45 protein-coding genes and 1 tRNA gene (1 of these 46 running past the window's edge) are annotated in these 57671 nt (G+C 53.5%); 13 read left to right on the plus strand and 33 right to left on the minus strand.

All coding sequences use genetic code 11. The features are described 5' to 3' along the window. Positions 1 to 779: 779 nt before the first annotated feature. From MKJ04_RS10425 to MKJ04_RS10440, 4 genes are read right to left on the minus strand one after another with little or no spacing between them, the layout of a single operon-like run. Positions 780 to 2063 (minus strand): adenylosuccinate synthase, encoded by a 1284-nt coding sequence (locus MKJ04_RS10425; protein WP_241641579.1) that lies wholly within the window; start codon positions 2061 to 2063, stop codon positions 780 to 782. Between the two features lie 8 nt (positions 2064 to 2071). Continuing rightward, complete coding sequence (locus MKJ04_RS10430; RefSeq protein WP_241641580.1) at positions 2072 to 2422, minus strand: STAS domain-containing protein; 351 nt, start codon at positions 2420 to 2422, stop codon at positions 2072 to 2074. After that, positions 2394 to 2894, minus strand: coding sequence for a Fur family transcriptional regulator (locus MKJ04_RS10435; protein WP_241641581.1), 501 nt, complete (start codon positions 2892 to 2894; stop codon positions 2394 to 2396). Before MKJ04_RS10435 ends, MKJ04_RS10430 begins: the two co-directional genes overlap by 29 nt. A 24-nt stretch (positions 2895 to 2918) precedes the next feature. Further along, positions 2919 to 5114 (minus strand): RelA/SpoT family protein, encoded by a 2196-nt coding sequence (locus tag MKJ04_RS10440; RefSeq protein WP_241641582.1) that lies wholly within the window; start codon positions 5112 to 5114, stop codon positions 2919 to 2921. Between the two features lie 264 nt (positions 5115 to 5378). Here MKJ04_RS10440 and MKJ04_RS10445 point away from each other — a divergent pair. The 4 genes from MKJ04_RS10445 (at position 5379) to clpX (ending at position 9222) form a co-directional block, all read left to right on the plus strand. Then, positions 5379 to 5460, plus strand: a tRNA-Leu gene (locus MKJ04_RS10445). A gap of 73 nt (positions 5461 to 5533) precedes the next feature. Further along, on the plus strand, positions 5534 to 6859 hold the full coding sequence (tig, locus tag MKJ04_RS10450; protein WP_241641583.1) for a trigger factor: 1326 nt from the start codon (positions 5534 to 5536) through the stop codon (positions 6857 to 6859). Between the two features lie 89 nt (positions 6860 to 6948). Continuing rightward, positions 6949 to 7647: a ClpP family protease gene (locus MKJ04_RS10455; RefSeq protein ID WP_262918075.1), complete on the plus strand. Its 699-nt coding sequence runs from the start codon at positions 6949 to 6951 to the stop codon at positions 7645 to 7647. A gap of 351 nt (positions 7648 to 7998) precedes the next feature. Then, a complete protein-coding gene (gene clpX / locus MKJ04_RS10460; protein WP_241641584.1) occupies positions 7999 to 9222 on the plus strand; it encodes an ATP-dependent Clp protease ATP-binding subunit ClpX in 1224 nt (407 codons plus the stop codon). Between the two features lie 137 nt (positions 9223 to 9359). Here the strand turns inward: clpX and lpxB are convergent, their stop codons facing one another. The 4 genes from lpxB to MKJ04_RS10480 form a co-directional block, all read right to left on the minus strand. Next, positions 9360 to 10487, minus strand: a complete 1128-nt coding sequence (gene lpxB, locus MKJ04_RS10465) for a lipid-A-disaccharide synthase (protein WP_241641585.1) — start codon at positions 10485 to 10487, stop codon at positions 9360 to 9362. Positions 10488 to 10565: 78 nt separating this feature from the next. Then, positions 10566 to 10988, minus strand: a complete 423-nt coding sequence (locus MKJ04_RS10470; protein ID WP_241641586.1) for a 6-pyruvoyl trahydropterin synthase family protein — start codon at positions 10986 to 10988, stop codon at positions 10566 to 10568. Then, positions 10989 to 11996, minus strand: coding sequence for a FecCD family ABC transporter permease (locus MKJ04_RS10475; protein WP_241641587.1), 1008 nt, complete (start codon positions 11994 to 11996; stop codon positions 10989 to 10991). After that, entirely contained in the window at positions 11993 to 12886 is an 894-nt protein-coding gene (locus MKJ04_RS10480) for an ABC transporter substrate-binding protein (RefSeq protein WP_241641588.1), read from the minus strand. Before MKJ04_RS10480 ends, MKJ04_RS10475 begins: the two co-directional genes overlap by 4 nt. 96 nt (positions 12887 to 12982) lie before the next feature. On the opposite strand from MKJ04_RS10480, the gene rfaD reads away from it, so the two are divergent. Next, positions 12983 to 13948 (plus strand): ADP-glyceromanno-heptose 6-epimerase, encoded by a 966-nt coding sequence (gene rfaD, locus MKJ04_RS10485; protein ID WP_241641589.1) that lies wholly within the window; start codon positions 12983 to 12985, stop codon positions 13946 to 13948. Positions 13949 to 14061: 113 nt separating this feature from the next. Here rfaD and MKJ04_RS10490 read toward each other — a convergent pair whose 3' ends face one another. The 20 genes from MKJ04_RS10490 to MKJ04_RS10585 form a co-directional block, all read right to left on the minus strand. Further along, positions 14062 to 15147, minus strand: a complete 1086-nt coding sequence (locus tag MKJ04_RS10490; protein WP_241641590.1) for a hypothetical protein — start codon at positions 15145 to 15147, stop codon at positions 14062 to 14064. A gap of 105 nt (positions 15148 to 15252) precedes the next feature. Then, positions 15253 to 18720, minus strand: a complete 3468-nt coding sequence (locus tag MKJ04_RS10495) for a hypothetical protein (RefSeq protein WP_241641591.1) — start codon at positions 18718 to 18720, stop codon at positions 15253 to 15255. A 22-nt stretch (positions 18721 to 18742) separates the two neighbouring features. Next, a complete protein-coding gene (locus MKJ04_RS10500; protein WP_241641592.1) occupies positions 18743 to 22444 on the minus strand; it encodes a sensor histidine kinase in 3702 nt (1233 codons plus the stop codon). 66 nt (positions 22445 to 22510) lie between these two features. After that, positions 22511 to 22897 (minus strand): DUF983 domain-containing protein, encoded by a 387-nt coding sequence (locus MKJ04_RS10505; protein ID WP_241641593.1) that lies wholly within the window; start codon positions 22895 to 22897, stop codon positions 22511 to 22513. After that, complete coding sequence (locus MKJ04_RS10510) at positions 22894 to 23160, minus strand: hypothetical protein (RefSeq protein WP_317246715.1); 267 nt, start codon at positions 23158 to 23160, stop codon at positions 22894 to 22896. The genes MKJ04_RS10505 and MKJ04_RS10510 overlap by 4 nt, the downstream gene beginning before the upstream one ends. A 31-nt stretch (positions 23161 to 23191) precedes the next feature. After that, complete coding sequence (locus MKJ04_RS10515) at positions 23192 to 23752, minus strand: DUF420 domain-containing protein (protein ID WP_241641594.1); 561 nt, start codon at positions 23750 to 23752, stop codon at positions 23192 to 23194. Beyond that, complete coding sequence (locus MKJ04_RS10520; RefSeq protein WP_241641595.1) at positions 23730 to 24341, minus strand: SCO family protein; 612 nt, start codon at positions 24339 to 24341, stop codon at positions 23730 to 23732. The genes MKJ04_RS10515 and MKJ04_RS10520 overlap by 23 nt, the downstream gene beginning before the upstream one ends. A gap of 52 nt (positions 24342 to 24393) precedes the next feature. Beyond that, a complete protein-coding gene (locus tag MKJ04_RS10525; protein WP_241641596.1) occupies positions 24394 to 24738 on the minus strand; it encodes a cytochrome C oxidase subunit IV family protein in 345 nt (114 codons plus the stop codon). An 81-nt stretch (positions 24739 to 24819) separates the two neighbouring features. Then, positions 24820 to 25566 (minus strand): cytochrome c oxidase subunit 3, encoded by a 747-nt coding sequence (locus MKJ04_RS10530; protein ID WP_241641597.1) that lies wholly within the window; start codon positions 25564 to 25566, stop codon positions 24820 to 24822. A gap of 23 nt (positions 25567 to 25589) precedes the next feature. Next, entirely contained in the window at positions 25590 to 26171 is a 582-nt protein-coding gene (locus MKJ04_RS10535) for a heme-copper oxidase subunit III (protein WP_241641598.1), read from the minus strand. 9 nt (positions 26172 to 26180) lie between these two features. Further along, complete coding sequence (cyoE, locus tag MKJ04_RS10540; RefSeq protein WP_241641599.1) at positions 26181 to 27035, minus strand: heme o synthase; 855 nt, start codon at positions 27033 to 27035, stop codon at positions 26181 to 26183. Positions 27036 to 27085: 50 nt separating this feature from the next. After that, on the minus strand, positions 27086 to 28156 hold the full coding sequence (locus MKJ04_RS10545; RefSeq protein WP_241641600.1) for a COX15/CtaA family protein: 1071 nt from the start codon (positions 28154 to 28156) through the stop codon (positions 27086 to 27088). 8 nt (positions 28157 to 28164) lie between these two features. Further along, positions 28165 to 29991 carry a cbb3-type cytochrome c oxidase subunit I gene (locus MKJ04_RS10550; RefSeq protein WP_241641601.1) on the minus strand — a complete coding sequence of 609 codons (1827 nt, stop codon included), beginning with the start codon at positions 29989 to 29991 and terminating at the stop codon, positions 28165 to 28167. Between the two features lie 19 nt (positions 29992 to 30010). Then, complete coding sequence (locus MKJ04_RS10555) at positions 30011 to 31081, minus strand: cytochrome c oxidase subunit II (protein ID WP_241641602.1); 1071 nt, start codon at positions 31079 to 31081, stop codon at positions 30011 to 30013. Between the two features lie 24 nt (positions 31082 to 31105). Continuing rightward, entirely contained in the window at positions 31106 to 32374 is a 1269-nt protein-coding gene (locus tag MKJ04_RS10560) for a quinol:cytochrome C oxidoreductase (protein WP_245402642.1), read from the minus strand. A 25-nt stretch (positions 32375 to 32399) separates the two neighbouring features. Then, positions 32400 to 33080, minus strand: a complete 681-nt coding sequence (locus MKJ04_RS10565; RefSeq protein WP_241641604.1) for a c-type cytochrome — start codon at positions 33078 to 33080, stop codon at positions 32400 to 32402. Next, positions 33080 to 33604: a DUF3341 domain-containing protein gene (locus MKJ04_RS10570; RefSeq protein ID WP_241641605.1), complete on the minus strand. Its 525-nt coding sequence runs from the start codon at positions 33602 to 33604 to the stop codon at positions 33080 to 33082. The genes MKJ04_RS10565 and MKJ04_RS10570 overlap by 1 nt, the downstream gene beginning before the upstream one ends. Further along, positions 33597 to 35030, minus strand: a complete 1434-nt coding sequence (gene nrfD, locus MKJ04_RS10575; RefSeq protein ID WP_241641606.1) for an NrfD/PsrC family molybdoenzyme membrane anchor subunit — start codon at positions 35028 to 35030, stop codon at positions 33597 to 33599. The genes MKJ04_RS10570 and nrfD overlap by 8 nt, the downstream gene beginning before the upstream one ends. A gap of 20 nt (positions 35031 to 35050) precedes the next feature. Beyond that, a complete protein-coding gene (locus MKJ04_RS10580; protein WP_241641607.1) occupies positions 35051 to 38047 on the minus strand; it encodes a TAT-variant-translocated molybdopterin oxidoreductase in 2997 nt (998 codons plus the stop codon). Positions 38048 to 38090: 43 nt separating this feature from the next. Next, positions 38091 to 39428 carry a c-type cytochrome gene (locus MKJ04_RS10585; RefSeq protein ID WP_241641608.1) on the minus strand — a complete coding sequence of 446 codons (1338 nt, stop codon included), beginning with the start codon at positions 39426 to 39428 and terminating at the stop codon, positions 38091 to 38093. Between the two features lie 534 nt (positions 39429 to 39962). Here MKJ04_RS10585 and rpsF point away from each other — a divergent pair. From rpsF to MKJ04_RS10620, 7 genes are all read left to right on the plus strand, one after another. Continuing rightward, positions 39963 to 40331: a 30S ribosomal protein S6 gene (rpsF, locus tag MKJ04_RS10590; protein WP_241641609.1), complete on the plus strand. Its 369-nt coding sequence runs from the start codon at positions 39963 to 39965 to the stop codon at positions 40329 to 40331. Further along, positions 40331 to 40582, plus strand: coding sequence for a 30S ribosomal protein S18 (gene rpsR, locus MKJ04_RS10595; protein WP_161889224.1), 252 nt, complete (start codon positions 40331 to 40333; stop codon positions 40580 to 40582). The genes rpsF and rpsR overlap by 1 nt, the downstream gene beginning before the upstream one ends. 7 nt (positions 40583 to 40589) lie before the next feature. Further along, positions 40590 to 41033: a 50S ribosomal protein L9 gene (gene rplI / locus MKJ04_RS10600; protein WP_241641610.1), complete on the plus strand. Its 444-nt coding sequence runs from the start codon at positions 40590 to 40592 to the stop codon at positions 41031 to 41033. 144 nt (positions 41034 to 41177) lie between these two features. Beyond that, positions 41178 to 42155 (plus strand): GSCFA domain-containing protein, encoded by a 978-nt coding sequence (locus MKJ04_RS10605; RefSeq protein ID WP_241641611.1) that lies wholly within the window; start codon positions 41178 to 41180, stop codon positions 42153 to 42155. Positions 42156 to 42240: 85 nt separating this feature from the next. Next, positions 42241 to 42606, plus strand: coding sequence for a hypothetical protein (locus tag MKJ04_RS10610; RefSeq protein ID WP_241641612.1), 366 nt, complete (start codon positions 42241 to 42243; stop codon positions 42604 to 42606). An 82-nt stretch (positions 42607 to 42688) separates the two neighbouring features. Next, positions 42689 to 44752 (plus strand): thioredoxin domain-containing protein, encoded by a 2064-nt coding sequence (locus MKJ04_RS10615; protein ID WP_241641613.1) that lies wholly within the window; start codon positions 42689 to 42691, stop codon positions 44750 to 44752. 197 nt (positions 44753 to 44949) lie between these two features. Beyond that, positions 44950 to 48258 (plus strand): amidohydrolase family protein, encoded by a 3309-nt coding sequence (locus MKJ04_RS10620; RefSeq protein ID WP_241641614.1) that lies wholly within the window; start codon positions 44950 to 44952, stop codon positions 48256 to 48258. A 270-nt stretch (positions 48259 to 48528) separates the two neighbouring features. On the opposite strand, the gene MKJ04_RS10625 is transcribed toward MKJ04_RS10620, so the two are convergent. The 3 genes from MKJ04_RS10625 to MKJ04_RS10635 form a co-directional block, all read right to left on the minus strand. Further along, complete coding sequence (locus MKJ04_RS10625) at positions 48529 to 49689, minus strand: MFS transporter (protein WP_241641615.1); 1161 nt, start codon at positions 49687 to 49689, stop codon at positions 48529 to 48531. Positions 49690 to 49740: 51 nt separating this feature from the next. Further along, positions 49741 to 50292, minus strand: a complete 552-nt coding sequence (locus tag MKJ04_RS10630; protein WP_241641616.1) for a hypothetical protein — start codon at positions 50290 to 50292, stop codon at positions 49741 to 49743. Between the two features lie 355 nt (positions 50293 to 50647). Continuing rightward, positions 50648 to 51832, minus strand: a complete 1185-nt coding sequence (locus MKJ04_RS10635; protein ID WP_241641617.1) for a serine hydrolase domain-containing protein — start codon at positions 51830 to 51832, stop codon at positions 50648 to 50650. 235 nt (positions 51833 to 52067) lie between these two features. On the opposite strand from MKJ04_RS10635, the gene MKJ04_RS10640 reads away from it, so the two are divergent. Continuing rightward, positions 52068 to 52664: a DsbA family protein gene (locus tag MKJ04_RS10640; protein ID WP_241641618.1), complete on the plus strand. Its 597-nt coding sequence runs from the start codon at positions 52068 to 52070 to the stop codon at positions 52662 to 52664. 35 nt (positions 52665 to 52699) lie between these two features. Here the strand turns inward: MKJ04_RS10640 and MKJ04_RS10645 are convergent, their stop codons facing one another. Continuing rightward, a complete protein-coding gene (locus MKJ04_RS10645; protein ID WP_241641619.1) occupies positions 52700 to 53473 on the minus strand; it encodes a TerB family tellurite resistance protein in 774 nt (257 codons plus the stop codon). 335 nt (positions 53474 to 53808) lie between these two features. Beyond that, positions 53809 to 57671 carry the 3' portion of a T9SS type A sorting domain-containing protein gene (locus MKJ04_RS10650; RefSeq protein ID WP_241641620.1) on the minus strand. The gene runs 931 nt beyond the window's last position, so the window shows 3863 of its 4794 coding nt (coding positions 932-4794); the start codon falls outside the window, past its right edge; it ends in the stop codon at positions 53809 to 53811.

A 57671-nucleotide genomic window follows, 5' to 3' on the forward strand; every position in this document is an offset into this window, starting at 1 on the left:
GATAGTCTCTCTTTCCCAAGCGGGATGCAAAGGTAACAACCTTTTCCCTTTCCGCAAGCAATAAAAGAAAGTTTTTTCTCGAGGCCTGACAAGGTATAAAGCCTGTGTTGCGAAGCGGGCTGCAAAGGTAAGATCCTTTTCTCCCCAAACAAGCTGCAGGCGATAAGTTATTTTTTAAAGCTTTCTGTCCCCTCTTCCCATCCTCAAACCCCGCCGTTCCTGCTGAACCGGGATGCAAAAGTAGGGAATTAATTTAGAGAGGCAAGCAGTGCAGTTGAAAAAAGTTGGGGAAAGGGGATTGCATAATGGGAAGTGGCTGATAATCTGCTTTCAAAGCCTAAAAAAAAATGAATGAACAAGACAAGCTACTGGCTTTCCGACTTTGCCATCAACCATACAAACATTCATATGCCGGTATAAATAGCTTACATTTTTGTAGCTATACCATCTTACTCCCTACCAAACGTGGTTTATACATCTACTTCTCTTATACTATACCTCCATATATAGCGAGAGCAGAAAGTCTACCTTCCTGCTCTTACTGTATATCCTGCTCTATATATGGTATGGTCTGATAGATGAAGCAGGGCTGACAAGGCTACAACTACTTTCATTCAGAAGACATTCTTCTTTTAGCAACCTCAATTAGCCATAACATTTATCATCCATCAAGTTATACCCCCACCATACCTAACTGTGTAATTGCCCTATACCTTATATCAACAGAAAAGCCCCAGCATCGCGGCCGGGGCTTTCCATTTATATATACAGTCTACTGCTTACGCAATGATTGCTTCTCTCTTTAAGGTACTCTTTCTGTCTGGGCCTACCGACACGATCGTGATCGGTACTTGCAGGTGCTGCTCCAGGAATGAGAGATAGGTTTTGAATGCCTCTGGCAGCTCCTCTATCGACTCTATCTTGTTCAGCTCAACTCGCCAGCCCGCCAGTTCTTCATACACCGGCTCCAGCTTCTCTACATCCATTGTGTGCGGCACCTGATCCGTAATTTCGCCTGAGGCCAGTTTGTAGTGCGTGCACACCTTTATGGTATCAAAGTCGGTCAGCACGTCGGCCTTCATCATGTTCAGCTGTGTTACGCCGTTCAGCATGATGGAGTATTTCAGGCTTGGCAGGTCTACCCAGCCGCAACGGCGCGGACGCCCTGTGGTGGAACCGAACTCGCGACCGGCCTGGCGTATGCTTTCGCCTACCTCATCCAATAGCTCAGTCGGGAATGGGCCGCTTCCTACCCGGGTACAGTATGCCTTGAAGATGCCGTATACCTCGCCGATGTGCCGTGGGGCCACGCCCAAACCTGTGCAGGCACCGGCCACCAGTGTCGTAGAAGAGGTAACAAACGGATAGGTTCCGAAGTCCACATCCAGCAACGCTCCTTGTGCGCCTTCCGCCAGGATGCGCTTGCTGTTCTGCATGGCGTTGTTGATCATATACTCGGTGTCTTCCAGTTGCAGGGTGCGGAGGTAATCCACTGCCTCGAAGAAGGCTTGCTCCTGGTCGCCAAGCTCCAGCTTCTGACCGTAGAACTCCACAATGCTGCGGTGGCGGTCTACGAGGCGGTCATAGCACGCTTTGAAATCATCCGCCAGGATATCGCCCACGCGCAAACCTACACGGCCGATCTTATCCTGATAGGTTGGTCCGATGCCCTTCAGGGTAGAGCCGATCTTGCTGCTGCCCAAGGCCTCTTCCGAAACACGGTCCAGCACTCTGTGCGAAGGCAGGATCAGGGATGCTTTCTTGGAGATGAAGAGGTTCTTCGCTGCATCCACGCCCCTGTCGCTCAGCTTCTGCATCTCGGTGCGGAACACGATCGGGTCCAACACCACGCCGTTGCCGATGATGTTCTGGATGTGCGGATGGAAAATACCGGAAGGAATCTGGTGGAGCACATGCTTGGTGCCTTCAAACTCCAACGTGTGCCCTGCGTTCGGGCCGCCCTGGAAACGGGCTACTATGTCATAGGTCGGGGCTAGTACATCTACTATTTTACCTTTTCCTTCGTCGCCCCACTGCAGACCTATTAATATATCAACTGCCATTTACGTATTTAATAAATTGATTCTTTTAAGAATTGCGCCGCAAAGTTATCATTTTCTGCGATAGTGAAAATCGCATTTAGCTTTGTGACGATTAAAAGCTTGCGGATATGGTCGGATGGCTTGATGAGCACCAGCTCGCCGCCGCGGTTCCGGAACCTAGTGAGCAAGGACACCAGCACGCCCATCCCGCCACTGTCCATGTAGCGCACATTGGAGAGGTCCACTGCGCAAAGCAGCGTTGCCGGGGGCTTCTGGCCGTCCATCTCATCCACCAGGCTTTGGGTGTCAGTGCCGGATATCAGGTCTCCCTCCAACCTGATAAATAGAATGTCATCTTTGAGCTCTGTCTGATACTTCATGTTGCTGCTCTTCTGTCGCTTTCTTGGCGCGGCAATCGCCGCAGATACCGTATAAGTTCAGGGAATGGTGCAAGATATGAAAATTTAGCAGGTCCCCCACCATGGTCTGTATATTATGAATCCGGGGGTCGCAGAACTCCACCACCTTGTGGCACTCCGTGCAAATCACGTGGTCGTGCTGTCGGTAGCCATACGATTTCTCGTACTGCGCCAGGTTGCGGCCGAACTGGTGCTTGCTCACCAGGTCGTTCTCCACCAGCAGGTCCAGGGTGTTATACACCGTGGCGCGGCTGACGCGGTAATTCTTGTTTTTCATACTTATATAGAGCGACTCCACATCAAAGTGCCCGTCGCGCGAGTAGATCTCCTCTAAAATAGCGTAGCGCTCCGGCGTTTTCCGCAGCCCCTTGCTCTCTAGGTATGCCGTGAAGATCTTCTTTACCTCTTCAAACTTTACTGTATTTAATGCCATAGCTGTTCTAATGATAGCCTTCCTTTATTCGAAGCGCTCTACCGTGAGCACCCCGGGTACCCTTCCCATACGCTGCATCAGCTTATCGAGATGGCCGGTGTCGTTTACGAAAACCATGATGTTCCCCTCAAAAATCCCGTCGTTGGAGTCGATAGTGATCGAGCGCATATTTACTTTCAAACTGGTGGAGATGACTTTGGTTAAGTCGTTTACCAAGCCCACGCGGTCAGTGCCCTTGATGCGGATACCGGCCAGAAAAGCGAGCTCCTTCTGATCGGTCCACTTCGCCTTGATGATCCTGTTGCCATAGTTCGACATCAGCTCGATGCCGCGCTTGCAGGTGGTCCGGTGTATCTCAATGCCCCCGTCCTCGGTCTGGAAGCCGAACACATCGTCGCCGGGTATGGGGTTGCAGCACTTGGCCACTTTGTAATCCTCCATGTTCAGGGTGTTCTCCCCGATCACGAGCATATCCGAGTTCACGCCCCTGATCTTCTGCACCTCCTTGTCAAAAGTCTTGAGCTCCAGCATCGACGTGGCCTTCTCGGCAGCAGCCGAAAAGATCACCTCCTTCACGCTCTTTATATCGATATAGCCTGTGGCGATGCGGTAGTATAAATCCTGCACCGAGGGCACGTTAAAGTAAGCCTGCAGCTTGTTAATGTTCGGCTGTGTGTCGGCCACCTCCAACTGGCCCATTCGGTTCACCAGCATCGCCTTGCCTTGCTCGGCCTTGTTTTTGCGCTCCTCGCGCAGGGCATCCTTTATGCGGGTGCGGGCCTTGGAGGTAACCGCGTACTGCAGCCACTCCTCGTTCGGCTTTTGTTTCTGCGAGGTCAGGATCTCCACCTGGTCGCCGTTCTTCAGCTTATAGCTCAGGGGCACCAGCTTCTGGTTCACCTTTGCCCCCAGGCATTGCAAGCCGATATGGGTATGGATCTCAAAGGCGAAATCGAGGGCGGTGGCTTTGTCGGGCAGGATGATGAGCTCGCCCTTGGGCGTAAACACGAACACCTCCTCCACAAAGAGGTTGTTGCGGAACTCATCCATAAACTCGAGCGCGTCGGAGTTGTTTGCCTCCAGCATGTCGCGCACCTTGTTTATCCACAGCTCCAGGCCCGACTCGCCGGAGCCCGTACCCTCGGTCTTATACTTCCAGTGGGCCGCATACCCCCGCTCCGCGATCTCGTCCATGCGCTTGGTCCGGATCTGCACCTCCACCCACTGGCCCGAACGGCTCATCACGGTGGTGTGCAACGACTCATACCCATTGGCCTTGGGCGTGTTCACCCAGTCGCGCAGGCGGTCGGGGCTTGGCTGGTAGAAGTCTGTTATTATAGAGTATACCTGCCAGCAGGCCGCCTTCTCGTTCTCCAGGGGCACGTCCAGTATAATCCGAATGGCGAAGAGGTCATAGATCTCATCGAAGGTGATATTCTGCTTCTTGATCTTCTTTAGGATGGAGTAGATGGACTTGGGCCGCCCTTTGATGGCGAACTTAAAGCCATACTTCCGAAGTTCCTCCTCTATCGGCGAGGTAAAGTCTTTGATAAACTTGTTCCGGGCGCTGCGCGTCTGGCGGATTTTGTTAGATATGTCTTTATACGTATCGGTGTCAGTATACTTGAGGTATAAATCCTCCAGCTCCGACTTAAAGGCATACAAACCGAGCCGGTGCGCCAGCGGGGCGTACAGGTACATAGTTTCGGAGGCGATCTTGAGCTGCTTGTGGCGCGGCATGCTGTCGAGGGTGCGCATGTTGTGCAGGCGGTCGGCCAGCTTGATCAGGATCACGCGCACATCGTCGCTGAGCGTGAGCAGCATCTTCCGGAAGTTCTCGGCCTGTTGCGAAGTGCCGTAGTCGAACACGCCCGAGATCTTGGTGAGTCCCTCGATGATCTTGGCCACGCTCGGCCCGAACTCGCGCTCCACGTCCGATATCTCCATCTCGGTGTCTTCCACCACGTCGTGCAGCAGGGCCGCCACGATGGAGGTGGTGCCCAGCCCGATCTCCTCCACCGCGATCTGGGCCACGGCCAGCGGGTGCAGGATGTAGGGTTCGCCTGACTTGCGCCGCATGTCCTTGTGCGCCTCCAGCGAGGTATTGAACGCTTTCTTGATGATCTTGGCGTCGTTGTCCTTCAGGAAAGGCTTGGCGTACCGGAGCAATCTTCTATAGTGTCGTAGGATCTCTTTGCGTTCTGCTTCTGGATCAATCATGATATACTATTGTGGGAGAACAGACACGCGTACACCCCCTTCCGGGTGCTTGCGTGCCGCTTGTATACTATATAAATAAGGCCGTTGCTTTATTCGTTCAAATATAAGGGAATATAAAATGCAACCAATAACCTGCCGGGGCAAAGGATTGGCGTTCCGGCAGACTCTGTAAGTTAAAAATATTTGAGAAAAATCAGGGCCTGGTATTGCATTTAAAAAAACGGCTTGTAACTTTGCACCACTATTACAAAAAAGCACACGAAAGCGGATGTGGCGAAATTGGTAGACGCACTAGACTTAGGATCTAGCGCTGCGAGGCATGGGGGTTCGAGTCCCTCCATCCGCACACTCACAAACCCTCAACAGCCATGTTGGGGGTTTGTTTTTAGCAAATATCTCAACATTAAATTTTATAAGCCTTGAATATTTCATTAAACCAAACCGACAGCACCAACGCGCAACTGAAGGTAGTACTGGAAGAGGCCGACTACGCCCCGAAAGTAGACCAGCAGGTAAAAGAATACAGCAAAAAAGCCCAGATCAAGGGCTTCAGACCTGGCAAAGTGCCGGCAGGGCTTGTAAAGAAGATGTACGGCAAGAGCATCCTGGTGGAGCAGATCAACAAGACGCTGCAGGAGGAGATCTCGAAGTATATCCGCGAGAACGATGTGAAGCTTCTGGGAGAGCCCCTTCCGGAGCCAAACCAGGACCAGATCGACTGGGACAACCAGAAGGAGTTTGAGTTTACCTATGCTGTAGGATTACTTCCAGACGTGAAGCTTCCGCTGGACAAGAGCGTGGAGGGCTTCGCCATTGAGGTAGACAAAAACACGATCGACGAGGCATACACCAACCTGAAGAACCAGTTCGGCAAAACCATCAACCCGGAGACGTCTGAGCAGGGCGACTTTATCTCTGGTGAGCTGAAGGCGGTGGAAGGCGAGTTCGCCTCCAAGACGCTGATCCCGACAAGCCGCGTGGTGGAAGGACAGGAGAAGTTTGTAGGCGTGAAGGCCGACGACGTGATCCGCTTCGACATCCGCAAGACGTTTGGCGACGACAACGCTGCCCTGGCACATGTAACGGGCCTGAGCAAAGACGACGCGGCAAACCTTAACGGCGAGTTTGAGTTCACGGTGGAGAAAATCAACCGCACAGAAGGCGCTGAGCTGAACCAGGAACTTTTTGACAAGCTTTTCGGTAAAGACGAAGTAACCACCGAGGAAGAGTTTGACGCCAAGCTTCGTGAGACCATCAAGGAGAACTACGAGCGCGAGGCCGACAACCTGCTCTACCGCAAGATCATCGACACCTTGGTAGACAACCTGGATGTTGAGTTGCCAACCGAGTTCTTCAAGCGCTGGCTGACGGTGACCAACGAGGGCAAACTGACCACAGAGCAGATCGAGGAGAACTTCGACAAGTATGTGCGTGAGCTGAAGTGGTCGATGATCAAGAACAAGGTTGTGGAAGACAACGACCTGAAAGTGAGCAACGAGGAAGTGGTAGAGGCGACAAAGGAGAAAATGCTTGCGCAGTTTAACATGCCGGAGATTCCGGAGGAGTTGCTGGAGAGCATGAACAATTACGCCAACCAGTACCTCAACCAGGACAACGGCCGTAACTACATGCAGGAATACGAGCAATTGCTGGCTGAGAAGGTGCTCGCTAAACTAAAAGAGCAGATGACTGTTGTAGAGAAGACAATCACAGCAGAGGACTTCAAAAACAATTCGTTTGAATAAGCAAACGAATACACTATATTAGCAAAAAGGTCCTTTTAACTAAGGACCTTTTTTTTATTTTTGAGTAAACCGTAAACCTAAACAATATGATGTTTAACAAAGACGAGTTCCGCAAATTTGCCGTTAAAGGCCAGGGCATGAGCGGCTTGGGCGTAGACCAATATATAAACCACGTGGAAGGCCGCGCCATGCACACCATCGAAAGCATGACACGCTCCGTAATTGAGGAACGCCCCACCAACTTCCGTGAGATTGACGTGTTCTCCCGTCTGATCATGGACCGTATCATTTTCCTGGGCACACAGGTGGATGATTTTATCGCCAACATCATCACGGCCCAACTGCTGTTCCTGGAGTCGGCGGATGCCAAGAAAGACATCCTGCTCTATATCAACAGCCCGGGTGGCTCTGTGTATGCCGGCTTGGGTATATATGACACCATGCAGTATGTGAACCCGGACGTGGCCACGATCTGCACAGGCCTTGCCGCCTCCATGGGTGCGGTGCTGCTGGCCGGTGGCGCCGCCAACAAGCGCTCTGCCCTGCCGCACGCCCGCATCATGATTCACCAGCCGATGGGCGGAGCCCAGGGCCAGGCGTCTGACATCGAGATCACCGCCCGCGAGATCCTGAAGCTGAAGAAAGAGCTGTATGAGATTCTGGCGGAGCACTCCGGCAAGTCATACCAGGAAGTGTACGACAACTCAGACCGCGACTATTGGATGAAAGCCGATGAGGCCAAAGAGTATGGCCTGATTGACGAGATCCTGACACGTAAGAAGGTGTAACTGTCTTCCAACCAAAATCATCAAAAAACCCGCTTCTGTGTAGGAGCGGGTTTTTTATTTAGTTGATTTATATGGTTTTAGAATGATTTTAAAGGCACTTTTCTTTTTATAGTCTCATAATCCCAAAATAGTTATCAACAGTTAAATGTGGAAACAATTATTGCGTAAACACCTCATAATAAACATTTTGTCCCTTTATATATAAATATAAATCTTAAAATTTACGACCTCGTTTTAACGCTATCGTAACATTTGCATCTAAAAAATTGTGCTCTTTTAACTTTTCAATTTTGTATCTTTGCTTTAGGCTCTAGTTCACAAAGCCTGATTTGTTTGGATCAATCTTTTCGTATGGCTGAAATTACTTGCTCATTTTGCGGCAAAAACAAGAAAGATGTATCGGTGATGATATCCGGTATCAACGCACACATTTGTGACCGTTGTATCGGGCAGGCACAGCAGATCCTGAACGAGGAGAACAAGATACGCGCTAATAGCCGCACTCCGAAGTTCAACCTGATGAAGCCGAAGGAGATGAAGACATACCTCGATCAGTTTGTTGTCGGCCAGGACGATGCGAAGAAGGTGATGTCGGTGGCGGTATATAACCACTACAAGCGCCTGATGCAACCGACCGAGAACGAGGAAGTGGTTATCGAGAAATCGAACATCATCATGGTGGGCGAGACGGGCACGGGCAAAACCTACCTGGCGCGTATGATGGCCGGTATCCTGCAGGTGCCTTTCTGCATTGCCGACGCGACTGTGCTGACAGAGGCCGGTTACGTGGGCGAGGACGTGGAAAGCATCCTGACACGCCTGCTGCAGGCCGCAGACTACAATGTGGAGTCGGCGGAGCGCGGCATTGTGTATATAGACGAGATTGACAAAATAGCCCGTAAGAGCGACAACCCATCCATTACCCGCGACGTGAGCGGCGAAGGCGTACAGCAGGCGCTGCTCAAACTGCTGGAGGGAACCTCCGTGAACGTGCCGCCGCAGGGTGGCCGCAAGCACCCGGAGCAAAAAATGATCACGGTGAATACGGAGAACATCCTGTTTATTTGTGGTGGCGCCTTTGTGGGCATTGACCGCCTGATCAAGAACCGTTTGAACACCCGCCCGATCGGCTTCTCGAAGTCGAAGCAGGACGATGCGGAGGAAAACGAGAACTTCCTGAAGTACCTCACCTCGCAGGATCTGAAGAACTTCGGCCTGATCCCAGAGCTGATTGGCCGCCTGCCGGTAGTCACGCACCTGGACCCGCTGGACAAAGAAACCCTGCGTCTGATCTTACTGGAGCCGAAGAACTCTATCGTGAAGCAGTACAAGCGCCTGTTTGAGATGGAGAACACCACGCTTAGCTTCGACGACAGCGCCCTGGAGTACATTGTGGAGAAGGCGGCAGAGTATAAACTCGGTGCCCGTGGCCTCCGCTCTATCTGCGAAGGCATCATGACGGACGCCATGTTTGAGCTGCCATCAGAAGAGGGAGAAAAGGAACTCATCATCACAGGTAAATATGCCCGTGAAAAATTCGAAAAATCAAGCCTGAAGCAATTGAAAGTAGCTTAAGGCAGTATACATATAAAAACGAATCGCCCCGACAGATTTACTGTCGGGGCGATTCGTTTTTATACCCTTCTCAGAGTTCGTTATAGTGGGAAACTCAACCACAGCTTTCTAACCGCGCCCGGAATAACGGTATGATGTTACGATCTAGCCATATCCTGGCCCAGGTAATTCACCATCAGGTCGGCAGCCCGCTCGGCTGTCCGGAAGGTGCCGATCTTCTCGCGCACCAGCGCATAGCCTTCCTGCTGCTTTTTAATGAAATGCCTGTCGAACAGCACCTGCTTTAGCTCCGCGATGATTTTCTTGGGCGTAAAATCGTCCTGTATCAGCTCCGTGACCACAGGCTTGTCGGCAATGAGGTTTACCAGGGAGATATAAGGCACTTTGATCACCATTTTCGCGATGGTATAAGAGATGGGGCTGGTTTTATAGCATACCACCTGCGGCACACCAAACAGCGCCGTTTCCAGGGTGGCGGTGCCGGAGGTCACGAGGGCCGCCTGCGCATGCGCCAGCAAATCATACGCCTGGTCATATATGATTTTGATGTTGGGGTCTTTGTTGTATTGCTCGTAATGCGACTTGGGCAGATTGGACACGCCAGCCACGACAAACTGATAATCCCGGAACGAGGGCAGCACGCTGAGCATCACGTGCAACATGCTCTCTATCTCCTGCCTGCGGCTGCCGGGCAGTATGGCAATGATGGGCTTGTTGTTGTAGAGCTTGTTCTTCGTCCGGAAGTCGGCGGTGCGGACGTGGTCGGTAACGGCGTCGTTTACCGGGTTGCCCACATAATCCACGCTGTAATCAAACCGGGCATAGAAGTCTTCCTCAAAGGGCATGATCACGAACATGCGATCTACCACTTTCTTGATCTTGTGCACCCGCCCCTGGTTCCAGGCCCATATCTTGGGAGAGATGTAGTAGTATACCTTCAGGCCACGCGCCTTGGCAAACCTGGCGATGCGCATGTTAAAGCCCGCGTAGTCCACCAGTATCACTACATCAGGCCGGTAGGCTTTGATGTCGGCCTTGCACTCTTTCAGAAAGCCCAGGATCTTGCCCAGGCTTTTGAACACCTCGGCAAAGCCCATAAAAGCCATCTCGCTATAGTGGTGCACGAGCTCCATACCCGCCTCCTGCATCATATCGCCGCCCCAGCCCCTGATCTCGGCCTCCGGGTCTTTCTGCCGCAGCTGCCGGATGAGGTTCGCGGCGTGTAAATCGCCGGAGCGCTCCCCGGCCACGATGTAATATTTCATGCAGATTGTTTCTGTTTGCGGCTACCGGAACAAGCGTGTGCCCGGCAGCGAATAAAAGAGGCGGTGTTGCTCGTGCGGCTATTCGCCGAAGTACTCTACGTAGTTGCGCGGCGTCTCATACAGCTTGAGGCTGTGCAGCTGCGCGTTTTTGTTGGAGATGTCGAGCACGCGGGGCTGCAGGATTTTCCAGAACTCCACGATCAGGTTCTCGGTGCTGGCGAGCTTGTCCTCCATAAAGGCCACATCAAGGTTCAGGTTCTTGTGGTCTACCTTGTCGATGACATGGGTGCGAATGAGGGTGCTCAGCTGTTTCAGGTCAATCACGAAGCCTGTGTCGGGGTCAGGCAGGCCCTTCACCGTCACGATCAGCTCGTAATTGTGCCCGTGCCAGTTGGTGTTGGCACATGGCCCGAAAACATCCTGGTTCTTGGCCAACGACCAGTTCGGGTTGTGCAGCTTGTGGGCCGCGTTGAAGTGCTCTAACCTGCTTACGTAAATCATCTAGCCTTTAAAATTGTAATTCTTTCTGAGTAGCAAATATACAAAGAAAGGAACACCAAAGAACGAAGTAATAATTCCAATGGGCAAACCGGCCGGCGGATATAGCAGACGCGAGAGCAAATCGCAAAGCAGCATGAAAAGGCCGCCCACAAAAGCACAGAAAAGCAGGTTGCTCTGGCCGGTGGTACCCATCAGCCCACGCGTGACGTGCGGTATGATCAGCCCCACAAACCCGATCGGCCCGGAGGTAGCCACGGCAAAGCCCGTCACCACCGACACGGTGCCCAGAATGACCCAGCGCGTCTGGGCCACGGGCACGCCGAGCGCCTGCGCCCGCTCCTCCCCCAGCAGCAGAATATTCAACTGTTTTTGATAGTATACAAACAGCAGCAAAGCCGCCAGCAGGGCAAAAGCAGGGTATGGCAGCAGCGCCCAGGTGGCGCGCTCGAAACTACCCATTGACCAGAAGATAACCGTGCGCAGCTTACTTTCAGAATCTGACAGAAACGTGAGCAAGCCCACCATGGCCGTGCCCAGCGAGCTGATGGCGATACCAGCCAGCAGCAACTGCGCAGGTATAAGCTGCAGTTTGCGGTAGCCCAGCGCCACCACCACCAGCGTCACGGCGAAGGCACCCAGCAGGGCGAAGATGGGCGGCATGTATACCCCCAGCACCGTGATCGGCACAAACCCGAAGAACACCACAATAGCGCCCAGCGAAGCCCCCGAGGCAGTGCCCAGCAGGTAGGGGTCGGCGAGGCCGTTGTTGACCATCGCCTGCATCAGGTAGCCGGACAGCGCCAGCGAGGCGCCCACCACCAGCGCCAGCAACAGGCGCGGCAGGCGCAGGTGCACGATGGCAAAGTGCGTGGTGTTGGCCGGATCATACCCCAGGAAAGCATCCAGCAATGTGCCGAGGTCTGACTCGAACGAGCCGACCTGCAAGCCCAGCACCAGCACCGCCAGAATAAGCAGAAACGCCCCTATAAAGTATACCGCCCTTTTCATGGGTACAGGAATTTCTCCAGCTCCCGGATAGACTCTACCACGCGCGGCGAGGGACGGGCCATCAGGTCGTGGGAGGGGGCGTATAGCCGTTGGTTCTGGTAGGCCTTTATCTTGCGGAGCTCCGGGTATATCCTGAAAAAGCCTTCCTCCAGTTCCTGCGGCGTGCCACCCAGCAGCACATCGGGGTTGCTTTTGAGGATATACTCGCGTGTCAGGGCATCGAAAGTTTCCGGCACCGCGTTCCGGGCGCCCAGGATGCGGAGTTTGTCCGTCAGCACCGTGCTGTGGCCATACACGTAAATCGGGTCGAAGCCCGCCAGGCCGAGCACTTTCTGGGGTATGGCCACCTGCCTGTGCCGGGCCTCGATGCGGGCCACCTCCTGCCGCAGCGAGTCTGCCAGTTGCGTGGCCTGTTGGGCCCTGCCCATGATCTGGCCGATGTCTTCCAGCGCCGAGAAGATGTCCTCCACCGTTTCGTATTTTTGATAGTAGACCGGTATACCCAGTTCCTCCAGCCGGGCGGCCACATCCAGCGGGGTAATGCCCTCCACGGTGAAGATCAGGTCGGGCTTGAGGGCCAGCACCTGCTCAAAATCGACGGGGTAATTGTTGACGATTGGCTTCGCGAGCGCCGCCGCCGGGTAGTCGTCGTTCTGGGTGCGGCCCACGATGGTGCTAGTGTCTAGCACGGCAAAGAGCATCTCCGTCATCGAGGTAGCCAGCGAAAGCACGCGTTTGGGCTGTCCGCTCAGTTTTACTTCCCGCCCCAGGCCGTCTTCCAGTATAAATTGCTTTTGTGTTTCCGGCTTGGTCTGGTTGCAGGTGGCCAGCGTGAGCAGCAGGCAAAGCAGGGAGAGGTATAGACAGGGCAGGCGCGGCTTCTTTTTCAATCGTTCGGGTTGTTTATGTATCGGCGGAAGCCAAGGCGGCTCCGTTTATTTTAGTAAATTTAACGCAATTTACGTTAGAGGTTTAAAAACTGAAGTATGATCGTAGTAACCGGTGCCGCGGGTTTTATCGCCAGTTGCCTTGTAGGCAGGCTGAACCAGGCCAATTTCAATGATATTGTGGTGGTAGACAACTTCTCTGTCGCCAAAAAAGAAGTTAACCTGAAGGGGAAAAAGATAAAAGAGTTTGTGGATCGCGACACCTTTTTTGAGTGGCTCGACGAGAACTACGAGGAAGTGGAGTTTATTTTCCACCTGGGGGCCCGCACCGATACCACCGAGTTTAACAAAGACGTGTTCGACCTCCTCAACCTGAACTACTCCAAGCAGGTATGGAACGCCTGCTGCGAGTACCAGATTCCACTGGTGTACGCCTCCTCAGCGGCCACGTATGGCGCTGGCACGCTGGGGTATGACGACGAGGAAGCGACCATCCCGCTGCTGCAGCCCCTGAACCCCTACGGCGACTCCAAGAACGACTTTGACATCTGGGCGCTGGAGCAAACAGCCAAGCCTTTCTTCTGGGCGGGCCTGAAGTTCTTCAACGTGTATGGCCCCAACGAGTACCACAAGGGCAGAATGGCTTCGGTGATTTTCCATACCTATCATCAGATCAAGGAAAAAGGAAGCATGACCCTGTTCCGCTCGCACAACCCCGACTATGCCGACGGTGAGCAGATGCGCGACTTTGTGTATGTGAAGGATGTGGTGGATGTCTGTCTCTTCCTGATGCACCACCGCAAGAACTCCGGTATCTACAACCTCGGCTCCGGCCAGGCACGCACTTTTATGGCGCTGGCCCTGAACACCTTTGATGCCATGGGCGTGGAGGCCGACATCAACTTTATGGACACGCCGGAGAACATCCGCGACAATTACCAGTATTTCACGGAGGCCAACATGAGCAAGCTCCGCTCCATCGGGTATGACAAGCCGTTTTATACTCTCGAGGAGGGTGTGAAAGACTACGTGCAGAATTATCTGATTCCGGGGAAGTATTATTAATTCAGTTAGAAATCAGAATTAGAGATTAGAGCCAGGTAGCGACAGGCCCTAACCCCATTCATAATCTTATTTTTTAGAGCACACGGGATACAATAACTCATATCCCGTGTGCTTTATTTTTCAATATCCTTAGATGTTAACGCCTGTTCAATACTTTTGCTAAATAACCCCGATTGGGTAGCAACATATACCTTGTCGTTTGTTTTAGCTATACCTGTGATAAAGTTTCCTTCTAACCCCGTATTATCCAACTCTCTAATATTAAAAGAGTTGTTTACATCTATTTCAAAAAGCTGGCTTTGATAGCTGGCTAACAACAAATCATCGCTAACTGCATAGTAGCTTAAATACTGTACATTTTCATTAAGATTGGTAACAAAGACCCAGTTATTACCGGTATTAGATGTAAAAAGCGATGACAACCCTTTACTCCCGTGATAAGTGACTGCATAATAATTGCCTTTATGCGCAAACAACCCATCAACAAATTCACCACTAACAATCCGGTCCATTTCACCTTTTTCTGAAACTTTGTCAAGTCCAAAATTTGATTCAACATAAAAATTACCGCCCATCGATTTGATCTGCTTTATGAATACCGAACGGCCAACATTCAAAATCTTTGAATCTGTTACAGCGACAACGTCATTTCCAAAGACGTCTGCTGAAACAGATAATTTAACCAACATAAGTCTGGTCCCAAAAGAGGAATCGTTCCCGCTATAATATGGTATTAGTAAAGTGTTACTGTCAGATAACCCGATGCACTCTTGTGTATAAGATAGCCCTAGTGCAAAACGGTTGAAATCAGGATCTAACGCCTTCATATACAGATGAGCGCTTGTTGTAAAAGTTGTTGGGTTCTTCACAGGTCTTACATAGAGCCCGTCTCTATCTTTACCAACAATCACGTGTGCATTCAAGGGAAACTTGTTCTGCGCCAAAGCCTCAAAATCATGGTAGTAATGCGCTACAGTCTCTGTTGTGCCGCTCTGCGATATAATAGAAAAAAGACTAAGCCCTAAAACATGCAGGTTATTACCATCAGCATAAATGTTACTGACAAATTTTTGACTATTCAGAAATTTATTGTGCAATTCCCAGATTTCGGCTGGTGCCACCTCTACTTCATCAAGGTCTTTTTTATTACAGGATATTAGCAAGCCTAGAACGCAGAAAGAGAGTATTAAGTGTTTCATATCAGGTAAGGGATTAAAAAGTTAATGGAGCAGTTTTACTAGCAATATGCAAATAATCATTTAATCTAAATAATTTAATATAGAAAACAATCGATCATTTATACATTAAAACAGCACCGATACCTGGGTCCTGCCGGTGTGCACGGCCCCTACCCCATTGGCTTTGCGGCCGTCGTAGTTCAGCGAGATGTTGAGGCCGTTGCTCAGGCGCTGCTGCAGGTTCAAAGACCAGGTGACGTTGTTGCCAGGGCGCAGCGCGTTCAGGATTTCATACCCCACATACGAGAAGGCATCGCCGGTAAAATCGATGTTCACGTACTTCAGGTTGCCCGTGAAGGTGCGCTTGCTCACCTGGCTCAGCTTGACCTCTATCCCCAGCTCATGAAACGCACCCTGCTGCTGTGCCTCTGCCAACGCCTGCACATCCTCGCGCACCGAGAACTGGTACTTGCCCGTAAACCGCAGCCTGGTATTGGGCTGGTACGACAACTCCGGCGACAGCTCCCGGCTCTCGATCCTGAAGTTTTTTGAGGTCAGGAAGTTCGACTGGTTCTCCCGCACGTTCAGGCCCATGCTTAGCTGCGTGCTCAGCACCTCGTTCAGGTTCAGGCGCCCGGCCAGCACGTGGCTGCCGATGTTACGGGTCTCGGTGCCATTGGTGAGCAGCGACTTTTGCTGGTTCTGCTGCACCGTGTACTCCATGCCATACTTGGGGTTGCTCCGGTTGAAATACACGGTATGGCGCATGCTTTTCACCAGCGAGATCAGGAACTGGTCTTCGATCGCCTGGGCAAACGGGTTGAAGCGGCGGGCCAGGTCATCGTCGGTCGTTTTCTTGTCGATGCTGACGAAGGTGAGCATCGAGAAATGGGTGAGCGATGCTTTGAGGCCCTTTTCGGAGCGCCAGCTGCGCGGCGTGTTGCTGGTGAGGCGGTAGGTGAAGCGGTTGGTAAAGGCGTTGATATACTCGTCGGTGGGCAGGTAGATTTTGATGTAGCGCCGCTGGTCCACGGTTTGCGCCTCCAGATAGTCGTTCAGGTTGCTGAGCTGGCCGCCCTCGCGCAGGTAATGCGTGCCCTGCCCCGGCAGCGTCTCCTGGAAAATGTAGATGCGCTTCAGTTCGCGGCCCGTGCCAGTGGCATAGCTCAGCTCCGATCGGAAACTGCCGTCCAGAAAGGCCGCGCTCCAATCCACCCGCGACTGGATGGTTTCCTCGTCCTTGCCGTTGGCTACCTGCAGTTTGCGGTATGTGCCCTGCAGCGAGAGGTCGCTTTCAGGGCCGAGGCGGGTTTGCATGGTCGCGTTCAGCGTCTGCCCCACTTCCGGCTGCCCCAGGGTGCCCACGCCGGTCGGGCGCTGGTCGGTGCGGTGGCTGTAATCTACCCGAAACCGGGTCAGCAGCGAGTCGCCGCTCTCCACATACACCACGTGCTCCTCAAAATACATGGCCGAGCCGATCACCGAGTCCGTGCCCAGGGCCGTGAGCTTGTTCTTGTCGAAGCGGTATACATAGCCCGGGGTAATTTTCCCGAAGTCGTAGGCCACGCCCAAGTCGCCGCGGTACCACTCCGACGCCCGTTGGCCCTGCTCGCTGCTGAGCATGAACAGGTGGTTGCGCAGCGTCACTTTCCCCAGCTGCTTCATCGCGTCCAGATAGTGCTGCACCCCGTCGAGCTGCTCCGCGCGGTAGCGCCGGCTGATGCGGTAATTGACCAGGTTCTCGGGATCCTGCGCCGCCCCCACCGAGAAGTTAAAGATATGGTCCTCGGCTTTTTTTGTCGTCAGCAGGCTCCAGTCGCGATCAAACTCAATGGGGCGGTAGCGGTCGATGGGCGAGAAGTTCGCGTCAGTATACTCGTAGTTGAGCGTGCTGTTCAGTTTATACCTCCCCAACACCTTCACCTCCTTGTCCTGCACCAGATAGCCTACCCGCACCGCCTTCCCCTGGTCGTCGGCGGCGTCCCGGTCGGAGAAGCGGTTGATGTCGTTCTCGGAGGCAGCGCCTTCCACAAAAAAGCTCACGCCCTGCTGCACCTCGTAGCTGCTCCCCACCGTAATCAACTGCTTCTTCTTTGGTGTGGGCAACACCCGCAAAGGGGTATAATTGCCCTGTTTCACGCCATTTCTGGGGGCTACCCACCGGTATACCCGGCCATTTATCGCAGTGTTCGCCAGCACGTAATCGCCATTGTTTTGGCCAACCTCCGTGAAGTTCACATTATAGAAAGCCGAGTCCGGGGAGTTAGAGTAGACGAAGATGGAGGCCGCGGTGCCCCCGTCGTTATACACCGTGTCGCGGCGGGCGTAGAGCACCTGCGTCGGGTTAAAGGCCACGGAGTCGGCGCCGCTGCTCACGGCAAGGTGCAGGCTGTCGCCCACGCTGGCCAACAGGCGCTTCTCCTCGTCCTGCAGGTTGAGGTTAATCAGGTTGTTGGGGTTGTCAGACTCGTTGTAGTAGTTGCCGTATACCTTCAGCTTGCCCAAGTTCTGGTAGTGGCTGAGGGTATAAATTCCCCGGCTGTAGTTCTGGTCCGAGTACTCAAAATCAACCTTCAGGCGCGTGTTCTTGGTGATGACGTGGCGGGTGGTGAAGGTGATCTCGGCCTGGTTGTAGTCGATCACGTAGTCGTAGTCATACCCCCGCTGCAGCAGCCTGCCATCCAGAAACACCCGCTCGGAGTTTGCCAGCACAATGATGAAGCGCTCGTTGTTGGGACCCCGCAGCCGGTATGGCCCCAGCACCCCCTCCTGCGCCTGCAACACCTGCGAGGCGAATTTGCCCTTCGACACAGAGGCCGCCACTGTGGTGATGCCTTCCCGGCCTTCCGGCCCGAGTTTCGTTTCGAAAGCGGCTCCCTGCACGTTTTTGTAATACTGCAGAAAGTAGGCGGGCCTGCTTTTCAGCACCACGTCGCCCGCCGTCAGTTGCCAGAGCCGGTGCTTCAGGGTGATGTATACCTTGTCGAACTCCTGGAGCTGCTGCGTGTTGCCCTCCGGCTGAAATGGGATGTTCTGGTCTGTGATGGCCGCCGTGATGCTGATGTCGTCGGTTAGCTTGCCGTCCAGCTGCAGGTTCAAGGCCGAGTTGACGAACACGTTCTGGGTATTGCCAAACGAGATGCCCCGCGAGATGCTGCCGGTCTTGTTCAGGCCGGGCGTCCGGAAAATCTCCTCCTTGGTGGTCAGGTCCTCCTGGTAAAAGCCGTCCCGGAACGAACTCATCTCCAGTTTGGTGATGTCGCGCCGAAAAGCCGGTTTGGTCAGGTTCATCGGCAGCACCCGGAAGCATACCTGCACGGAGTCGCGGAGCGCCTGCATCGTGCCCAGCGAGTCGATGGCGACAGAATCTGGGGCCGGGAAGCGGGTGAGGGTAAACTCGTTGAGGGTATAGCTGTAGGCAAAGGCGAAGGCCTCGCTTTTGGGGTGCGAGAACGTGACGGAGCCCGGCACCAGCGTGAGGGTGTCCAGTTGCTGCGGTATCGCGGTGACGGGAATCCAGACACAGCGCCTGTTGCTCAGCAGCGGCGACTGCGCCAACAGCGGCAGGCTCAGCCCGAACAACAGCAACGCCATATATACCCCTCTCCAACCCATGCTATGCCAACGGCAACGAAATGAAAAACGTGGTGCCCTTCCCCTCCTCCGTCTCAAACCATATTTTCCCGCCCGCGTTCTCGATGCCGCGCCTGGCCACGGCCAGCCCGATGCCCGAGCCGGTATACTTGGTGCTGAAGTTCGGGATAAACACTTTCCCCCGTATCTCCTCCGGTATACCGCTGCCGTTGTCTTTGATCGAAATAAGCACCTCACTGCTGCCCTGCACCGCCAGGGTAACCGTTATCTGCGGTTTCCGTGCCGCAGGCACCGACTGGATCGCGTTCAGCAGCAGGTTGTTAAACGTGCGCACCATCAGGCCTTCATCGGCCAGCACAATCGCCTCCTGGTCTGGTATGCATTTCCTGATCTGCGCTGTGGCCGGGTCGTTGTGCAGGTCGGCGGCCTTGTGCAGGGCAGCGGCCACGTCCATCCGCTCGGCCCTGGGCTCGGGCATGTTGGTGAAGCTGGAGAAGGAAGTGGCGATGTCGCTGAGGATGTTGATCTGGGTAATGAGCGTGTGCGATATCTTGTTGATCATCTGCTCCGCGTTCGGCCGCTTCTCGGCTATCACCTTCTGCAGGTACTGCAGCGAGAGCTTCATGGGCGTGAGCGGGTTCTTGATCTCGTGGGCCACCTGGCGGGCCATCTCGCGCCAGGCCGCCTCCTTCTCCTGCACGGCCAGTTCCTGCTTGTTCTGCTCCAGCGTGAGCAGCATGCGGTTGTACTCGTTCACCAGCATGCCAATCTCGTCGGCCCCCTCGTAGGCCAGCATCTCGTTTTTTCCGGTCAGGGAGGTGCGCTTCAGCTTGTCGGCCAGCATGCGCAACGGCACCGTCAGGGTGCGGGAGGCGAAGAAGGTGAGCACCATGAACGTGATGAACATGACGGTGAAGATGTTCATGGTGGTGGTGATCAGCTCGATCAGTTTCAGGTCCAGCTCCTTCTCCGAATCAAAGAAAGGCAGCCCGATAAACCCGATCAGCTCCCCCCCTTTCACCTCGCTGCGCAGCGGCAGGTATACCACGTTAAACGAGAGGCTGCCTGTGTGCTCCTCCAGCAGCACCCGTAGCGCCTGCCGCTCCGAGATGGCCGCAAACGCCTTTGGGTTGATCAGCTTGGAGAGCAGCCCGGTCTCAAAGATCAGGGGCTGGCTCGTTACCAGCAGCCGGCCATGGCGGTCATACAGATTAATGTCTGTCTCCGATATGGCTGCGATGTCCGCAATCCTGGCCTCGAGGTACCGTTTGTTCTGCACAATCCGTTCGGGCAGTTGCCGGCTCAGCGCCTGCTGCACCGCCTCTCCCCGCCGCTCATACATAGCCATCAGGTCTTTTTTGTAGGAGGCGGTTACAAGGCCCGCCGTGGCGATGCTGACCAGAAGCAGGGGCAGCAAAATACCGAAGTTGAGGAATATCTGGATCTTGGTGCTGAAGTTGGGGCTGAACTCCTGGAGGCTGTGCCGTTGCAACAGCAGGTAGATCAGGCCGCTCGTCACCAGCCCCGCCACAAACACCAGGAACAGGAAAGAGAAATTGGCCAGTATCTCCGAAGATCCGTATTTTTCCGTCGTGATCACGAGGGTCTGGTTGCTGTTGCTGCGCACGCCAAAATGGTGGTAATTGCCCTGGTTCGCGCCCTGCCGGTAGAGGTCCGTCTGCTGCAGCAGGCTCCGCTCGAAGTTGGTGGCGTAATCATACTCTCCCTCGCTGTAGCGCAGTTTTCCGTCGCTGTAAAACGCGTAGCTCAGCATGTCGCGCCGGAAAGGCTGCTCATACTTCTGATCGACGAGCAGCTCGGGCACCACGCTGTTGGGCAGCAGTTTTTTCAGAGTCAGTTGCAGCGCAATGGTGCCTTTCTGCCGCTCATACACCGGCACCTCTATCAGTTTGAGGTATACGCGAGCATTGTAGCGGGTGGGGTCTTTCAGCAGGAAGAGGTCGGGGTGCTCGGTTTGGGTTTGCGGGGTGTCAAAGAACCGGCGCAGGTCCTGCAGCGTGGTGGCTGCCGTGTCAGCGCTTTCCAGCGACTTGCCCTCTCCGTCGAACAGCATGACGTTGATCTCATACTTGTCGAAGTAACTGGGCAGGTACTGCTTCGTGATTTTGCGCTTGATGAGCGATACGTCCACGTACGGCCCCTTCATCTGCATCCGGATCACGGCGTCGGAGGCGATCTTGGCCGTCACGTCCTCCTCCAACAGATACTCCCCCAGCACATCGTTGTCCTGCAGAATACTGTAGGCAAACTCCTGCTTGTACAGTTTCAGCTCGCTGTGGTAATGCGCGTACAGCGCCATGGCTCCGGTAAGGGCGCTCACAATCACCACCAGGAAAAAGAACAGGTACGTGCGGTAGGCAAGGCTCACGGCATTGCGGTGCTGCGCAGCCAGGATGATGATCACCCAGAACAAAAAGCCCGTGAGGATGATAACCGAGAGCTCCGGGAAGAAAAAGCCCGTAAACAGGGTCGCGATAAGGGCCACGCTCAGCAGGGCCTGGTATGCCCACCACCTCGTCTCGCGCTGCGCCAGCACGGACACCACCGTGGCCAGCATATAGGTGAAAATGCACAGGGCCAGGGTATGGCACAGCATCACGCCAAAGAGCAGCAGCTTATACTTCGTGAAATCCAGGGAGCGGCTGACATCCAGCGTCAGGGGGGTGTTGCGGTATATATCGAAATAGAACTTGTAGAGCAGCAGCAGCAGCAGGTAAAACACCACCATGCAGCCCGCCTGCAGCAACCGGCGCTGCTGTTTGGGCACCAGCACGAGCTGGGCAAGCACTTTGTTGCGCTCAAACAGATATAGCCCCGATGCGGCCACTGTAAGCAGCAGCAGCATGTTCAGGGCCAGGTCCCCGATGGAGGGCGACCAGAACGAGGCGGCATACAGCTTTGGATCGAAGAGCTTTACCTCCGCGATGGAAAAAGGCAGATTGAGGAGCAACAGCGCTACCCGGAAAACGACAAGCAACAGCAGAAAAAGTAGCACCCCTTTGCCGTAATGCCCCTTCCGGATGTATACCCGTGCCAGCGAGAAGCTGAAAAGCACGAAGAAAACCGTGCCTGCCAGCAGTAGCAGCAATTGTATGGTTGTGGCGGGATCCTTGCCCTGAGCGGCCGCAAAATCAACGGCAAACAGAAAGTGCCCCTGCCTGCTGAAGATCTTCGGGAGGTCGGTCACCGGGTCCCATACCAGGTTCAGGTGTTTGCGTTGCAGCAGCGGAATCCCCTGCGCCAGGTTTTTGTATTGCTCCCCTTCGTGGTATTTTACCTGTAGCGGCACATAGATCTTGATATCATACTGCTTTACCCGGTATGGCACTACCAGAAAGCTGCCGTGCTGGTTGCTCACCGTCATGAGCCGTGCCGTAGACATGAGCAGCTCGGGAGCCGGGGCGATGGTATGGTGCGACCAGAAAACAAGCCGCCCCTGCCTGTAGATGAACACAGGGTAGCGGCACTGCTCCAGGAGGGAGGTAAAGGAAATGCTGCGTGCGTGCAGTTGCTGGCCAATGACGCGGGCACTTTTCTCCGCCCGCGCTACCTCTGCCTGCACCTGCGCTGTGAGGGCAGCCATTTCAGCCTCGTGGTTATCGGGCGGAGTGGCGGCAGGGCTACTGAACTGCAGTACTGCCGTGGCGGCAAAACACAGTAGGGATACCAGTAAAAGGATAAAGGGGGTAAATTTCCGGTTCAAATCAGCGCAGTTTATCTACGAATTTAAGCAAAACGCATGATAACCGCTAGCTATTCAAAAATCGTGCTACCGTTTGGCGTAGGAGGGGTTGTAGTTTATCCCTGAGAATAAATACAGCATCAGGATGCGCGCATACCGGAACAGTAGCGTAGTGGACAGGATAATGATAGTGGCAACCGTGGTCAGGTATACCCACATGGGCGGATCGTTGGCCAGATAGTATAACATCACCCCCACCGCCAGCACGATACCCACCGAAAAGCCATAGCTGATGTACATGGCGCCCCAGAACAGGCCCACCTCTACCTCATAGTACAATGCACAGACCGGGCAGCGTTCGTGCATCCGGTCAAACTTGGCAATGTTCAGAAACGAGTGGGTAAACACCTCTCCCTGCCGGCACCGGGGACAGCGGCAGGCAAGTATGGCAGAAAGCCGGGAAGGTTGGCTCACGCCTTTTTCCGGCTGTTCCGATACCACAGAAAGCCAATCGTGCCGATCAGCAGGTAGGGCGCTGCCATCAGGTACAGGATACCCGTGTTCAGGCCTGACCCCACCTCCGACTCAGGCTCATGGTTATGCCCTTTGCCCGTGCCTACGTTCGACTCTACAGTGGCCCGGCACATAGCACATTGGCTATAGGCGTCCGTGCCCGCAAAAACGAGTAGCAGCGTCAGGGCTACGGTGGCCAGTACTTGGTTTATTTTCGCTCTCATCACAGTGTTAACAGTTTTGTGTCGTGCGTGTTTAGGTATAATACGGGGATATCATGAGATAAACTAAAACGCCTGTTACGGCAACGTAGAGCCATATCGGGAAAGTCCAGCGGGAGATGCGGCGGTGCCGGGCCAACTGGTTGCTGATACCGAAATACACCGACAGCAACACGAGCGGAACGATGACAACGGCCAGCACAATATGCGTCAGGAGGATAAAGTAGTAGATAAACTTCAGGGCTCCCTCGCCGCCATATATGGTGCGCACACCCAGAAAGTGGTAGGTGACATACGACACCAAAAAGATGGAAGAAAGGCCGAAGGCGACCAGCATGGCTGTCCGATGGTTCCTAATGTTCTGTCGCTTGATGTTGACATAGCCCACCACAAGCGCAACGGCCGTCATGGAATTCAGAATTGCGTGGAAAGCCGGGAGAAAAGAGACGTCCACCGCCCCATTGCCAGCTTTGGGCATAAAAAACAAGGCGGCCACGACCACCGGAATTGCCACCGACAGCACCGCAATCAGCGTCAGGAACTTCCTGTCGCTGCCACTTGTCAGCTTCTCACTATTTGCTTTTACTGTATCCATCCCTCAATACGTTTGTTTCTGTAATCAGACGGTCAATTTCCTTTTGGTTTGTCCCGTCGTAAATGCCCCTTACGCGCTTGTCGCTATCCACGAGCAGCAACTGGTCTGTTCGGAGGAGGCGCTCCTTGCCCACTGGTAAATCAAACCCCTCTTGTGCCAACCCCAGAATCTCCTGCCGGTCCCCGGTCAGGAAAAACCACTTGCCTTTCCGGGCCCCATACTTTGCCGCGTATGCCTGTAGCGCCGCTTGGGTGTCCTGCTCCGGCGTGGCGGTGATGGAGACCAGCCTTACTTCGGGGTACTTCTCAAAGCCTTCCTGTATGCGGACTAACTGTGAGGAGATTTTGTCGCAGTCGGGGCAGTCGGTTGAAAAGAAGTAAACCACCGTGATGTTTCCCTCCAGATCGGAGGAGGAGAAGGGAACCCCTTGCTGGGAGATGAGCGAGAAGTCAGGGACTTGCTGGAAGACCGTGTCTCCGGCGGCTGTGTATACCACCTCCCCTGCGGCGTCTACTTCGGGGAAGTAGGTTTTAAGGACGAAGTGATGGACACCGAAAATGCTGATAAAGGCAAAAATAAGAAGAGGCACTAACAGTAGGAATCCTAATATTAGTGCCTTTAATTTTTTCATTATAAACAGGTTAGTTAAAGTAGTTTGTCACTGACTCGTAGTAGTAACTGCCTTCTGAAATCAGGGCTACCATGAGCCACACAATGAGGGCCATCGGGATGATGATCGTCCAGATCAGGGCCTTCGTCTCGTGCTTCAGGTGCATAAACTCCGCCACAATGTAAAAGGCTTTGAAGAGGGTAAGCACAATAAAGATGACGTTTCGGGTGGTGCTTGGCTCCATGAAGAAAGCAAACACGAATTCGAGTGCCGTGATCCCTACCAGGATGAAAAAGGTCTTCCAGATCGCTTTCGTTTGCGCCTTAGGGATCTCCCCATTTTGGTGCATGTCGTTGTCAGAATGATGCATTGCCATATGTCTCTATATCTTTAATTCTACAGGCCGCCCCCATACCAGGTATACCGTGGGCTCCGCCGTGCGTTTTTTTTAAATGAATTAGATCAGGTAGAAGAATGTAAACACGAACACCCACACGAGGTCTACAAAGTGCCAGTACAGACCCACTTTCTCCACCATCTCGTAGTGGCCCCGCTTGTGGTACACGCCGTTCACGGTGTTGATGAAGATCATGATCAGCAGCACCACCCCGGAGAGCACGTGCGTGCCGTGGAAACCCGTGATGAAGAAGAACAGGTCAGCAAACAAGGGCGGGCCATACTGGTTCACCGTCAGGTTCGCCCCAAATATCTGGGTTCCGTCGGCCAGCAGCATTCCCTGTTCCGTGCCTGTGATAAAGTGAGACCACTCCCAGGCCTGGCAACCCAGGAAGGTAGCGCCAAACAGAATCGTCCACAGCAACCATTTCTGCACATCGTTTTTGTCCATTCTATGCCCAGCCTCTACGGCCAGCACCATCGTTACCGAGCTCAGGATGAGGATCATCGTCATCAGGGCCACGAAGGCAAGCGGGAGATCTACGCCGTGAAAACCAGGGAAGGAGTTGTATACCTTCTCCGGGATTGGCCACCATTGGGTAGAGAACGTGAATGTTTCCGCATCGCCGGTATAGGGCAAGTGCTTGTGACGCGAAAGACCGTAGACGATCAGGAATGACCCAAAGGTGAACGCATCCGAGAGCAGGAAAAACCACATCATGAGTTTACCATAGCTCGCTTTCAACGGTTCGTTACCGCCGTCCCAGGTTCCCGTGTTTGGTTTTTCCAGCGTAGTTGAAGTAGACATAGTTTATATATTGAAAAACGTGTTTAGTGATTTATTCTTAAGAAGATGTACAAATATAGCCAAAGTCCGCCTAAAAAGTGCCAGTAGGTGGTACACAATTGTATCCGCAGCATGTTTTTAGAATGCACTTTATACTTCAGGCTGCTCAGGAAGGTGATGGCCAGAAAAATCAGGCCGGTAATCAGGTGAAACCCGTGCACGCCTGTAAGCACATACAGGAACGAGCCCGAAGGGTTGCTTCCCCTTCCTCCAAAGTACACATTGTTCTGCACCAGTTCAGACCAGCCTTCCCACTGCCCCACCAAAAACGCCGCACCCAGCACCAGCGTCACCACCAACATCACTTTCAGCTGCTTCAGGTTGTTATGCTTGGCCGCGTTGTGCGCTAGTTGCATGCTTACGCTGCTCAGCACAATCACAATCGTGTTGATGAGCAGGATGTTCGGCAAGTCGAATTCTAGCCAATTCCCCTCTGCCCTGCGCACGATGTAAGCGCTCGTAAAGGCTGCAAACATCATGATAATACTAATAATAATCAACCACAGCGCGAACTTTAGTGGCTGTACGCTATTGGTGTCGGTACTCTTTACTGTTTCGTTAGCCATGGCTATACGTTAAATCTTATCTAATACAAAGGCTATCTGCACGATAGGCAGATACAAAAACGACCCGAACATAATGCTCATGGCTGCCTTCTTGGAGCAGGTGCGCATCAGGTAAAAGGTCTGGGCCAGGAACAGCACCCCACACACCACGGCAATCACGGCGGAGGTGGTGCCCGTCATGCCAAACTGCAGCGGCAGCAGGCTCAGCGGGATAAGCAGTAGCGTGTAGATCATGATCTGGATCGCTGTCTTCAGGTTCTTCCCTCCCTCCATCGGGAGCATTTTAAAGCCCGCCTTCTTGTAATCGTCGTCCAGCACCCAGGCAATCGCCCAAAAGTGCGGGAACTGCCAGATAAACTGTATCCCGAACAGGATCCAGGCCTCAGCGCCCAGCAAGCCGGTGGCCGCTACCCACCCGATCAGGGGTGGCATGCCGCCCGGTATGGCGCCCACGAAAACACAGATTGGGCTAACGCGCTTGAGCGGGGTATAGACGAAGCCATACAGTATCAGTGAAAGCAACGACAGGCCCGCCGCGAGCCAATTGAAATACATGCCCAGCAGCAGCAGACCGCTTATACCCAGCAGCACGCAGAAAACAACAGCTTCTGTTACCGACACCTGCCCGGTTGGCAGAGGCCGCATTGCCGTCCGCTTCATGTGCTTGTCCAGGTCGCGCTCGATCACCTGATTGATGATGTTGGCGGAGCCTGTCACCAGCAGCCCCCCGAGCATCACCAGGGCAATGCTCAGGTAAGACGCTCCCGGATAGCCGAGGATAAAGCCAATGGCACTGGAAAAAGCCACGGTAAAACTCAACCGGAACTTCAGCAGTTTAAAATACGCTTTTGCTTTTTGTGCCATAAACGATGCAGGCAGCAGGTGTTGGATGTCTTGTTGCACGAACATGAAGCCTATACTCCTACTGACATTTTAATTGCCTTTTGCGAGGCGTAATGATATATGATCAGCAACTGAAACTGCACGCCAAATAACAGGGCGGCAAACGTCAGGTGCAGTGGTTGCAAGAAGGGCGGTATGGCAAAATATGCCATCACGACACCAAACACAATCTCCAGGAAAACCATCCCCAGCATCAGATGCGTGAGTTTGGTTATGGCACTGTGCTTGAGTTTATACAGCATATAAGCTACATACAGATGCAAGGCCAGCACGACAATAGAAAAAGAACGATGGATATAAAAGCTCTGCCCCAACTGATCGACCCAACTGGCTCTGTCAGCGCCCTGCATCATATAGGCCACCATGTCCACTTCTTCCCGTACCTGCGTACCCAGCAGAATCTGCCCGAACGTGACCAGCGCCAATACCCACAAAAGGCCATTTACCTTGGGGGAATGCTGCAGCCCGTGCGCAAAGTCTTCTTTATGCGCTCGCGCCACAGCGTATTGCAGCATGGCCACCAACACCAGCGCCAGCGCCATGTGTACTGTGACCGTAATCGGCAGCAGGTTTGTGGAAACCACGATAGAGCCCAGCCACCCTTGCACGCCTACCAGCACGAAACTCCCCAGCGCGATGTAAAAAATCGTCTTGTCGCGCTTTAGGTATGGCAGGGCAAAAACAACCGTCAGGAAAATAAAAATACCTATCAGCACACCTACTAAGCGGTTCAGGTACTCGATCCAGGTTTTGGTGACATTAAACTCTGATTCGATGTACTGACTTGGGTGAGAGAAAATGGTGGCGGACAACTGCTCGAAGCCAAGCTTATCGAGATAGGCTGCCAGCTTTTCGTTTTTCTCTATTCGCTTCTGTTTGTATACCTCTAGGTAGTCAGGTGGTAGTTGGCTGACATCAGTCGGAGGAACCCAGCTTCCAAAGCACTTCGGCCAGTCAGGGCATCCCATCCCGGACCCCGTGCTACGGACGATCCCTCCGACTAATATCAGGAAGTAAACAGCCAGGACTGTTACTAAGCCAATATTTCTAAATCTTTTACTCTGCAATGACTGCGTAGCCATTAATACGCTTATTCAAAATCTCTCTCCTGCGGCAAGTTCGAAGACTGCGTTTTGGAGAATGGTACGTCCTGTGGAATATAATCATCAGCAGCACCCGGTTTGCTATAATCGTAAGGCCATCTGTACACGGTCGGGATTTCTCCTGGCCAGTTGCCATGCCCTGGCAACACAGGTGTCGTCCACTCCAGGGTGTTAGAGTGCCAAGGGTTAGCCGATGATCTGCGGCCACGGAAAATGCTGTAGATGAAGTTGAACAGGAACACAAACTGCGCTGTGAAGCCAAGTATCGCGGAGATACTGATGAATGTGTTCATGTCTGAGAAGATATTGAAGGCCTCAAAACCTGTCCAGGCGTAATATCTTCTCGGGAAACCGGCAATACCGATGTAGTGCATTGGCATGAACACCAGGTATACCGACACAAAAGTCAGCCAGAAGTGCACGAACCCAAGCTTGTCGTCCATCAGGCGCCCGAACATCTTCGGGAACCAGTGGTATACCCCGGCAAACATACCGAAGAATGCCGCGGCACCCATTACCAGGTGAAAGTGCGCCACCACGAAGTACGTATCGTGCAGCTGGATGTCCAGGGCAGAGTTACCCAGAATGATACCAGTAAGACCACCCGAGATGAACAGGGACACAAAGCCCACAGCGAACATCATGGCCGACGTGAAGCGGATGTTTCCTCGCCAAAGCGTCGCGATCCAGTTAAATACCTTCACAGCCGACGGCACCGCGATAATCAGCGTCAGGAACATGAACACCGAACCGAGGAATGGGTTCATACCGGTTACGAACATGTGGTGCGCCCATACCACGAACGACAGCACGGAGATACCGATCAAAGAACCGATCATGGCTCTGTAACCGAAAATAGGCTTGCGTGAGTTGGTGGCGATTACCTCCGACACGATACCGAAGGCTGGCATGATCACAATGTATACTTCCGGGTGACCCAGGAACCAGAACAAGTGCTGGAACAGAATCGGGCTACCACCTGTGTTAGAAAGCGCCTCTCCGGCGATATAGATATCCGAAAGGAAGAAGCTGGTACCGAAGCTACGGTCGAAGATCAGCAGCAGTGCGGCAGAGAACAGCACCGGGAAGGCAAGCAAACCCAGGATAGCCGTCAGGAAGAACGCCCAGATCGTCAGCGGCAACTTTGTCATCGCCATACCTTTTGTGCGCAGGTTAATCACTGTGGTAATGTAGTTCACACCACCCAGCAACTGCGACACGATGAACAGGGCCATACTGATCAGCCACATGGTCATACCGCCTTTAGAGCCCTCAATGGCCTGCGGCAACGCACTCAGCGGCGGGTATACCGTCCAGCCACCGGCTGCAGGACCCGTCTCAAGGAACAGGGAGGTGAAAAGGATAATGCTGGAGATAAAGAAAATCCAGTAAGAAAGCATGTTCATGAATCCGGATGCCATGTCGCGGGCACCGATCTGAAGCGGAATCAGGAAGTTAGAGAACGTACCGCTCAGTCCGGCCGTCAGCACGAAGAACACCATGATGGTACCGTGCATGGTCACCAGCGCCAGGTAAAACTCCGGGTTCAGCTTGCCGTTCTCGACCCAACCGCCCAGGATTGGCTCCAGGAAGGTGAACGTCGCCTCTGGCCAGCCCAGCTGCAAACGGAACAGGACAGACAGGAAACCGCCGATAAAGGCCCAGGCGATACCCGTGAACAGGAACTGCTTGGCAATTACTTTATGGTCCTGGCTAAAAATGTACTTCTCAATAAAGTTTTGGTCGTGATGATGGTCATGCTCCTCGTGCGCATGATTTACATCGTGGTTGATAGAGATATCTGTACTCGACATAGTCAACAGTATTTAAATGCTACAACTCAGTTTTAACTTCTTCCGCCTTCTCGTCAGCCTTTGTATCGAGTACAAGTTGCTTTGGAGCAGTTGTTGAGAATTTTGCCAGAACGCTGGGGTTCTCCTCCACAAAAGGCTTATTGCCTGCTAACCAAGCTTCGTAATCCTCCGGCTCGTCTACCACCAGCATGAAGCGCATGGCAAAGTGGCCACGACCGCATACCTCTGTACAGGCCAGCTCATACGTAAAGTCTGAATTGCCTGTCTCGTTGCGCATTTCGTCTGTGGTTTTGGTAGGCACGAACCAGAACTTGGTTGGCATACCCGGCACGGCATCCATTTTCAGGCGGAAATGCGGCAGGAACACACTGTGAATCACGTCGCGCGATCTGATTTTCAGCAGAACCGGCCGGCCTTTCGGCACGTGGATCTCGCGTGGCATGAAGTCGTCAAGCGAATTTTTGTCGCTGAAGTCAATACCGAACTCGTTGGTGGCATCAATCAGCGTGTGCTTCGCAACACCCAGTTTTCCGTCCGGACCTGGGTAGCGCACCATCCAGTTGAACTGCTTGCCCATCACCTCAACCACCACGGCGCTTTCCGGTGCAGCACTCGTGATCTTGGTCCAGGTCTTCCAGCCGGCAAACACCAGCAGTGCCATCACGATGGCCGGAATCATGGTCCAGATAATCTCTACTTTGTTGTTGTGCGGGTAATAGTATGCGCGCTTGTTGTCCTGATGCTGGTACTTGTAAGAATAGTAGAACAACAGGATTTGCGTAAGGGCAAACACGATACCGATAACGATCATCGTGGTCCAGAACAGGCTGTCTGTCCACTCCCCGTGCACCGATGCAACCGGCTGGTTCATGGTATCCCAGGAGGCTACGAAAGACCAGATGAACGCAACGCTGCCCCCGATCAGGAAAAGCATCAGCAAGGCGCTGTTCACGCGGTTGCTTACTTTGGTCGTACCTGCTGCCCGCTCACTAGATCCCCTGAAGATAGAAGAGAGTGTACCGATCCTGAAAAGGAGGAACAGGATGACCAATAAAAGAACTATGGATAAACCTATGGCGATCGTAATCATTATATAACGCTTTTAGTATAATCTCTAAACATGATGGTGAACACTCTCCTCAACAAACGGATGGTTGATCGGCACAAGAGAGGCTTTCGTCAGTCCTTTCGTGAAGGCTAGCAGGAAGATACCCAGGAACATGAGCGCTGTTCCAATCTCGATGAAGCCAATGCCTGCGCTTGTTCCCAGCGTTCCGGGCATCATCATCAGGTAAAAGTCTAACCAATGGCCCACCAGAATGGCAATCGTAACAAGCTTGAGCATGATCATCTGTCGCTTCGCATCTCTCGTCATGAGAACAAGGAAAGGGAAGGCAAAGTTTATCAATAAGTTGGTAAAGAATATCCACTTGTAGTGGCCTGCGTTACCACCCAGTCGCTCGATGAAATAGATTGCTTCTTCCGGGATGTTGGCATACCAGTACAACAGGAACTGGGAGAACCAGATGTAGGTCCAGAAGATAGAGAAGGCGAATACAAACTTACCCAAATCGTGCAGGTGGTTGGAGTTTACCATTTTCAGGTAGCCGTTCTGCTTCAGGATAATCACGGTGAGGGTGATGGCAGCCAGGCCGGATACCCACCAGCTGGCGAACACATACCAACCGAACATGGTAGAGAACCAGTGCGTGTCGATAGACAGCACCCAGTCCCAGGCGGAAGTGGAAGAGGTGATACCGAACACAACCAGGAACATGGCCGAGATGCGGATGCTCTTGTGGTAGTTTGCTGTGCCGCCGTTCATGTCCTCGTTGATGGACTCCTTGCGCAGCCACATGGAGAACATAATCCAAAGGCCGAAGTACAGGGCCATTCTGATCAGGAAGAACGCTGTGTTCAGGTAACCGGACTTGCCGGCGATGATTGGGTCATATTCCGGGCTGTTCACATCGTACAGATAGTCGTGTGTCCAGTGAAAAATGTCGTGAGAGCCAAAGAGGTATACCAGGAGCATGATCACGCCTCCGATGGGGAGGTAATAGCTCATGGCTTCCGGTATTCTTTTGATTAGCACCGACCAGCCCGCGTAGGACACATACTGGATCGCGACGAAAAACGTACCGATCAGCGCAATGCCCGAGAAGTACACGTTGTTCATCCACAGGTTCACGAACAGGCGCTTTGTCCAGGACACGGCCTCATGACCTGCTGCAGCGGCCTCGTGGCCCTCTGCCTGATGTTCTCCTCCCCCGCCTGCAGCCGCAAAGATGATACCTGCTATAAGTAAAACCACACCTACAGCTATCATTAAGAAAAACTTGTTATTCGTTTTTCTGGTAATGATGAGTCTTTCTTCTGTCATTATCCTATAAAATTATGCCTAAGACTTAGTTATTAGGGGTTTTGTTATCAGTAGCCGGAGTGCCTGTTACGGGGTTGTCCGTGATGGCCTCGCCGCCGGCTTCGTTTTCTGCCTCTTCGGTAACAACCACCTCAGCGCCAGCGCCACCTTGCAGCTGCTGCACATACATCACTATCTTCCAACGCTCCGTAGGGTTCACCTGCGAGGCATAGGACATCATGCGGCCTCTTCCCTTCGTGATCACATGGTAGATATGGCCGGCTGGCAACTCTGCCACGCGGCCCATCGTGAATGATGGCACACCTTTAAACTTGATGCCCACCAGTCCTTGTCCGTCGCCCTGCTCTCCGTGGCACGGTGCGCAGAAGCGGGAGTACAATACCTTGCCCTCGGCCAGAGCCGCCTCGGTACGGGCAAGCGGGTTTTTCAGCTCCACACCAGCCACCTCGGCCGTGTCTACTGACAGGTACATGTTATACCCTTGCTTGCCACGGGCCACAGACCCTTTTGCCGGCTCGCGCATGTTCATACCTCCCGGGTTGAACTTGTTCTCCTTTATCTGAGAATAAGGGTCCAGCGCAAGGGAGTGGTACATGTCCGGCGCATACTCCAGCCCTGGATCCTGCTGGTTGTTGCAGGCAAACAGAATTGCCGAAGAGAAAAGTATCGCAGAGGCCTGGAGGCCTATTTTTGTAAATCTTTTCATTATTTCACTACCTCCTTCTCATTAACTTCTACAGCACCGTTGGAGCGTAGCAGTTCGTTTAAAGCCGAAAGATCCGTTACGCCGTCCTTCACCTCGATCGCCATCACAAACTTATCGTCTGTGGAGCGCTTGTCCAGCATGTTCACCCGCAGCGAAGGCTTCAGGTTAGAGACGATGAAGAAGGCGATCACCATGCTGAAGGCCGAGAACAATACCGTTAGCTCGAAAGTAACCGGTATAAAAGCCGGCAGCGAGATGTGCGGTTTACCACCGATGATCATCGGCCAGTCAAAGCCAAGCATCCAGATCTGCATCCAGAGTGCGAACGACATACCCGTCAGGCCGCCGAAGAAAGCGACAATCGGAAGCCGTGAGCGTTTGATGCCTAACACGTCATCGATTCCGTGTATCGGATACGGGCTGAATACCTCATATATTTTAGTGCCGGCGGCACGGATGTTTTCGATGGCGTGCAGCAGCACATCTTCGTCATCATAGATACCAAGAACAAACTTCTTATTCATGTCTGTGGTGTGTATGTGTATTAGTGTTCAATTCTTTTTCAGTGCCATGCATGGTGTCGGCGGAGGTATGGGTTACTTCCGAAGAAGACTTCAGAATGGCCTTCACCTCTGCCATGTTCACTACCGGGAAGAACTTCACAAACAGGAAGAACAGGGTGAAGAACAGGCCGAATGTGCCCACATAAATGCCCACGTCGATCATCGTTGGAGAGAACATCGCCCACGAAGAAGGCAGGTAGTCTCTGTGCAGGGAAGTCACGATAATCACAAAGCGCTCGAACCACATACCAATGTTCACGAAGATCGAGATGATAAAGGTAGCCGTCAGGCTTCGGCGGATAGACCGGAACCAGAAAAGCTGTGGCGTGATCACGTTACAAGTCATCATCGACCAGTATGCCCACCAGTAAGGACCGAAGGCACGGTTAAGGAACGCATACTGCTCGTAAGCCACGCCGGAGTACCAGGCAATGAAGAACTCGGTGGTATAGGCCACACCCACAATAGAACCTGTGGTGATGATTACCTTGTTCATCGACTCCACGTGCTCAATGGTGATGTAGTCTTCCAGGTGGAACACCTTGCGGGTGATGATCATCAGGGTAAGCACCATGGCGAAGCCGGAGAAGATCGCACCTGCCACAAAGTATGGAGGGAAGATCGTGGTGTGCCAACCCGGGATCACTGAAGTTGCAAAGTCCATGGATACAATGGTGTGAACCGAAAGTACCAGCGGCGTTGCCACACCGGCCAGGATCAGGGACACCGTCTCGTACCGGGACCATGCCTTGGCAGAACCCGTCCAGCCCATAGACAGGACAGAGTATGCTCTTCTCGCGATCGGGCCAGTGGCTCTGTCACGGATGGTGGCAAAGTCAGGAATCAGGCCGATGTACCAGAAAACAAGCGATACAGAGAAGTAAGTAGAGATCGCGAACACGTCCCAGAGGAGCGGCGAGTTGAAGTTAACCCAAAGCGAACCGAATGTGTTCGGCAATGGCAGTACCCAGTAAGCCAACCAGGGGCGGCCCATGTGCAGCACCGGGAACATGGCCGCACAGATTACCGCGAAAATTGTCATCGCCTCGGCCGCACGGTTAATGGAGCTTCTCCATTTCTGGCGGAACAGGAGCAATACGGCTGAGATCAGGGTACCGGCGTGACCGATACCTACCCACCACACGAAGTTCGTGATATCCCACGCCCATCCTACGGTTTTGTTCAATCCCCACTCCCCTATACCAAACCAAAGGGTGCGGTAAACGGAGTAGAAGAAAATAGCCAGTCCTACCAGGGATATGGCAAAGGCAGCCGCCCAACGCGGGTTGGGCTTTGCCTCCACCTGACGGCACACATCTTCAGTGATGTCGTGGTATGTTTTCCCCCCCGTTACAAGAGGTTCTCTTATCGGAGATACATGCTGCATAACGCTCTCGAATTATATTTTTAAGCTAAATTTCTAATTTTAGTCAGGTACGTTACGTTTGGCTGCACATTAAGCTCTTCCAGTACATGGAAAGCACGCTCGCCTTGCTCACGCTCCAATATCTGCGATATACGGCTTTCAGGGTCTTTCATGTCGCCAAACACGATTGCCTCTGTAGGGCAAGACTGTGCACAGGCACTCACTACTTCACCGTCTTTCGGCCTTCTGTTCTCCCGCTTCGCCTCTAGTTTGGCAAGCTGCACACGCTGCACGCAGAAAGAGCATTTTTCCATCACGCCACGGGCTCTCACCGTCACATCCGGGTTCAACACCATCTTGCCCAGGTCGCTGTTCATCATATAGTTCTCAGTCGCGAACTTATCGTTGTTGAAATAAGCGAACCAGTTGAAACGACGCACTTTGTACGGGCAGTTGTTGGCGCAGTAACGGGTACCCACGCAACGGTTGTATACCATCTGGTTGATACCCTCGGAGCTGTGCATGGTAGCGGCCACCGGGCAAACTGTCTCACACGGCGCGTGGTTACAGTGCTGGCACATCATCGGCTGGAACACCACAGATGGGTTCTCGGCCGGATGCTCCATTGTCTCGTAGTCCTTTTCCTCATGCTCCACCGCGCTGTAGTAGCGGTCGATGCGCATCCAGTGCATGTCGCGGCGGTTCAGCACTTCTGCCTTGCCCACCACAGGCACGTTGTTCTCGATGTGGCAGCTCACGGTACAGGCACCACAACCGATACAAGAGTTCAGGTCGATGACCATACCCCAGTGGTGGTTCTTGTACTCATAGTCATCCCAAAGCGAGATGGTAGCCGGCTTGGCTGGGCCTTCGTGCGTGGCCAGGCGGATATATTCTGTTACCTCTTTCGGGTTTTCCTTGTACTTGGCGAGGGTGCTCTCCTGCACTACCAGACGGTCCATGATGGTATGGTGGGTCTGAACCTGTGCGATTGGGGAAGTGGCTCCCGTTTTCTCCAGTGTCACCGGCCCTGTGTACAGGATGGTGTTATCTATCACCGTGGCTACGGCAAGTGCGTTAGCACCTACGTTTTTTGCCACTGGCATTGAGTCGATTGTGCGGCCATACCCAAGGGCAATGGCAACGGTGCCCTGTGCCTGACCTGGCTGAACCAGCATTGGCAACTCAAATGTGGTACCGTTTGCGGTAGTCACTTTCAGTACCTCGCCCTGCACGATCTCCATCTCTTCAGACATCTTCTGCGACATGGCCACATAGTTGCCCCAGGTTGCCTTCGAGATCGGGTCGCCCATTTCCTGCAGCCATGGGTTGTTGGAGTTGTCTCCGGTGCCGATCGCTACTTTCTCGTAAAGCACAGCCTCAATCGCTGCGGCTTTCACTGGCTTTGCTACCGGCGAGGCAGCCGTGAAGGTGTTGTTCACCGTCATCATGCTGGTACCGTTCTCCAGTACGCCATCATGCACTGCCTGCTCCCAGAACTTGTTGAAGTCGCCGGCGGAAGCGATTTTGCGCCAGTTGTTGCGGATGTACTCGTAGAAGTTGCCGCCAGCGCCACTCCAGTTCAGCAGGCTGTCCTGCATCTGGCGTGTCAGGAAGATCGGGGTAAGCACAGGCTGTGTTAAGCTCAGATACCCTTTTCTTGGCTCGTTGTCGTTCCACGACTCCAGGTAGTTGTGATCAGGGGCTATATAGTCTGCCAGGGCAGATGTTTCTTCCACTCTGTCAGAGAAAGACACCTTCAACGGCACTTTCTTCAGGCCGCTTACTACTTTGGCTGAAAGCGGATGGTCATACACCGGGTTTGCGTTGTAGAAGAACACAGCACCTACAGTACCGGTGTTCATCTCGTTCACCAACCGGATCATGGCCGCGTCGTTACCCTGCTTCACATAGTATGGAGCGTTGGTGTCGATGGTCGTTCCCTCGGCGCCCAGTGCGCTGTTGATCGCGGCAACCATTGCCTGAGTGCCGGCGTCGTTAGAGCCTGACACCACGAGGGCTTTGCCCTGGTTGGCCTTCAGTTCTTTGATGGCAGATGCCAGCGCCTTGGTAGCGGCTGCAGGCGTGTTGCCAGCGCTGCCCTGACCAGTGATGCCGTTGTATAAGGCTGTTATTACAGCAGCCTCCTCAGATGGCTTGATCGGCACACGCACGTCGGCGTTAGCGCCAGTCAGGGACAATGCCGTCTCGAACTGGATATGGCGTGACATGTTCGGGTTGCCCGACGTCACCTTTCTGTTCTTGATGTATTGCTTTGCAAAAGGGATTGGGGCGATCCAGGTGCCCAGGAAGTCAGCGCCTACGCTCACGATTACCTGCGCCTTGCTGAAATCATACCCTGGTACCACACCGCCGTTGGCGCTAAGCAGGCCTGAGGCAGAGTTTGCGTCGTAGGTTACGTGCTCGAAGCTGCCGAAACGCGCGCCAAACTCCTTGATTAGTTGCTGGGTAGACGGGCTGATGATCGTGGAAGACACAATCGCCACTTTCCCGGTCACGCTTCCAAGGCGCGCCTTAATCTCTTTGTCAACCTGCTCCCACTCAGCCTCCTTGCCTTTGATCAGCGGAGTTCTCAGTCGGTTGATATCATACACCCCCAACACAGAAGCCTGCGCGCGCGCGCTTGTACCAGTCGGTGTGAGCTTTGAGCTAGGGTTCGGCTCGATCTTGATCGGGCGACCCTCGCGGGTTTTTATTAAAATGCTGTTGTAGTTACCGTTCTGGAAGTAGGTGGAGGCATACCAGTTTGCCACGCCCGGCTCTACGTCTACTGGTTTGTTCAGGTAAGGGATAGCTTTCCTTACGGGCGCTTCGCAAGAAGCAAGCGAAACGGCGGCTACGCTAAAGCCCATCAGCTTCAGGAAGTCTCTTCGCTTTGTTTTACCGCTTGAAGAACCGTCCGCACTGGTTTCCTTAACAGGCAGGAATTCTGGAAACTCGTTATGAGCATGCTTAGCGAATTCCGGAGTGTTCTCTAACTCCTCAATTCCTCTCCAGTATTTTATTCTGTCTTGCATATTATATTTAGAAAACTCGAATCTTTATCGAAAATAGAATAAATTAATAGTGACACTTAGAGCACTCCGTGCCACCGTTGGATGACACCGTGAACGCGCCTTTCGACGTCTCGTTATGCAGCTCCACCAGCTTGTCGTAGTAGGCGTTGCCTTCCGTGTTCAGCGGCGTCTCGCGATGACAGTCGATACACCAGCCCATCGTGAGCGGAGAGTACTGATACACCACATCCATTTCCTGGATTGGCCCGTGGCAAGTCTGGCACTCGATGCCGCCCACCTGCGTGTGCTGAGAGTGGTTGAAGTACGCCAGGTCCGGCAGGTTGTGGATGCGCACCCACTCAATTGGCCTGTTGCGCTCCAGCGCCTTGTATATTTTCTGGATTTCAGGAGACTCTGTCTTGATCTGGCTGTGGCAGTTCATACAGATATTGGCCGAAGGTATGCTGGCGCTCTTGCCCTTGTAAACCGTAGAGTGGCAGTAGTTACAGTTGATCTGGTGCTCGCCGGCGTGCAGCTTGTGCGAGAAGGCAATCGGCTGCTTCGGCTGGTAGCCCTGCTGGATGCCGATGCCCATCACCTTGTCAAGCGACAGGTCGAGCAGCACCACCACAAAGATCAGCACCACCAGGGTACGAACGGCACTCGATTTATAGATCTTGGAGAAGTCGAAGCGGGGGTTTACCACCTCCTGGTCATACTCGTTCAGCTTGCGGTTGGTGTTGAGGTAGTTCTTCAGCACCGAAGAGATCAGCAACAGGGTCACCACCAGCACAATCAGCACGATGATCAGCACCACCAGGATGATGTCGAGGTAGCCGCCCACGGCTCCGATCGCGTCTGTGCCTATATTATCACCAGGCGCAGCGCCTTCCACACCGCCTTCGCCGGTCGTAACCGCGGTGGCGGCAGACTCGGCAGCCTTGATGTAGGTCAGGATGGAGGTGATTTCCTCGTTAGAGAACGCGAAGGAAGGCATCGCCTGCTTCTTGTACTCGTTGTAGACCGCCACCGCCTGTGCGTCTCCGGAGGAGATCAGCGCCTGCGAGTTTTTGATCCACTTTTGCAGCCAGTCAGCGCTTCTTCGCTCGTTTATCCCCTGCAAGCCAGGTCCCACGATAACGTCGGAACCGGACGAGTGACACACGGCGCAGTTGTTTTTAAACAAGGATTCCCCCGCGTCCACGATGGCAACATCGTCAACAGGCAGGCCGCCCGTACTTGCAGCTGCCGTGGCTCCCTGTGTAGCACCCGGCACAACTCCCTTCTGAGCAACATCCGCCTGCTCGCTGGCTTCCTGGGCGTAAGCGCCAAACGAAACCACCAATGCAATCAGGAAGGCAAGGAAAACTTTGATTTTTGTTTTAACTATACAGCTAATCATAGCCAAGATCTCTTGTGTGTGTTTAGTATGAGGTAAAATTACATTACGGCCACAAATCTACTATGCGAATTCTATTAATCAAACAGAATATGTTTATTATTTGACCCTTTGAAGGCCTATCCGGTCCTTTGCTCTGTATGTAGGGCAGAATCGTGTTTCTGTTGTTATTTCAGGCTTTTTATTTAGAACGATTACAAATAAAGCGCATCAATCTACCCCTACATGCGCATTCTTTTAGTACCATTTTATCGGTGTATTGTGTCAGATTCACACACTTCTCAAAAGCTGTTTTTATTTACAGCGTTTCATTTTTTCCACATCGTATATTAAAAGTGTTATATATCGTTTTCGCCTGGTGCGGGTAGGCAGGCGGACGCATGGTAGGGTATAGCCTATATATAATAGTGTGTGCCGCGTGGCCGCTTGCCCGCCCTGCAACGGCAGAACCCTTCACGTATATTCTCTGCAAAACATTTGCATTACAGATATTTTGGCTTACCTTTGCAGGCTAAAATTAAATCACAAATCGAACCGATGGAATTGAAAAATTACGAAACGGTCTTCATCCTGACTCCGTTGTTGAACGACGTTCAGATGCAAGAAACGGTCGAGAAGTTCAGACAGGTGCTTAAGGAAAATGGCGCCGAAATTATTCACGAAGAGAACTGGGGTCTTCGTAAGCTTGCTTACCCAATCCAGAAGAAATCCACGGGTTTCTATCACCTCGTAGAATTCAAGGCTCCGGGCAACGTTGTAGACGCGCTTGAGCTGACTTACCGCCGTGATGAAAAAGTTGTTCGTTTCTTGACTACTGCTCTCGACAAGCACGCTGTGGCGTACAACGAGCGCAGAAGAAACGGTGAATTCAAGTCTCAGGCTAAAAAAGAGGAGGTTAAAGGATAATGAGCTTAGTAAACGAAAGAGTACACAAGCAAGATAATCGCCAGAAATACTGCCGCTTCAAGAAGAGCGGTATCAAGTATATCGATTATAAAGATGGTAACTTCCTGCTCAAGTTTGTAAACGAGCAAGGCAAGATTCTTCCACGGAGACTCACAGGCACAAGCCTGAAGTTCCAGCGCAAAGTGTCGCAGGCGGTTGCCAGAGCGAGACACCTTGCGATTTTACCTTATGTTGGGGATTCTTTAAAATAAGGAGACGATGGAAGTAATACTGAAAGACGACGTAAAGAACCTGGGCTACAAGAACGATATCGTATCTGTGAAGCCAGGGTATGGCCGTAACTACCTGATCCCGCAAGGGCTGGCGGTTCTGGCTGATAAATCAAGCAAAAAAGTAGTAGCCGAGAACATCCGCCAGGCGGCACACAAGGCAGAGAAAATCCAGAATGACGCACAGGGGCTGGCAGACAGCATCGGCGGCACTGTTCTGGAGATCCCTGCAAAAGTGGGCGAGACGGGCAAAATCTTCGGCTCCGTGACTACCCTGCAGCTGTCTGAGGCCCTGAAGGCCAAAGGATTCGATGTGGACCGTAAGCGTATCTCCTTCGACCAGGATGTGAAAACAGCCGGTGAGTATACCGCTACGATCAACCTGCACAAAGAAGTGAAGCACCAGGTGAAATTTAACGTGGTGGCTCAATAAGCAGCGCACACAGCTAAAGTTTTAAAAGCGTCCTGCCCCCAAAAGGCAGGACGCTTTTTTTGTGGGTATACCCATTCACAATCCTTTTTATACCTTCGTAGAAATAAAGAAGCGCCAATACGCCACACCAACGCGATACATCCTATGTTCCGGACTGAAGTACAGGTAGCTCCCGCAGATTTCCAGCTCGCGCTGCACGACAAGGTGCTGACCATCGGCTCCTGCTTTGCAGAGGTGATGGGCACCCGGCTGCGGCAAAATAAAGCCGATGTGCTGGTGAATCCGTTCGGGACCATCTTCAACCCGCTCTCGGTTTGCCTCCTGCTGCAGGCCGCGGCGGGCAGCCCCCACGACTTTGCCAGCCATTTGGTGCAGCACCAGGGCATCTGGTACGCCTACGACCTCCATTCTTCCCTCTCCTCCCCCTCCAGAGACGAACTGTTGCAGCAGATAGCCGACAGGCTACACCATACCCGCTTATACCTGCAGGAGGCAAAGCTGCTCGTGATCACACTGGGCACCGCTGTGGCCTACAAGCTCCAGGAGGGCGGCAAGGTGGTGGCCAACTGCCACAAGCTGCCTGCCAGCAACTTCACGCGCGTGCTGCTGCACACCGACGAAATGCGGCAGGCGTTCGCGCAGACACAGGCCCTGCTCCGGCGCATTAACCCGGAGCTGAATATCCTGCTGACGGTGAGCCCGGTACGCCATATCAAAGAGACGCTCGCGACCAACAGCGTGAGCAAGGCCACGCTGCGGGTCTTGTGCCACGAGGCAGAGCAGCAGCATGCACACGTGCACTACTTCCCGGCTTTCGAGATAATGCTGGACGATTTGCGCGATTACCGCTTTTACAAGCCCGACATGCTGCACCCGACCGAAGTTGCCGAGGAGTATATCTGGCAGAAGTTTGTGGCAGCCTATTATACCCCCGACTTTCAAGCTTTTCAGGAGGTATGGCAGAAAATGAAGCGTGCGGTGGCGCACCGGCCCTTTCATCCGGCCTCGGAGGCGCACCAGGCATTTTTGCGCAGCACCCTACAGCAACTCTCCCGGTTGCGGGAGCAGTATAAAATTGAAACGGCAGAAGAGGAGCAGTTGCTGCGCGACCAGTTGCTGTAACCCCGCCCCTGCCCTGCACGCGAAACACTAAACTAAGGGTTGAGGCTTGGAGTATATATAGAGCACACCAACTTAAATGGAGCCTATGAAAACGCTGTGTCTAACCTTGCTGCTGTTTTTGGCCTCACTCGCCCATGCGAACGCCCAATCCCAGGAACCCGCCAACGACCTGAGTATTTTCCTCGGGAAGCTGCAGGCATACATTGCCTGTGACCCCAGGCACATCAAACCGGATATGCCCATCGCAAAGCCCAGCCCTGAAGATCCTCCCTCAAAAATGCCTTCACCGGATGTAGCTGGGTATATGCAGGACCCCAAAACCGGCTTGCGCTATTATGCAAAATACGATAAAATCGTAGACTTCGAGACAGGCTACTCGTTTCACGTGGCCACCATGACGATTGCCAGGGAACCCGTGCTGGATAAAAGTGCCGCCGAACACAGGCCCTAAGCTTTGCTGCGCACCCGGTGCCAGCTTTGCACGCCACTCTGCTTAACTCCGCGCCCATTACCCGACCTTTAAGAATAAACCTATGCCAGAAGACAAAAAGCCCAACCGACTCATCCACGAAAGCAGCCCATACCTGCTGCAACATGCCCACAACCCCGTCGACTGGTACCCCTGGGGCGAAGACGCGCTGCAGAAAGCGCGGCAGGAAGACAAGCCCATCCTTGTGAGCATTGGCTACGCGGCCTGCCACTGGTGCCACGTGATGGAGCACCAGTCGTTTGAAAAGGAAACGATCGCCGACATCATGAACGCGCACTTTGTGTGCATCAAGGTAGACCGCGAGGAGCGCCCCGACGTGGATGCCGTGTACATGGACGCGGTGCACGCCATGGGCCTACAAGGCGGGTGGCCGCTCAATGTGTTCCTTACGCCGGAGGCAAAGCCCTTTTACGGCGGCACCTACTTTGCCCCGCAGCAATGGGAGGGCCTACTGCAAAACGTGGCCGAGGCATTTACCAAAAACCGCCAGGAGCTGGACAAGTCGGCGGAGCAGTTTGCCGCGCACCTCAACCAGAGCGAGCTGGAAAAGCATGGCTTGAGCGAGCGCAATTTCCATGTCCGGGAAGACGATTTCAGGCTGATGGGGTATAACCTGAGCACCCGCTTCGACAAGAAGCTGGGCGGCCTGGGGCAGGCGCCCAAGTTCCCGATGCCCACCAATTACCTTTTCCTGCTGCGCTACCACGTCCATACCTCCGATCAGTCTGCCCTGCGCCAGGTGCACCTGACGCTGCGCGAAATGGCCTATGGCGGCATCTACGACCAGATTGGCGGCGGCTTTGCCCGCTATTCGGTGGATGCCGAGTGGCTGGTGCCGCACTTCGAGAAAATGCTCTATGACAACGGGCAGCTTATCACCCTTTACGCCGAGGCATACCAGGCCACACGTGAAACATTGTACCACGAGGTGGTGTATGAGACCATCGCGTTTGTGGAGCGCGAGCTCATGAGCCCGGAAGGCGGCTTTTACTCTTCGCTGGATGCCGACAGCGAGGGCGAGGAAGGCCGTTTTTATACCTTCACAAAAGACGAGCTCCATACCATCCTCGGCCCGGAAGAGCCGCTTTTCTCGAAGTATTACCATGCCACGGCCGCCGGGAACTTCGAGCACGGCCGCAACATCCTGCACCGCCGGACCAGCGACGAGGACTTTGCCCGGGAGCACGAGCTGGAGATAGAAGTGCTGCTGGAAATGGTGCAGAACTGGAAGAAGAAGCTGATGGAGGAACGGGCCAAGCGCATCCGCCCGGCCCTTGACGACAAGATCCTGACCTCGTGGAACGCGCTGATGCTGAAAGGACTGGCCGACGCCTACTACGTATTCGGGAACGACCATTTTCTGGACCTGGCCCTGCGCAACGCCAACTTCCTGTTGCAAAAAGTGTTGCAGGGCGACAAACTCTTCCACAACTACAAAGAGGGAAAGGCCACGATCGACGGTTTCCTGGAAGACTATGCCCTCGTGGCGCGCGCCTTCACCAGGCTTTACGAAGTGACCTTCGACGAGAAATGGCTGCAGCAAGCGCACAAACTGACAGCCTACACGCTCGAGAATTTCTTCGACGAGACGGAAGGCATGTTCTTCTTCACAGACCAAAGCTCCGAGAAGCTCATTGCCCGCAAAAAGGAGCTCATCGACAATGTGATTCCGGCCTCCAACTCCGTGATGGCCACAAACCTGCACTTCCTTGGGCTTTACTTTGACGAGGAGCGGTATACCACCCTGTCTAACGAAATGCTGGCCAGCGTAAAGGACCTGCTGGTGAAGGAGCCCTCGCACCTGAGCAACTGGGCGGCGCTATACTACCACAAGCTTACCCCCACGGCTGAGGTGGCCATTGCCGGGGACGAGGCCGCCCGGATGCGCGACGAGCTCAGCGCATTCTACCACCCCAACATGATTTTGCTGGGCAGCCAAAACGGGCAGAGCAGCCTCGCCTTGCTAAAAGACAAAACCCCGCTCGGTGGCAAAACCACCCTATATGTCTGCTACAACAAGACCTGCCAGCTACCGGTGCACCAGGCGGCCGAAGCGCTGGAGCAGCTGCAGCGCGTAGAGCAAAACCCCAAGTTCCCGCCGCTGTAAGCAGTGCGGCGTCCCTCTTATACAGCACAGCTGATACCGTGGGTATAAATTTTATACCCACGGTCTTAAACCTATGTCCTTAAATGCGGCGCATTGCCAGCTAGCACTACATGTAAGTGCAATTTCAGGGTATCATTTCTGCGGCCAAATCTTTAACTTTGGTAGATTCATAAACGATACTACCAACTCACGCTAACATGAAGAAACATACCTGCCTGCCTCTGTTGCTGGCGGCGGCGCTGACGCTCCCTTTCGGCGCGGCACACGCTCAGGACAAAAAGGACGACAAGAAGGAAGAATTGAAATGGAACGTGGAAGCCCAGCACGGTCCGCAGAAAGACGTCACCGTCACGACAAACGAAGGCACCTGGATGAGCGTGGACGTGAGCCCGGACGGCAAAGAGATCGTCTTTGACTTGCTGGGTGACATCTACATCATGCCTGCCTCGGGCGGAAAAGCCAGGCTGCTGCGCAGTGGCCATGCCTACGAGGTACAGCCCCGCTTCAGCCCGAACGGCCAGTATATCTCCTTTACCTCAGACGCGGGCGGCGGCGACAACGTCTGGGTGATGCAGCGCGACGGCACCGCGGCCAAGCAGGTCACCAACGAGAACTTCCGGCTGCTGAACAACGCCGTCTGGACGCCGGACGGCGAGTACCTGGTGGCGCGCAAGCACTATACCAACACGCGCTCGCTGGGCGCCGGCGAGATGTGGATGTACCACCGGAGCGGCGGCAGCGGGGTGCAGCTCACCAAGCGCAAAAACGACCAGCAGGACGCCGGGGAGCCCTTTGCATCGCCTGACGGCAAGCACATCTATTTTTCAGAGGACATGAGCGGCGGCTCCACCTTTGAGTATAACAAAGACCCGAATGGCCAGATTTATGTGATCCGGCGCGTGGACCGCAACACCGGCGAGATCGAGAACGTGGTGACCGGCAACGGCGGCTCGGTTCGCCCCACCGTCTCCCGCGATGGCAGGCTGCTGGCATTTGTGCGGCGCGTTCGCACCAAGTCGGTGCTGTTTATACATGATTTGAAAACCGGCGAGGAGTGGCCCATCTACGACCAACTCAACCACGACCAACAGGAAGCCTGGGCCGTTTTTGGCCTCTACCCCAACTTCTCCTGGACTCCTGACAACAAGCAGCTTGTGTTCTGGGCAGGCGGGAAAATCAACAGGCTGGATGTGGCCTCCGGACAGGTGACCAATATACCGTTCGAGGCGACAGCCACGCACCAGATTACCGATGCCGTGCGCCACGACCACAGCAAGGAAGGGCTTGCGCCAAAGCAGTTTGCGGCCAAAGCCATCCGCCATGCCGTTACCTCCCCCGACGGAAAGACTCTCGTGTTTAACGCGGCAGGCTATATGTATAAAAAAGAGCTGCCGAACGGCAAGCCCGAGCGCATTACCAAAGGGCAGGATTTCGAGTTTTACCCCGCCTTCTCCCCCGACGGCAAAACGCTGGTGTATACCACCTGGAACGATGACAACTTCGGAAGCATCCATACCCTCGATCTCCGCAAAAAGAACGCGAAGCCAGCCAGGCTCACCACTGAGAAAGGCTTTTATACCAACCCCGGCTTTTCGCCCGACGGCAAGCTGATTGTGTATGCCAAAGAAGGCGGCAACAGCCACCAGGGCTACACACACGGCAAGGAGAAAGGCATCTATTATATGCCCGCCGCTGGCGGAAAGGCCATACTGGTGCAGAAGCAGGGTGCGTCGCCGCTGTTCAACGCCACCTCCGACCGCATTTTTTATACCACCCGCGCGGGCGATAAATACGCTTTCAGGAGCATCAACCTGAAGGGCACAGAGGAGCAAACGCACTATACCTCTACTTATACCGACCAGTTTTACCCAAGCCCCGACAACAAGTGGATCGCCTTTGTGGAGCTGTTCAACGGCTACGTGGCCCCGTTCTCTAACAACGGTGCGGGCCTGGAGCTGAGCGCCGAAACCAAGGCCATGCCCGTTGCCCGCTTCACCCGCGACGCCGGCACCAGCATCCATTGGTCTGCCGACAGCAAGAAGGTAAACTGGGTGCTCGGGGACCAATATTTCTCCAATGATCTGAAAGACCGCTTCGCGTTTGTGCCGGGCGCTCCGGAGAAGCTACCGGCCATCGACACCACCGGCCTAAAGATCGGCCTGATGCTGAACACCGACATCCCAGAAGGAAAAGTCGCCTTCACCAACGCCCGCATCATTACCATGAAGGGCGATGAAGTGATTGAGCAGGGCACTGTGCTCGTGGACGGCAACCGCATTGTGGCCATCGGCAAAGACGTGCAGGTGCCCAAAGACGCCAAAGTGATCGATGCGAATGGCAAAACGATCATGCCGGGCATTGTGGATGTGCACGCGCATATGGGCACGTTCCGGCTGGGTATGAGTCCGCAGAAGCAGTGGGCTTACTACGCCAACCTGGCCTATGGCGTAACGACTACCCACGACCCGTCGTCTACCACCGAGATGGTGTTCAGCCAGGCAGAGGCCGTGAAGTCGGGGGCCATGGTGGGGCCGCGCATTTTTTCCACGGGCACGATTCTGTATGGGGCCGACGGCAACTTCAAAGCCGTGATCAATAGCCTGGACGATGCCCGCTCGCACCTGCGCCGCCTGAAGGCAGTGGGCGGATTCTCGGTGAAGAGCTACAACCAGCCCCGCCGCGAGCAGCGCCAGCAGGTGATCCAAGCCGCCCGCGAACTGGACATGAGCGTGTACCCGGAGGGTGGCTCAACCTTCTTCCACAACATGACCATGATTCTGGACGGCCATACCGGCATCGAGCACAACATCCCCGTGGCACCGCTCTACAAAGACGTGCTGGAGGTATGGAAGGCCTCCGACTCCGGCTATACCCCTACCCTGATCGTGAATTACGGTGCCACCAACGGTGAGTACTACTGGTATCAGAAAACCAACGTGTGGGAGAAAGAGCGCCTGCTCACCTTCACGCCGCGCTCTATTATTGACGGCCGCTCGCGCTTCGTGACCAAAGTGCCGGATGAGGAGTATGAGAACGGGTATTTCAAAACGTCGGAGGCCTGCAAAGCCCTGACCGACAACGGCGTGAAAGTAAACCTTGGGGCACACGGCCAGCTGCAGGGCTTGGGAGCCCATTGGGAACTCTGGATGCTGCAGCAGGGCGGTATGACCAACCACGAGGCCCTGAAGGCGGCCACCATCAACGGCGCCGGTTACCTGGGCATGCGCTCTGAAATAGGTTCGCTGGAGGTTGGCAAGCTGGCCGACCTGATCGTGCTGGACGCCAACCCGCTGGAGAACATCCGCAACACCGAGCAGGTGCAGTATACCATGGTGAATGGCCGCCTGTACGATGCCGCCACTTTAGCCGAGACAGGCAACTACGACAAGAAACCCGGCAAGTTCTGGTGGGAGAACGACAAGTATGCCACCGCTTTCGCCTGGCACGAGGGCACTGACACCCGCTTCGAAGGCATCGCCGGAGAGCATTGCACCTGCCGCCAGTAAACACCGTCAACAGCACAAACAGAAACAGCCACCCCGCATGCGGGGTGGCTGTTTCTGTTTTATACAAGATGAAAACCCAACCATACAGAGCACGGCCGCAGCACCAAGACCTCACAGCGTTTGCAAAACCTGTGAGTGTCTGAGCCGATCTGGGTGTCTGAACTGATGTGAGCGCCTGAACCACCGTGCGTATCGGAACCAACTACCAGTATCCGCTCCCCAAAATCACCCCATCCGTATAAACCGCATTCTGCCGCTGCGGCAGAATGATTATGCAATAGTCTTTGATTTCGTAGCTACCAGCGCCACGCTCAGCCCCATGGCCGCGATGATGGTGAAGGAGATGCGCAGGCTGGTGGCTCCTGCCACAAACCCGATGAGCGGCGGCCCGATCAGGAAGCCGAAAAAGCCGATGGTGGAAACGGCTGCCAGCGCCACGCCCGGCGACATGACTTTCGACTTTCCGGCGGCACTATACACCAGCGGCACCACCGACGACACGCCCGCTCCAACCAGTAGGAAGCCCAGAATGGCAGTATACAGGTGTGGCCACAGCACGGCAATCAGCAAGCCAGCCGCCGTCAGGATGCCGCTTGCCTGCAGGATGCGCTTCAGCCCGAACCGGCTCGTAAACCAGTCGGCCACAAAGCGGGTGCCCGCCATGGTAAACATAAAAGCAGTATACCCCACCCCGACCCAGGCTTTGTCTGCGCCGACCACCTTCTTAAAGTATACCCCGCTCCAGTCGAACATGGCCCCTTCGCAAATCATCGCGAAAAAGCAGATAATCCCCAGGTCGATCAGCGACTTGTCCGGCATCACAAAAATGGGCTTGTCGGTGTCGGTGTTCACATCCTCGCGCAGCACAAACCGCGACGCCACGGCAATGGCCAGCACCGACAGCAGCAGGATCAGGAGGAAATGGTGGAAGGGCGCAACGGCTTTCCCGATCATCAGCGTACCGATGGCCGCACCCGTGAACCCGGCCAGGCTCCACAGCCCGTGGAAAGAGGCCATGATGGATTTTTTATACAAGGCCTCCACACCCACGCCCTGCGTGTTGACAGAGATGTTCATCAGGTTGCCGCCAAACCCGAACACGAACAACACCAGCACCAGGAGCAGCGTACTCGCAGCATAACCGATGGCCACCAGTGTGGTGCAGTACAGCACCGCGGAGAAAAGCAACACACGCCTGCTCCCCAACTTGGCAATCACCCAGCCAGCCACAGGCAGCGAGAGCAGCAACCCAACCGGCAAGGCCAGCAGCACCGCACCCAGGCCAGCCTCCGATAAGCCCATTTTCTGCTGAATGTTCGGGATACGCGAGCCCCAACTGGCAAAGCTCAATCCCTGCAAAAAGAAGAAGCTGCCCACCGCCACGCGGTGCACAAGCCTGGAACGCTGAAGAATCGTAGGGGATGAGGCCATATCATGAAATCGGTTATCTTATTGCAGCTTTCTTCTCTGTTTCAGCTACTATCATTCATAAGAAACTACGGTAGCAGGTCTATCATCCTGACTGACGGCCTGATTGAATAAACTACCTTTTCTGAACAATGTCGCTGTCAGGTACCCTGCACCGCTCACTCTGGTTGCGCTCACATAGGCAGTGCATTTGCAAAAGTCTTTGAACTGATACCTCACCGGCAAGCTCACATTCTTAAAAGTTTGCGCCTTCCCAAATTCGTCATGAATGGTGATGTCGGCTCTTCCAGCAGTCCCTTCCACTGCATACTCAACCCTGTATTCATAGGAGATGATGTGAAAAATCCCGGGGGTTGCAGCATTTCCTTTAAACTCAAAAGTTCTGGTTGTGGCCACCGCAGGAACAATGTCGTGCGCACCGTATTTATATATCGCGACCTCCTTTTTCTCTCCGTTTTTCAAGGTAATGTCTGGATCCCCCTTTCTTTTCAGGACCACATCATACCCCGAGGAGTTGATGTATGTATGCCAGATGGGGATGGGGTTGTTCTTATTGCAGCTTGCAAACAGGAACAGCATTAGGAGCAAGGGTAACGCTTTTTTCATAAATAGATAAGATTTGGTTCGTATGAAACAATTCCCGGCCGCTGGTGTGGGCTCGCAGCCCGTACCCAACTTCGTAACCTTCTGCGAAAGTGAGGTTGCATCCGCAACGCGTCTAATCCCGGTCCTTCGTAGGGACCGGTCGTGACCTGTCCAATCGTTCCCGAACAAACCATTCCCAAATAAATTTCTCAGCATCGCGATTTTTGGGTGGACAGGATGTATATCCTAAGCCATCAGGCACTATTCCTTCAGCTAAAGGCAGATGCGCGGACAGGTCGCGACCTGTCCCTACGACGTTATGGTATGTATGAGCCGGATACCGGCTGAAGGCCAGCACCGGTGTGTATTTTATACCCTACTTCACAGCCTCCAGCACCCGCTTAAACAGCTCGTCCTGCTTGCCGTTGTGCCATCGCCACACGATTACAATGTCATGCTCAGGGTCTACCCATACCGTGTTCTGGCCTGCGCCGAGGGCAGCATAGCTGGTGGTGGGTGCGCTTGGCCAGGCCTTTCCCTCCGTGTTTAGCCACCACAGGTAGCCATAGTCCGGGCCAACGGGGCCGCGCTGGGTGGTGGCTTCTTTTACCCATGCCTCCGACACCAGTTGCTTGTCTTGCCAGCGGCCATTACGCAGAAACAGGTAGCCGAAACGGGCCTCGTCGCGGGCGCTAATCCAGAGGCCGCCGCCCCAGCGCGTGCCGCCGCTCACCGAGGGCATTTCCGTGCCGTTGATCATGGCTTTAGAGTTGTGGTAGGGCACCCAGCGCCAGGTATCAGAAGCCCCGATCGGGTCCATGATCTCATCTTCCAGAACCTCGGGCAAGGGCTTCTCCCAGAGGCGCAACAGCGAAAGGGCAAAGCGGTTGATGCGGGTGTCGTTGTACTCATAATAAGTGCCTGGCTTTTGGAGCGTGCGCGGCTTGCGCTCGCCCCGGCCGAACTCAGCCTTGCCCACAAAATCGCTGTTCTTGCCCCAGAGCTCGCCTTCCCACTCCGTGGTCTGCCGGGCGTGGTGCTCCCAGGTAACCTGGCGGTTCTGCTCCGAGTCATACCCTCCGTCGTGCACATACTGCGCCACCGGGTCATGTATATCCCGGATCATACCCCTATCGATGGTCAGGCCAAGCAGGGTAGACAGAAAGCTTTTTGCCACACTGTAGGTTGGGTCGGCCTGCCGGGTATCGCCCCACTCGGCCACAATATACCCGTCTTTCAGGATGATGCCGTTGGTGCTGGCGCGTGTGGCGGGCAGTGGGCCGAGCATCTTCCCGAAAATCTCCTCCTGCGTCGAGAAGTCTTTTTCAACCTGCTCGGTTTCCTGCGTCTGGGCCCACTCGACGGCTTCCTGCAACTTCCCGGCATCCAGGCCTACTTGCTCAGGCTTCCGGCGTTCCCAGGAGTCGCCCTTGCCGGGGTAGTAGATGGCAGTTTGCCTGGCTTGCGTGGCCGTTTCGGGGGTATGAGCCTGATGCGGCTGTTGCTGGCAGGCAAGCAGGCTTAGCGCCAGTGCCAGTTTTCCAATTGTGTTTCGGAGCATTACGTAGTATTCGACCAATTTAATTACCAGGATTAGCGTTTGTTTTTACAGGAATAGAAACGGTTCTTATACCTCATTTCTAATTCTTAATTTCTAATTTTTAATTTGGCAAAGCAGTAGTGCTTTGAAGAGGTTTGATACGCTAAAAATAGCACAATTAATGTTGTAGTTTAAACAACCGCTAAACATTTCCCTTCCTTCCTGGTCTATTATTCCAGGATAAAGTAACCGAAACATGCTACAGATAAAAGTTTACTCAGATTATGTGTGCCCATACTGCTTTTTTGGGGAGGTGGTGCTGGAACGGGCCCTGCGGGGTATGGAAGATAAGGTGGCGATAGAATGGATGCCTTTCGAGTTACGCCCTGCCCCCACGCCCACCCTGAAGCCCGAAGAGGATTACCTGCAAACGACCTGGCAGCAATCGGTATACCCCATGGCCAGGCAGCTGGACATACCCATGAAACTGCCCGACGTGTCGCCGCAGCCCCATACCCACCTGGCTTTTGAGGGATACCAGTTTGCAAAAGAGAAAGGATTGGGCCAGGCATATACCCACCGTATGTTCACGGCATTTTTTCAGGAGGAGCAGGACCTTGGCAGCCTGGAGGTGCTCACTACACTGGCAAGGGAGGCAGGACTGGACGCGGCCGAGTACCGGTTGGCGCTGGAGAACGGCACCTATGCGGCGGCTCACGCAGAGGCGCTCCGACACGCCTATCAGGAAGCGGGCATTTCAGCGGTGCCTACCTTTATCATCGGCAACAAAAAAGTGCGCGGACTGCTGCGCGAAGAAGACCTCCGCAAACTGATAGCGCAGGAACTGGGGTAGCTCCCTGGTTCCTGCGCTGTTTTGTTTCAGGTTTATTAACCGCGGCCACCGAATAAACCACCCAGCAATCCGCCCAGGCCGCCGGACTGGCGCATGTTGCCATACCCCCTTCGGCCGTTTAGTCCGCCCAGGATGGAGATGATGGACCCCAGCCCGCCGCCACTGCGGTACATGCCGCCGCCCATACCCCCACCGCCTAAAAGGCCGCCCAGCAAACCGCCAGCCATACCTCCGCCGCCATACCTGCTGCGCCGTCCGCCACTCAGTAGCCTGCCGATCACCAGCGGGGCCACTACCCCCAGAATACCCTGCACCATCTGGGGCGAGATGCCCGCGTTTTTGAACATGTCGCCGAAGCCGTTTTTGCTCAGGAAGGATTGTGACGTGGGGTCTTCCCCCTGTTTTTGGGCCTCATCAGCCTTGCTCACGTACTTCTCCAGAATGCTGTATTGCTTCTGATCGACGCCCAGGTAATCGGCCATGCCCTGAATCCGTTTCTGCTCCTCCGGGGCATAGTGTCCGTCGGCTTTGGCAAAGCTGATGACGTCGGTTACAAAGGAGAACCGCAGTTGGCTGCCTTTCAGCACATCCAGGCACTTTTGCACGTCTATCTTCGAGGGCTCCTTCGCGATCAGCACGACCTCCTGCTGCACGTTCTCGGGCAACGCCGCCGCCTCGCTCATCAGGCTCAGAAACTCCAGTTCCTCTTCCGTGGTTTTACCGTCTGCCGAGGCCATCGTGGCCAGCGCCCCGAAGTACGCACCCTTTTCCTCCTGGGTATAGTCTTTCAATAATGTGGTCTGCTCCATAGTTTTCGTTTAGATAAATTGCGCTTCCCTTCCCATAGTTCTGTTCCGCTGTGGCTGCCTTTCAGGATACCACAACGCGCCATACCATGCCTCAGGGCTGCATTGCTTTGTATCCTGATACGTGTACTTTTTACTTCCGTATGGCGCCGGAACAGATTGCGCAGCTGTAGGGTGGTATGGCTTTATACTTTGCCCGGAAAGGGTAATCCGGGAGGATGCCGCGTTATACCTTGTTCGTGCCCAGACCCCGCATGCCGCCAAGCGCTACACGCAAAAGGGCCGGGTAAAATACCCAGCCCTTTCAGCTTTAAACCCTATTCGTTGTTTGTGTTTCTTTATTCTTTCAGCAATTTGATGTAGTGGGTTTCGCCCCCTACCTGTGCCCGGATGATGTAGAGGCCTTTCGGCAAGTTGCTGTCAAGCATCAGTTTTTCCGTCGTGAAGCCTTTTTGCACCTGCATAGTGCGCTTCAGCAACTGCTTGCCCACGGCATCTGTCACCACTATCTGGGCTTCCCCATCTGTGTCTGCCGCGATATCCAGGGTTACCTCGCTCTGGAACGGGTTCGGGAAGACGATCACTTTGTTGGCCAGATTGCCAAACGTTACGGCTTTCGGCCCGAACATTTCGAAGGTGCCGTTCACGTCTATCTGCTTCAGGCGGTAGTAGCGCGTGCCATACTTGCCATTTTCCATGTCCGTGAACGCATACAGCTGCTTGGTGCTGGAGTTTCCGTTTTTAGTAGGTATGAAAGTCAGCTTTCGGTAGTTAAACCCGTCAGACGACACCTGCACCTCGAAGCCCGTGTTGTCCAGTTCCATGGCGGTCGCCCACTCCAGCACCACTTGGTTGCCCTGCCTGTTGGCGTTGAGGTAGATGATTTCGACGGGGAAGACGGAAACCGGGCCTGCTGCAAGTTGTTGGAATGTTGCAGTATAGCAGGCATTTTTCTTAAAGGTAATGGTTAGACTCAGCTCTGTATAATCAGTTGGCATTGTAAATCGTACTATAGGTGAGTTGTCTCCCACTGGCATTTTACCTCCAGAAGTCGTGGTTAAAAACCATTGATAACGTTCTGCATCATTATTATTGCGCACATTAGACTCTTCCACAGAAAATGTCGCTTCTTTGCCAGCTTCTAAACTTGTCTGACTAGTAATTTCAGTACCGTTGGCATAAATTTCACCTGTTGGGATGGATCTCGGAGCTATGGTCACATTTTTGGTCAGTGTGTTAGCGCAGCCGTTGCTACCAGTGTAGCTATACTCAATAATATAATCACCAGCACCCAGGGTAGAGGGATTAAACACAGTAGCATTGCTTTCCCTTACCGTTGTACCCTGAAGAATTCGGAAGGTTCCGCCTGCAGGATTTCCTGTTAGTGCTTGGCTTGGATCTGAAATACAGTAGCTGGAGGCTGCTGGTGAACTGATTGCTAATGTTGGAAGTTCATTTATTATTGCGTCAACAGGCACTCTTTCACTTTCACAACCTGATGCTGCATTAACGGTTGAAACCCAGAACGTTTGATTAGTCTCTACGTTTGCAATCTCGTAGCTTAAGCCTTCGTTCAGGATGTCAGTACTTACATTACTTGCATACCATCGGTTAACTGTGCCATTTGTGCCCAACGTGGAAGTTAGTGTTAATGCACCAGGGCCGCACCTTTCGTTCGATGTAACTCCTGGGATTCCAGGCTTCGGACTAACGGTTACACTTATAGGATCTGCTGTCGTGGTATTGCAGTTAAGCGTTGTACTAACGTCAGTGACACGTACAGTATAGCTACCCTCTTCAGCAGTCACAAAGTTAATTCTAGTTTCCCCTGCTATCAATAGTCCATTATTCAACCACTGGTAATTGTAAGTTCTACCAACTGGTGCACTTGGACCCTGCAACGTAACTGTGTTCCCTTCACATAAATTTTGGTTACCAATAACAACTATATCAGCTGTAGGTGCCTGATTTATAGTGACTGTGGTTGGAGCAGATAATTTGCTACAATTGTTATCATTTGTGGCTTGCAGGGTATAACTACCACCTTCTGAGGCAACAAAGCTAGCACCTACTCCTACCTGCACCCCATCTTTAAACCATATAAAGCTGGTACCGGTATCAGAGCTGGCATTAAGAGTAACACTACCACCTTCACAAACCGCTACAGGTCCGGTTGGCGTCACAACTGCCGTCGGCAGAGGATTTACAGTAACCGCTACAGGCGCTGATACAGCAATACACCCAGCGCTTGTAACTTCCACTGTATAAGTACCCGAAGCACTTACGCGCAGATTAAAATCAAATCCAATAGGATTCGTGTTTCCTTCCTGGAACCAACGATAGGTATAACCATCTACCTGAGGTGCATTAAGGAAAATGGCATCTCCTTGGCAAAAGGTGGTAGGGCCGCTTGGAGTAATTGTAGTCTGTGGCTGCGGATTTACTGCCAGACCGACAGTGCTTACAGCGTCTGTACATGTTTCAGCGGCTCTGGTAGCTGTTAATGAGATAATGGCATTGCCTGATCCTGTTGAAACTACAGTTGCTGTAGCTACCCCATTGTTGTAAACAGGGTTCTGAATCACGAAGTCTGGGTTATTGGAGGCCCATATGGCTGAGCTTCCCACATAAGAGCCACTTATAGAAAAACTGTTTGTATTATCAGTACCGATACATTGGGTTTGATTTGAGCCATCAATTGAAGCCGTTGGTTGAGGATAAACTGTTACCTGTACCTCTATCGATGCCTTTTCACAACTGGTGTTCTTCACCACCACATAGTATGTGCCTGTTGTTGTTGCTCTGTAAATTCTATTAGTTTGTCCTTGTAGTACACCTGCTTCATTATACCATTGGTAGGTATAGGTTTCTCCTGCTGGAGCCTGGTTAGCACGAAGATCTACAAAGCCGCCCTGGCAAAACTCTGGACCGTTTGTAAAGACACCATCATAGCTGATTGCGGCTTCTGTTTCTGTGCCCACCGTAACTACCCGTTCCTCCGATGTATTCGTACACCCTTTACCAGTAGTTATTTTAACAGTATAGCTACCTGACAAAGTCGCATCATAGAAGGGTATGGATGAATCAGAAGTTAACGGGTTTCCATCCAGAAACCATTCGTAGGTATAAACCTGCCCAGAAGGTGCATTCGGTGCTCTCAGCCGAACTGATCCACCCACGCAGAAATCTACTGGGCCTTCAGCCGTGATGCTAGCAACTGGCGTTGGATTTACTGTTACTGTTATCGGAGCGGAAGTATTAGAACAGCCATTTGCTGTTACTATCACGCGGTAATCACCGGCTTGTGATACTGCTAAGGAAGAATTTGATTGGCCGGTAATAATAGAACCGTTAAGAGTCCAGACGTAGGTATAATCTGTACCTGTTTGGGCATTTAGTGTAAGAGATTCTCCTGCGCATATCTCTCCATTATTGGCGGGTGGGTTGATGCTAGCAATTGGTAAGGGTTTCTCAGTAACAGTAGTGGCCGCAGACATCTTGCTACATCCATTGTTTGTAACCTGCACGGTATAGCTTCCGATTTCATTGGCAGCAAAACTTACTCCTGTACCTACCTGTTCCCCATCTTTAAACCAGATGTATGAATTCCCCGAGGCCGTTTGGGCACTGAGCGTTACACTACTGCCTGCGCAATAAGATGCTGTAGCCCCCTGCACGATAACAGCTGTTGGAAGCGACTTTACAGTAACTGTAACAGCTACCCTACTACTCGTCTCACATTGGGTGGCACTATTATAGCCAGCCGCATAGAGGGTAGTTGTGATTGTTAAGTTACTACGCGTTAGCGTACTAGCCTGCCCTGACAAAACCCCTTCCCCCAAAAAAGAGGTACTCCCGGTTGGTGTACTGTACCATCTCACAGCAGTGCTGTTATCTCCCAATGTAGCCTGGAAAGTAGCACTCTCACCTGCGCAAATAGAGTTAGGTGTTACACTCGTATTAGTTGGCAGCCCTGGCAAAGGGTTGACAGTTACCGTTACCGGGCTAGAAGCCGTACTTGAACATCCACCTGTAGAAGTTGTAATAACAACCGAATAGTCACCTGAAGCTGTAGCGGCATAGGTAACGCCCGTAGCGCTAGGAATAGCAGTACTGCCATTAAACCATTGATATGTATAATTACCACTTGCAGGAGTTGGATTAGTTGGATTTGCAACAGCAGTTAAAGCTACCTGGCCAC

The sequence above is a fragment of the Pontibacter sp. E15-1 genome (assembly GCF_022601975.1).
Taxonomy (GTDB): Bacteria; Bacteroidota; Bacteroidia; order Cytophagales; family Hymenobacteraceae; genus Pontibacter.

Excerpts from the sequence above, each read along its gene's own strand:
- MKJ04_RS10560 (WP_245402642.1), bottom strand. The coding sequence starts at position 32,374 with ATGACAGAAGAAAGACTCATCATTACCAGAAAAACGAATAACAAGTTT.
- MKJ04_RS10495 (WP_241641591.1), bottom strand. The coding sequence starts at position 18,720 with ATGGCGTTGCTGTTGTTCGGGCTGAGCCTGCCGCTGTTGGCGCAGTCG.
- MKJ04_RS10615 (WP_241641613.1), top strand. The coding sequence starts at position 42,689 with ATGCCAGAAGACAAAAAGCCCAACCGACTCATCCACGAAAGCAGCCCA.
- MKJ04_RS10620 (WP_241641614.1), top strand. The coding sequence starts at position 44,950 with ATGAAGAAACATACCTGCCTGCCTCTGTTGCTGGCGGCGGCGCTGACG.
- MKJ04_RS10555 (WP_241641602.1), bottom strand. The coding sequence starts at position 31,081 with ATGATTACGATCGCCATAGGTTTATCCATAGTTCTTTTATTGGTCATC.
- MKJ04_RS10430 (WP_241641580.1), bottom strand. The coding sequence starts at position 2,422 with ATGAAGTATCAGACAGAGCTCAAAGATGACATTCTATTTATCAGGTTG.
- MKJ04_RS10510 (WP_317246715.1), bottom strand. The coding sequence starts at position 23,160 with ATGAGAGCGAAAATAAACCAAGTACTGGCCACCGTAGCCCTGACGCTG.
- rfaD (WP_241641589.1), top strand. The coding sequence starts at position 12,983 with ATGATCGTAGTAACCGGTGCCGCGGGTTTTATCGCCAGTTGCCTTGTA.
- MKJ04_RS10585 (WP_241641608.1), bottom strand. The coding sequence starts at position 39,428 with ATGATTAGCTGTATAGTTAAAACAAAAATCAAAGTTTTCCTTGCCTTC.
- cyoE (WP_241641599.1), bottom strand. The coding sequence starts at position 27,035 with ATGGCACAAAAAGCAAAAGCGTATTTTAAACTGCTGAAGTTCCGGTTG.
- MKJ04_RS10425 (WP_241641579.1), bottom strand. The coding sequence starts at position 2,063 with ATGGCAGTTGATATATTAATAGGTCTGCAGTGGGGCGACGAAGGAAAA.
- MKJ04_RS10470 (WP_241641586.1), bottom strand. The coding sequence starts at position 10,988 with ATGATTTACGTAAGCAGGTTAGAGCACTTCAACGCGGCCCACAAGCTG.
- MKJ04_RS10610 (WP_241641612.1), top strand. The coding sequence starts at position 42,241 with ATGAAAACGCTGTGTCTAACCTTGCTGCTGTTTTTGGCCTCACTCGCC.
- MKJ04_RS10570 (WP_241641605.1), bottom strand. The coding sequence starts at position 33,604 with ATGAATAAGAAGTTTGTTCTTGGTATCTATGATGACGAAGATGTGCTG.
- MKJ04_RS10545 (WP_241641600.1), bottom strand. The coding sequence starts at position 28,156 with ATGGCTACGCAGTCATTGCAGAGTAAAAGATTTAGAAATATTGGCTTA.
- rpsF (WP_241641609.1), top strand. The coding sequence starts at position 39,963 with ATGGAATTGAAAAATTACGAAACGGTCTTCATCCTGACTCCGTTGTTG.
- rpsR (WP_161889224.1), top strand. The coding sequence starts at position 40,331 with ATGAGCTTAGTAAACGAAAGAGTACACAAGCAAGATAATCGCCAGAAA.
- MKJ04_RS10535 (WP_241641598.1), bottom strand. The coding sequence starts at position 26,171 with ATGGCTAACGAAACAGTAAAGAGTACCGACACCAATAGCGTACAGCCA.
- MKJ04_RS10440 (WP_241641582.1), bottom strand. The coding sequence starts at position 5,114 with ATGATTGATCCAGAAGCAGAACGCAAAGAGATCCTACGACACTATAGA.
- MKJ04_RS10525 (WP_241641596.1), bottom strand. The coding sequence starts at position 24,738 with ATGGCAATGCATCATTCTGACAACGACATGCACCAAAATGGGGAGATC.
- lpxB (WP_241641585.1), bottom strand. The coding sequence starts at position 10,487 with ATGAAATATTACATCGTGGCCGGGGAGCGCTCCGGCGATTTACACGCC.
- MKJ04_RS10455 (WP_262918075.1), top strand. The coding sequence starts at position 6,949 with ATGTTTAACAAAGACGAGTTCCGCAAATTTGCCGTTAAAGGCCAGGGC.
- MKJ04_RS10435 (WP_241641581.1), bottom strand. The coding sequence starts at position 2,894 with ATGGCATTAAATACAGTAAAGTTTGAAGAGGTAAAGAAGATCTTCACG.
- MKJ04_RS10630 (WP_241641616.1), bottom strand. The coding sequence starts at position 50,292 with ATGAAAAAAGCGTTACCCTTGCTCCTAATGCTGTTCCTGTTTGCAAGC.
- MKJ04_RS10645 (WP_241641619.1), bottom strand. The coding sequence starts at position 53,473 with ATGGAGCAGACCACATTATTGAAAGACTATACCCAGGAGGAAAAGGGT.
- rplI (WP_241641610.1), top strand. The coding sequence starts at position 40,590 with ATGGAAGTAATACTGAAAGACGACGTAAAGAACCTGGGCTACAAGAAC.
- MKJ04_RS10515 (WP_241641594.1), bottom strand. The coding sequence starts at position 23,752 with ATGGATACAGTAAAAGCAAATAGTGAGAAGCTGACAAGTGGCAGCGAC.
- MKJ04_RS10550 (WP_241641601.1), bottom strand. The coding sequence starts at position 29,991 with ATGTCGAGTACAGATATCTCTATCAACCACGATGTAAATCATGCGCAC.
- MKJ04_RS10490 (WP_241641590.1), bottom strand. The coding sequence starts at position 15,147 with ATGAAACACTTAATACTCTCTTTCTGCGTTCTAGGCTTGCTAATATCC.
- nrfD (WP_241641606.1), bottom strand. The coding sequence starts at position 35,030 with ATGCAGCATGTATCTCCGATAAGAGAACCTCTTGTAACGGGGGGGAAA.
- MKJ04_RS10625 (WP_241641615.1), bottom strand. The coding sequence starts at position 49,689 with ATGGCCTCATCCCCTACGATTCTTCAGCGTTCCAGGCTTGTGCACCGC.
- MKJ04_RS10475 (WP_241641587.1), bottom strand. The coding sequence starts at position 11,996 with ATGAAAAGGGCGGTATACTTTATAGGGGCGTTTCTGCTTATTCTGGCG.
- MKJ04_RS10605 (WP_241641611.1), top strand. The coding sequence starts at position 41,178 with ATGTTCCGGACTGAAGTACAGGTAGCTCCCGCAGATTTCCAGCTCGCG.
- MKJ04_RS10565 (WP_241641604.1), bottom strand. The coding sequence starts at position 33,080 with ATGAAAAGATTTACAAAAATAGGCCTCCAGGCCTCTGCGATACTTTTC.
- MKJ04_RS10530 (WP_241641597.1), bottom strand. The coding sequence starts at position 25,566 with ATGTCTACTTCAACTACGCTGGAAAAACCAAACACGGGAACCTGGGAC.
- MKJ04_RS10640 (WP_241641618.1), top strand. The coding sequence starts at position 52,068 with ATGCTACAGATAAAAGTTTACTCAGATTATGTGTGCCCATACTGCTTT.
- MKJ04_RS10580 (WP_241641607.1), bottom strand. The coding sequence starts at position 38,047 with ATGCAAGACAGAATAAAATACTGGAGAGGAATTGAGGAGTTAGAGAAC.
- clpX (WP_241641584.1), top strand. The coding sequence starts at position 7,999 with ATGGCTGAAATTACTTGCTCATTTTGCGGCAAAAACAAGAAAGATGTA.
- MKJ04_RS10635 (WP_241641617.1), bottom strand. The coding sequence starts at position 51,832 with ATGCTCCGAAACACAATTGGAAAACTGGCACTGGCGCTAAGCCTGCTT.